The sequence below is a fragment of the Streptomyces sp. RLA123 genome, assembly GCF_056270165.1.
The window spans coordinates 5,437,932-5,494,866 of the sequence record NZ_JBWDOR010000003.1; the positions used below are offsets into that span (position 1 = coordinate 5,437,932).

Annotated in this window: 55 protein-coding genes and 1 pseudogene (2 of these 56 only partly in view); 27 read left to right on the forward strand and 29 right to left on the reverse strand. The window is 72.4% G+C overall.

The window, feature by feature from the left end; all coding sequences use genetic code 11:
• From RV983_RS24795 to RV983_RS24830, 8 genes are all read left to right on the forward strand, one after another.
• On the forward strand, positions 1-1,484 hold the 3' portion of the coding sequence (locus tag RV983_RS24795; RefSeq protein ID WP_475987931.1) for a glycoside hydrolase family 3 protein. Its footprint begins 1,006 nt before the window's first position; 1,484 of the gene's 2,490 nt are visible here — the last part of the coding sequence; the start codon falls outside the window, past its left edge; the stop codon is at positions 1,482-1,484.
• Between the two features lie 374 nt (positions 1,485-1,858).
• Entirely contained in the window at positions 1,859-2,026 is a 168-nt protein-coding gene (locus tag RV983_RS24800) for a hypothetical protein (RefSeq protein ID WP_475987932.1), read from the forward strand.
• Positions 2,023-2,166, forward strand: coding sequence for a hypothetical protein (locus RV983_RS24805; protein WP_475987933.1), 144 nt, complete (start codon positions 2,023-2,025; stop codon positions 2,164-2,166). The genes RV983_RS24800 and RV983_RS24805 overlap by 4 nt, the downstream gene beginning before the upstream one ends.
• 61 nt (positions 2,167-2,227) lie before the next feature.
• On the forward strand, positions 2,228-3,040 hold the full coding sequence (locus RV983_RS24810; protein ID WP_475987934.1) for an EI24 domain-containing protein: 813 nt from the start codon (positions 2,228-2,230) through the stop codon (positions 3,038-3,040).
• Between the two features lie 233 nt (positions 3,041-3,273).
• Positions 3,274-4,029 (forward strand): class I SAM-dependent methyltransferase, encoded by a 756-nt coding sequence (locus RV983_RS24815; protein WP_475987935.1) that lies wholly within the window; start codon positions 3,274-3,276, stop codon positions 4,027-4,029.
• 123 nt (positions 4,030-4,152) lie between these two features.
• Entirely contained in the window at positions 4,153-5,373 is a 1,221-nt protein-coding gene (locus RV983_RS24820) for a sialidase family protein (protein ID WP_475987936.1), read from the forward strand.
• A gap of 117 nt (positions 5,374-5,490) precedes the next feature.
• Positions 5,491-6,735: a pyroglutamyl peptidase gene (locus RV983_RS24825; RefSeq protein WP_475987937.1), complete on the forward strand. Its 1,245-nt coding sequence runs from the start codon at positions 5,491-5,493 to the stop codon at positions 6,733-6,735.
• A gap of 400 nt (positions 6,736-7,135) precedes the next feature.
• Positions 7,136-8,722 carry a pyridoxal phosphate-dependent aminotransferase gene (locus RV983_RS24830; protein WP_475987938.1) on the forward strand — a complete coding sequence of 529 codons (1,587 nt, stop codon included), beginning with the start codon at positions 7,136-7,138 and terminating at the stop codon, positions 8,720-8,722.
• Positions 8,723-8,813: 91 nt separating this feature from the next.
• Here the strand turns inward: RV983_RS24830 and RV983_RS24835 are convergent, their stop codons facing one another.
• From RV983_RS24835 to RV983_RS24870, 8 genes and pseudogenes are all read right to left on the reverse strand, one after another.
• Complete coding sequence (locus tag RV983_RS24835) at positions 8,814-9,986, reverse strand: aldose epimerase family protein (RefSeq protein ID WP_475990445.1); 1,173 nt, start codon at positions 9,984-9,986, stop codon at positions 8,814-8,816.
• A gap of 42 nt (positions 9,987-10,028) precedes the next feature.
• The gene (gene mmsB / locus RV983_RS24840; RefSeq protein WP_475987939.1) at positions 10,029-11,285 is read right to left on the reverse strand and encodes a multiple monosaccharide ABC transporter permease; all 1,257 of its coding nucleotides are present in this window, start codon (positions 11,283-11,285) and stop codon (positions 10,029-10,031) included.
• Position 11,286: 1 nt separating this feature from the next.
• Positions 11,287-12,837 carry a multiple monosaccharide ABC transporter ATP-binding protein gene (gene mmsA, locus RV983_RS24845; RefSeq protein WP_475987940.1) on the reverse strand — a complete coding sequence of 517 codons (1,551 nt, stop codon included), beginning with the start codon at positions 12,835-12,837 and terminating at the stop codon, positions 11,287-11,289.
• Between the two features lie 66 nt (positions 12,838-12,903).
• Positions 12,904-14,026 (reverse strand): annotated as a pseudogene (gene chvE, locus RV983_RS24850) (multiple monosaccharide ABC transporter substrate-binding protein).
• Between the two features lie 6 nt (positions 14,027-14,032).
• A complete protein-coding gene (locus RV983_RS24855) occupies positions 14,033-15,079 on the reverse strand; it encodes a hypothetical protein (protein ID WP_475987941.1) in 1,047 nt (348 codons plus the stop codon).
• 145 nt (positions 15,080-15,224) lie between these two features.
• On the reverse strand, positions 15,225-16,253 hold the full coding sequence (locus RV983_RS24860) for a zinc-dependent alcohol dehydrogenase (protein WP_475987942.1): 1,029 nt from the start codon (positions 16,251-16,253) through the stop codon (positions 15,225-15,227).
• Entirely contained in the window at positions 16,250-17,410 is a 1,161-nt protein-coding gene (locus RV983_RS24865) for a mandelate racemase/muconate lactonizing enzyme family protein (RefSeq protein WP_475987943.1), read from the reverse strand. The genes RV983_RS24860 and RV983_RS24865 overlap by 4 nt, the downstream gene beginning before the upstream one ends.
• Before the next feature lie 188 nt (positions 17,411-17,598).
• Positions 17,599-18,489, reverse strand: a complete 891-nt coding sequence (locus RV983_RS24870) for a GDSL-type esterase/lipase family protein (protein WP_475987944.1) — start codon at positions 18,487-18,489, stop codon at positions 17,599-17,601.
• Between the two features lie 258 nt (positions 18,490-18,747).
• Here RV983_RS24870 and RV983_RS24875 point away from each other — a divergent pair, with 258 nt between their 5' ends.
• Entirely contained in the window at positions 18,748-19,242 is a 495-nt protein-coding gene (locus RV983_RS24875) for a DUF3145 domain-containing protein (RefSeq protein WP_319662641.1), read from the forward strand.
• Here RV983_RS24875 and RV983_RS24880 read toward each other — a convergent pair.
• Positions 19,230-21,368, reverse strand: coding sequence for an MMPL family transporter (locus RV983_RS24880; protein ID WP_475987945.1), 2,139 nt, complete (start codon positions 21,366-21,368; stop codon positions 19,230-19,232). The genes RV983_RS24875 and RV983_RS24880 overlap by 13 nt on opposite strands.
• A 193-nt stretch (positions 21,369-21,561) precedes the next feature.
• On the opposite strand from RV983_RS24880, the gene RV983_RS24885 reads away from it, so the two are divergent.
• Positions 21,562-22,002: a MarR family winged helix-turn-helix transcriptional regulator gene (locus tag RV983_RS24885; protein WP_475990446.1), complete on the forward strand. Its 441-nt coding sequence runs from the start codon at positions 21,562-21,564 to the stop codon at positions 22,000-22,002.
• Between the two features lie 18 nt (positions 22,003-22,020).
• On the opposite strand, the gene RV983_RS24890 is transcribed toward RV983_RS24885, so the two are convergent.
• Positions 22,021-23,526 carry an SDR family oxidoreductase gene (locus RV983_RS24890; RefSeq protein ID WP_475987946.1) on the reverse strand — a complete coding sequence of 502 codons (1,506 nt, stop codon included), beginning with the start codon at positions 23,524-23,526 and terminating at the stop codon, positions 22,021-22,023.
• Entirely contained in the window at positions 23,523-24,242 is a 720-nt protein-coding gene (locus RV983_RS24895; protein ID WP_475987947.1) for an alpha/beta hydrolase, read from the reverse strand. The genes RV983_RS24890 and RV983_RS24895 overlap by 4 nt, the downstream gene beginning before the upstream one ends.
• 224 nt (positions 24,243-24,466) lie before the next feature.
• Between RV983_RS24895 and RV983_RS24900 the strand changes: the two genes are divergently transcribed.
• From RV983_RS24900 to RV983_RS24925, 6 genes are read left to right on the forward strand one after another with little or no spacing between them, the layout of a single operon-like run.
• Entirely contained in the window at positions 24,467-25,735 is a 1,269-nt protein-coding gene (locus tag RV983_RS24900) for an NAD(P)/FAD-dependent oxidoreductase (RefSeq protein WP_475987948.1), read from the forward strand.
• Positions 25,729-26,478 (forward strand): DUF1365 domain-containing protein, encoded by a 750-nt coding sequence (locus RV983_RS24905; RefSeq protein ID WP_475987949.1) that lies wholly within the window; start codon positions 25,729-25,731, stop codon positions 26,476-26,478. Before RV983_RS24900 ends, RV983_RS24905 begins: the two co-directional genes overlap by 7 nt.
• Positions 26,475-27,752, forward strand: a complete 1,278-nt coding sequence (locus RV983_RS24910; RefSeq protein ID WP_475987950.1) for a class I SAM-dependent methyltransferase — start codon at positions 26,475-26,477, stop codon at positions 27,750-27,752. Before RV983_RS24905 ends, RV983_RS24910 begins: the two co-directional genes overlap by 4 nt.
• Positions 27,749-27,907 carry a hypothetical protein gene (locus tag RV983_RS24915; RefSeq protein WP_475987951.1) on the forward strand — a complete coding sequence of 53 codons (159 nt, stop codon included), beginning with the start codon at positions 27,749-27,751 and terminating at the stop codon, positions 27,905-27,907. Before RV983_RS24910 ends, RV983_RS24915 begins: the two co-directional genes overlap by 4 nt.
• Positions 27,904-29,190 (forward strand): class I SAM-dependent methyltransferase, encoded by a 1,287-nt coding sequence (locus RV983_RS24920; RefSeq protein ID WP_475987952.1) that lies wholly within the window; start codon positions 27,904-27,906, stop codon positions 29,188-29,190. The genes RV983_RS24915 and RV983_RS24920 overlap by 4 nt, the downstream gene beginning before the upstream one ends.
• A complete protein-coding gene (locus RV983_RS24925; protein WP_475987953.1) occupies positions 29,184-29,993 on the forward strand; it encodes a DUF1295 domain-containing protein in 810 nt (269 codons plus the stop codon). Before RV983_RS24920 ends, RV983_RS24925 begins: the two co-directional genes overlap by 7 nt.
• Here RV983_RS24925 and RV983_RS24930 read toward each other — a convergent pair.
• The 3 genes from RV983_RS24930 to RV983_RS24940 all read right to left on the reverse strand — a co-directional run bounded on the left by RV983_RS24930 (position 29,906) and on the right by RV983_RS24940 (position 32,707).
• The gene (locus RV983_RS24930) at positions 29,906-31,264 is read right to left on the reverse strand and encodes a cryptochrome/photolyase family protein (RefSeq protein ID WP_475987954.1); all 1,359 of its coding nucleotides are present in this window, start codon (positions 31,262-31,264) and stop codon (positions 29,906-29,908) included. The genes RV983_RS24925 and RV983_RS24930 overlap by 88 nt on opposite strands.
• Before the next feature lie 106 nt (positions 31,265-31,370).
• Positions 31,371-32,150, reverse strand: coding sequence for an anti-sigma factor (locus tag RV983_RS24935; protein ID WP_475987955.1), 780 nt, complete (start codon positions 32,148-32,150; stop codon positions 31,371-31,373).
• Complete coding sequence (locus tag RV983_RS24940) at positions 32,147-32,707, reverse strand: sigma-70 family RNA polymerase sigma factor (RefSeq protein ID WP_389242404.1); 561 nt, start codon at positions 32,705-32,707, stop codon at positions 32,147-32,149. The genes RV983_RS24935 and RV983_RS24940 overlap by 4 nt, the downstream gene beginning before the upstream one ends.
• Before the next feature lie 158 nt (positions 32,708-32,865).
• Here RV983_RS24940 and RV983_RS24945 point away from each other — a divergent pair, with 158 nt between their 5' ends.
• Positions 32,866-33,762, forward strand: a complete 897-nt coding sequence (locus RV983_RS24945; protein ID WP_475987956.1) for an NAD(P)-dependent oxidoreductase — start codon at positions 32,866-32,868, stop codon at positions 33,760-33,762.
• A 33-nt stretch (positions 33,763-33,795) separates the two neighbouring features.
• Here the strand turns inward: RV983_RS24945 and RV983_RS24950 are convergent, their stop codons facing one another.
• The 3 genes from RV983_RS24950 to RV983_RS24960 form a co-directional block, all read right to left on the reverse strand.
• A complete protein-coding gene (locus RV983_RS24950; protein ID WP_475987957.1) occupies positions 33,796-34,557 on the reverse strand; it encodes a bestrophin-like domain in 762 nt (253 codons plus the stop codon).
• Between the two features lie 3 nt (positions 34,558-34,560).
• A complete protein-coding gene (locus tag RV983_RS24955; protein WP_475987958.1) occupies positions 34,561-35,280 on the reverse strand; it encodes a hypothetical protein in 720 nt (239 codons plus the stop codon).
• A 72-nt stretch (positions 35,281-35,352) separates the two neighbouring features.
• Positions 35,353-35,955 (reverse strand): TetR/AcrR family transcriptional regulator, encoded by a 603-nt coding sequence (locus RV983_RS24960; RefSeq protein ID WP_475987959.1) that lies wholly within the window; start codon positions 35,953-35,955, stop codon positions 35,353-35,355.
• A 62-nt stretch (positions 35,956-36,017) separates the two neighbouring features.
• Between RV983_RS24960 and RV983_RS24965 the strand changes: the two genes are divergently transcribed.
• A complete protein-coding gene (locus RV983_RS24965) occupies positions 36,018-36,986 on the forward strand; it encodes a beta-ketoacyl-ACP synthase III (protein ID WP_475987960.1) in 969 nt (322 codons plus the stop codon).
• An 84-nt stretch (positions 36,987-37,070) separates the two neighbouring features.
• Here the strand turns inward: RV983_RS24965 and RV983_RS24970 are convergent, their stop codons facing one another.
• The 8 genes from RV983_RS24970 to RV983_RS25005 all read right to left on the reverse strand — a co-directional run bounded on the left by RV983_RS24970 (position 37,071) and on the right by RV983_RS25005 (position 44,564).
• Positions 37,071-38,333 carry a beta-ketoacyl-[acyl-carrier-protein] synthase family protein gene (locus RV983_RS24970; RefSeq protein ID WP_475987961.1) on the reverse strand — a complete coding sequence of 421 codons (1,263 nt, stop codon included), beginning with the start codon at positions 38,331-38,333 and terminating at the stop codon, positions 37,071-37,073.
• 63 nt (positions 38,334-38,396) lie between these two features.
• The gene (locus tag RV983_RS24975; RefSeq protein ID WP_475987962.1) at positions 38,397-38,645 is read right to left on the reverse strand and encodes an acyl carrier protein; all 249 of its coding nucleotides are present in this window, start codon (positions 38,643-38,645) and stop codon (positions 38,397-38,399) included.
• 73 nt (positions 38,646-38,718) lie between these two features.
• Positions 38,719-39,753, reverse strand: a complete 1,035-nt coding sequence (locus tag RV983_RS24980) for a beta-ketoacyl-ACP synthase 3 (protein WP_475987963.1) — start codon at positions 39,751-39,753, stop codon at positions 38,719-38,721.
• 14 nt (positions 39,754-39,767) lie between these two features.
• Complete coding sequence (locus RV983_RS24985; RefSeq protein ID WP_475987964.1) at positions 39,768-40,691, reverse strand: ACP S-malonyltransferase; 924 nt, start codon at positions 40,689-40,691, stop codon at positions 39,768-39,770.
• A gap of 101 nt (positions 40,692-40,792) precedes the next feature.
• Complete coding sequence (locus tag RV983_RS24990) at positions 40,793-41,992, reverse strand: PucR family transcriptional regulator (RefSeq protein ID WP_475987965.1); 1,200 nt, start codon at positions 41,990-41,992, stop codon at positions 40,793-40,795.
• 65 nt (positions 41,993-42,057) lie between these two features.
• Positions 42,058-42,882 (reverse strand): ABC transporter permease, encoded by an 825-nt coding sequence (locus tag RV983_RS24995; protein WP_475987966.1) that lies wholly within the window; start codon positions 42,880-42,882, stop codon positions 42,058-42,060.
• 12 nt (positions 42,883-42,894) lie between these two features.
• Positions 42,895-43,668: an extracellular solute-binding protein gene (locus tag RV983_RS25000; RefSeq protein ID WP_475990447.1), complete on the reverse strand. Its 774-nt coding sequence runs from the start codon at positions 43,666-43,668 to the stop codon at positions 42,895-42,897.
• Between the two features lie 77 nt (positions 43,669-43,745).
• Positions 43,746-44,564 carry a serine hydrolase domain-containing protein gene (locus RV983_RS25005; protein WP_475987967.1) on the reverse strand — a complete coding sequence of 273 codons (819 nt, stop codon included), beginning with the start codon at positions 44,562-44,564 and terminating at the stop codon, positions 43,746-43,748.
• A 61-nt stretch (positions 44,565-44,625) separates the two neighbouring features.
• On the opposite strand from RV983_RS25005, the gene RV983_RS25010 reads away from it, so the two are divergent.
• Positions 44,626-45,087 (forward strand): MerR family transcriptional regulator, encoded by a 462-nt coding sequence (locus RV983_RS25010; RefSeq protein ID WP_475987968.1) that lies wholly within the window; start codon positions 44,626-44,628, stop codon positions 45,085-45,087.
• A 5-nt stretch (positions 45,088-45,092) separates the two neighbouring features.
• Positions 45,093-46,115 (forward strand): aldo/keto reductase, encoded by a 1,023-nt coding sequence (locus RV983_RS25015; protein ID WP_475987969.1) that lies wholly within the window; start codon positions 45,093-45,095, stop codon positions 46,113-46,115.
• On the opposite strand, the gene RV983_RS25020 is transcribed toward RV983_RS25015, so the two are convergent.
• The 3 genes from RV983_RS25020 to RV983_RS25030 are packed head-to-tail and all read right to left on the reverse strand — an operon-like array spanning position 46,076 to position 48,837.
• Positions 46,076-46,861: a DUF4429 domain-containing protein gene (locus RV983_RS25020; protein WP_475987970.1), complete on the reverse strand. Its 786-nt coding sequence runs from the start codon at positions 46,859-46,861 to the stop codon at positions 46,076-46,078. The genes RV983_RS25015 and RV983_RS25020 overlap by 40 nt on opposite strands.
• Positions 46,862-46,915: 54 nt before the next feature.
• Positions 46,916-48,112 carry an alpha/beta hydrolase gene (locus RV983_RS25025; RefSeq protein ID WP_475987971.1) on the reverse strand — a complete coding sequence of 399 codons (1,197 nt, stop codon included), beginning with the start codon at positions 48,110-48,112 and terminating at the stop codon, positions 46,916-46,918.
• Between the two features lie 53 nt (positions 48,113-48,165).
• Positions 48,166-48,837, reverse strand: a complete 672-nt coding sequence (locus RV983_RS25030) for a TetR/AcrR family transcriptional regulator (RefSeq protein ID WP_475987972.1) — start codon at positions 48,835-48,837, stop codon at positions 48,166-48,168.
• Between the two features lie 119 nt (positions 48,838-48,956).
• Between RV983_RS25030 and RV983_RS25035 the strand changes: the two genes are divergently transcribed.
• Together RV983_RS25035 and RV983_RS25040 are read left to right on the forward strand one after the other, a co-directional pair.
• Complete coding sequence (locus tag RV983_RS25035) at positions 48,957-50,558, forward strand: MFS transporter (RefSeq protein ID WP_475987973.1); 1,602 nt, start codon at positions 48,957-48,959, stop codon at positions 50,556-50,558.
• 127 nt (positions 50,559-50,685) lie between these two features.
• Positions 50,686-51,060 carry a peptidase inhibitor family I36 protein gene (locus RV983_RS25040; protein WP_475987974.1) on the forward strand — a complete coding sequence of 125 codons (375 nt, stop codon included), beginning with the start codon at positions 50,686-50,688 and terminating at the stop codon, positions 51,058-51,060.
• Positions 51,061-51,124: 64 nt separating this feature from the next.
• Here the strand turns inward: RV983_RS25040 and aceE are convergent, their stop codons facing one another.
• Positions 51,125-53,866 carry a pyruvate dehydrogenase (acetyl-transferring), homodimeric type gene (gene aceE, locus RV983_RS25045; RefSeq protein WP_475987975.1) on the reverse strand — a complete coding sequence of 914 codons (2,742 nt, stop codon included), beginning with the start codon at positions 53,864-53,866 and terminating at the stop codon, positions 51,125-51,127.
• Between the two features lie 405 nt (positions 53,867-54,271).
• On the opposite strand from aceE, the gene RV983_RS25050 reads away from it, so the two are divergent.
• From RV983_RS25050 to RV983_RS25070, 5 genes are all read left to right on the forward strand, one after another.
• Positions 54,272-54,712 carry a DUF3052 domain-containing protein gene (locus tag RV983_RS25050; protein WP_319662596.1) on the forward strand — a complete coding sequence of 147 codons (441 nt, stop codon included), beginning with the start codon at positions 54,272-54,274 and terminating at the stop codon, positions 54,710-54,712.
• A 145-nt stretch (positions 54,713-54,857) separates the two neighbouring features.
• On the forward strand, positions 54,858-55,316 hold the full coding sequence (locus RV983_RS25055; RefSeq protein WP_475987976.1) for a peroxiredoxin: 459 nt from the start codon (positions 54,858-54,860) through the stop codon (positions 55,314-55,316).
• Between the two features lie 73 nt (positions 55,317-55,389).
• Positions 55,390-55,965, forward strand: a complete 576-nt coding sequence (locus RV983_RS25060) for a TerD family protein (RefSeq protein ID WP_475987977.1) — start codon at positions 55,390-55,392, stop codon at positions 55,963-55,965.
• 67 nt (positions 55,966-56,032) lie between these two features.
• Positions 56,033-56,608, forward strand: coding sequence for a TerD family protein (locus RV983_RS25065; protein WP_475987978.1), 576 nt, complete (start codon positions 56,033-56,035; stop codon positions 56,606-56,608).
• A gap of 16 nt (positions 56,609-56,624) precedes the next feature.
• Positions 56,625-56,935, forward strand: partial view of a DUF475 domain-containing protein gene (locus RV983_RS25070; protein ID WP_475987979.1) — the start only. It continues 838 nt past the right edge of the window; the window shows 311 of its 1,149 coding nt (coding positions 1-311); the start codon lies at positions 56,625-56,627; its stop codon lies beyond the right edge, outside the window.

The window sequence follows — 56,935 nt, forward strand, 5'->3', positions numbered from 1 at the left end:
TCGACCCCGCGCGGGTGCGCGGCGTCGCCCTGGTCGGCGCCGCCGCGCGCGACGCCCGCGTCCTCGGCGGCGGTTCCGCGCACGTCTTCCCCGCCCATGTCGTCTCCCCGCTGGACGGGCTGCGCGCCGCGCTGCCCGGGGGCACCGCGCTGACGTACGCCGTCGGCGCCGACCCCAGTGACGAACTGACCCCCGCGGAGCAGGGGTTCACGCTGCGCGCGCTGTGCCGTGACGCGGGCGGACGGCCGCTGGGGGAGACCGCCCTGCCGAGCGGCCAGGTGCAGTGGATGGGGGGCGACCTGCCCGACGGCGTCGCCTACGACGCGCTCCACACCGTCGAGATCACCGGCACGTTCACCCCCCGCGAGAGCGGCGCCCACCACTTCGGCACCCGCGGCCTCGGCGGCTTCCGGCTGGTCGTCGCGGACACGGTCGTCTTCGACGGCGTGCAGGAGATGGGCCCGGAGACCGACCCGTTCGAGGCGTTCTTCGGCGCGCCCCTGGACAGGGGGACCGTCGAGCTGGAGGCGGGCGTGACCGTTCCGGTCTCCCTCGGGTACGACGTGTTCAAGATCGAGGACATGCCGATCCAGGCCGTCGCGTTCTCCCTCGTCCACGGCGGACCGCGGCGCGATCCGGACGAGCTGATCGCGGAGGCCGTCGCGGCCGCCCGTGACGCCGAGGTCGCGGTCGTGGTCGTCGCCACCACCGAACGGGTCGAGAGCGAGGGCTTCGACCGCCATGACCTGCGGCTGCCGGGGCGTCAGGACGACCTCGTGCACGCGGTCGCCGCGGCCAACCCGCGCACCGTCGTCGTGGTCAACTCCGGCGCCCCCGTGGAGCTGCCGTGGCGCGAGGAGGTCGCGGCCGTGCTGCTCGGCTGGTTCCCCGGGCAGGAGGCGGGCGCCGCGCTGGCCGACGTGCTGCTCGGCGCGGAGGAGCCCGGCGGGCGGCTGCCCACCACCTGGCCGGTGACGCTCGCCGACTCCCCGGTCACCCGGGTCGAGCCGCGGGAGGGCGTCCTGGCCTACGAGGAGGGCGTCTTCATCGGCTACCGCGCCTGGGACCGGTCGGACGTGGCCCCGGCGTACGCCTTCGGGCACGGACTCGGCTACACGGACTGGGAGTACGAGGACGCCCGCCACGAGCCCGCCGGCCACGACGACGCCGGCACCCTGGGCGTCGTGACGGTGCGGCTGCGCAACACCGGGGACCGGGCGGGGCGTGAGGTCGTCCAGGTGTACCTGGCGGTCCCCGAGGACGACCGTGCGGACCGTCCACGCCGTGTCCTCGCGGGCTTCGTCTCCGTGGAACTGCCCGCGGGCGGCGCCACGGAGGTCCGCGTGCCGCTGTCCCGGCGGGCCGCCCGCACCTGGGACGAGGCCGCCGGCGCCTGGCGTACCCCGACCGGCACGTACACCGCCGAGATCGGCCGCAGCCTGGCCGACCGCAGGCTCACCGTGCGGGTGGCCGTGACCGGCTGACGGGTGCGGGCGGCCTTCACGGGGCGTGGGGGGTGTCGCGGTCGGTCATGGCCCCGTCCGGCCGGCGGCTCAGCGGGCCGGTGGCGGTGGCCGTGGCCGGCTGTCGGGGGAGGCGGTTGGTGCCTCCCGCGCCCGGCGCAGCCGGCCCGGTACGTATGCCGCCGGGGTGGGCCGCAGTCCGGCCGGCCGGAGGCTCGTCGCGCGGGGTGTTGCGTGGGGCGCTCGCGGGCGGCCTGCACGGGGCGTGGGGACTGGTCCCCGGGGATGCGGTCAGTGCAGGGTCGCCGACAGGAGGGCCACCGCGCCCGCCCAGGGGCCGGGGCGGGTGCCGGCGGAGACGGGCACCCGCCAGGGACAGCGGGGCGCCGAAGGGGGTGAGCGCGGGCACGGTCGACGGCGGCGCCGGGACCGACCTGACGGAGATCGACGGCGGGAGCACCGGAACGGTCCGCGGCACCGAGGCCGACATCATCGACTCTCCGCCGACGCCGACGCCGACGCCGACGCCGACGCCGACGCCGACGCCGACGCCGGTGCCGTGAACGGCGGCGCGGGCGCCGACTTCATCTCCGTCGAGGCCGACGACGCGGGCCCGGGCACCGTCACCGGCGACACCGACACCGACGTGTGCCTCGTCGACGCCGAACCGTCGGGCCCGGCGGACTGCGAGATCGTGGCCTGATCCCGATCCGCGGAGGCCGGACGGTCCCACCGTCCCCGGGACGTCGCATACCCTGTCGCGCATGCGAGATCTTGCGACCGGGATACGTCACTTCGTGGACGGCCAGCGCTGGGTCGTCCGGCACGGCCGATGGTTCGGTTTCGGGCTGCTGCCCGCGCTCATCACCCTCGTCGGCTATGTCGCGGCACTGGTGGTGCTGGCGTTCTGGGCCGACGACGCGACCGCCTGGGCGACCCCCTTCGCCGACGACTGGGGCTCGCCGTGGCAGGGGCTCTTCCGCGGTCTGCTCACCGCCGTCGTCTTCGGCGGCGGTCTCGTGCTGGCGGTGATCTCCTTCACCGCCGTGGCGCTGCTGGTCGGGCAGCCCTTCTACGAGTCGCTGGCGGAGCGCGTCGACGACACCGAGGGCGGCGCCCCGGCCGACCCGGGCATCCCGCTGTGGCGCGAACTGCTGCGGTCCGCCTGGGACAGCCTGCGGGTGCTGGTGCGCGTCACGGTCTGGACCGTCGCGCTGTTCGCCGCGGGCTTCATCCCCTTCGTCGGGCAGACCGTCGTGCCCGTCGTCGGCTTCTGCGTCTCCGGCTTCTTCCTGGCCCTGGAACTCAGCGGTGTCGCCTTCCAGCGCCGCGAGGTGCCGCTGCGCGAGCGGCTGCGGATGCTGCGCGGCCGGATGATGCTGAGCCTCGGCTTCGGGGTGCCGCTGGTGCTGTGCTTCCTCGTGCCGGTCGTCGCGGTCTTCCTGATGCCGGGGGCGGTGGCCGGCGCCACCCTTCTCGTCCGCGACCTGATGCCGCCGCAGGCGGAGGAGCAGCACGCCGAGCCGGAGGCGGTGCCCGCGACCGCGCCGCGCCCCCTGGACTTCCGCAAGCCCTAGCCCCGGCCACCGCTGCGAGGTCCCCAGGCACGGCTGTCCCCCACGAGGACGACTCCCCGCCCTGTACCGCACCCGGGGGCGCCCCCAGCGGCAGCCGGGGGAGGCGCGGGACCCGCTCCCCGGGCTGCCGGCGCCGATTCGACGGCAGATCCCGGCCCCGCGGAGGGAACCGTTCCCCGTCCCGCACGTGACCTGAACAGTGTCGGGTGACGGCAGGACGCGAGGGGGACGCGATGACACAGCGAGCCGACCAGTACGACGACAACCAGCGGAGCTACCGCACCTATTGGGACGGCCGCGGCTACGAGCACGACGCCGAGGTCGCCGCGCTGCGCCGGCTGCTGGCCGGCCGCCACTTCGGACACGCCGCGGACGTCGGCGGCGGCTACGGGCGCCTCGTGCCCGTGCTGCGGGAGTTCGCCGACCGGGTCACGCTGATGGACTCCAGCCGCCGTCAGCTGGACGACGCGGAGGAGTTCCTGGCGGGCCTGGCGGGCGTCACCACGCGGCTGACGACCGCGTCCGGTCTCGGCCTGCGCTCCGGCAGCGTCGACCTGGTCACCATGGTCCGGGTCATGCACCACCTGCCCGACCCGGCGCCCGCGCTGGCCGAGATCGCGCGCGTCCTGCGGCCCGGGGGCACCGCGGTCGTCGAGAGCGCCAACCTTGCGCACGCCGCCAACCGGCTGCGGTACGCGGCACGGCGGCGGCGCGTCCCGCTGGAGCCGGTGGACATCCGTTCCGCCGCCAACCGCGAGCGCGACAGCATCCCCTTCGTCAACCACCACCCGCGCACCGTGGCGGCCCAGTTGGAGGCCGCCGGGCTGCGGGTGCAGCAGCGGCTGTCGGTGTCGAACCTGCGCAGCACGCGACTGAAGCGCGTGGTGTCGCGGGGCACGCTGGCCCGCGCCGAGGAGGCGCTGCAGCGGCCGCTCGCGCGGGTGACGTTCGGGCCGAGCATCTTCTTCCTCGTGCGGAAGGCCGCGTAGCACGTCAGGCCCCGTGAGCGGTCTCCGCGGCACGCCGCGCCGGGCGGCCGCCGGGACGGGGACAGGCGCAGCCCTTTTGTTACTGTCCGGATTGTTTGTGCCGGTCGGTGCGGGGAGTGGCGCGTGGTGCGGTGGGCTGGGCGTCTGGTGACGGCCGTGTGCGCGGCCCTGGCCGCGGCGTGTCAGCACGCGGGCATGACGGAACTGGCGGCGTCCGGCGCCGGGTGCGCGCCGACCCGGGTCTTCGTCTCGGGCCAGAAGGGCTACAGCACCTTCCGCATCCCCGCGGTGGTCCAGGTGCCCGGGTCCGGCGCGGCGGGCCCCGTGCTCGTCGCCTTCGCCGAGGGCCGGCGGGAGTCCGGCGCGGACCACGGTGACGTCGACGTCGTCGAGCGCCGATCGACGAACGGCGGTTGCACCTGGACGGCGCTGCGGAGGGTCGCGGACGCCGGGCCGAACACCCTGGGCAACCCGGCACCGGTGGTGGACCCGTCCGGGCGGCTGGTGCTGCTGACCACCCGTAACGGCGCCGCGGCCACCGAGGCCGACATCATGTCCGGCGACATCGTCCCCGCCGACGGGCGGCGCGTCTTCGTGCGGTCCAGCGACGACGCCGGGGCCACCTGGTCACGGCCGCGGGAGATCACCGCGCAGGTCAAGCGCCCCGGCTGGCGCTGGTACGCCACCGGCCCCGGTCACGGCATCGCGCTGACCTCCGGTCCGCACAAGGGCCGGCTGGTCGTCGGCGCCGACCACTCCGTCACCCCGTGGCAGGACAGCGGGGACAACGGCTCGGAGCCGCGCTGGTACGCGGGCCACAGCCTGCTGAGCGACGACGGCGGCAGGACCTGGCGGATCGGCTACGTCGACGCGGCCGGCGACGGCCGGGTCAATGTCAACGAGACCGCCGTGGCCCAGCTCCCCGACGGGCGCGTCTACTTCAACGCACGCGACCAGAAGGGCACCGACCGCGGCAGCCGGGCCCACGCCTGGAGCGCCGACGGCGGCGAGACACTCCAGGCACCCTTCAGGACCGTTCCCGGGATCATCGCGCCGTCCGTCGAGGGCAGCCTGCTGCAGACGTACAACGGCCGCGGCTCGGGCCCGTTGCTGCTGGCCGCCCCGGGCGAGCCCCGGGACCGGCTGGGGATGACGGTGCGGGCGAGCCTCGACGACGGCGTGACCTGGTCGCGCGGGTACCGGGTGTCCGACGGCAAGGCGGCCTACTCGGACCTGGTGCAGATCGACAGCAAGCACGTCGGCCTGCTGTACGAGACCGGGCGTGCCACCACGTACGACACCATCACCTTCACCCGGCTCACCATCGCCTCCCTGCTGCGCTGACCCGCCGGACGCCGGACGCCGGGGAGGGGGCCCGCTGGCGTTCCGCCGTGCGGGTCAGGGATGCTGGGAGGCCGCGTCCATTCGACGTGCACCTGATGGGCTCGGAGGTTCCCCGAAGTGCGGCTCCCCAACCGGACCGGCGTGCCGGCCCCCGCGCCGCCCGCCGGCGTCCCCTCCACGACCACCCCCGAGGTCGCCACCGCCGTCCCGGCGCCGACCGTGGAGGAGGCCCGGCTGGACCGGGCAGCGCCCCAGGAGATCCTGCGCCGCAGCGGCTTCGACACCGCGGCCCCCCGCTTCGCCCGCGCACTGGCGGCGGCGCACTCCAAGGGCGCGGCGTACCGCGTCGTGCGCCGCCACGGCCGCGCGCTGTGGCAGGACGCGGTCGGCAGGGCACAGGGGCGCGGCCCGGCCGGCGGCGACCTCAGCCGCGACGACGACCGGCCGCTGTACTGGGCCCGGCTCGCCCTCACCCTGGCCCTGCGCGCGTGGCAGCCGTCCTTCCCGCTCGGGGACGCCGGGCGCGCCGCCCTGGTGGACCTGCTGGAACGGACCTCTCGGGGCCAGGACACCGTCCGGCGGCCCGCGGTCAGGGGTGTCAGGCGCATCCTGCTGACCGGCTTCGACCCCTTCCGGCTCGACGACGACATCCGCCGCAGCAATCCCTCGGGTGCCGCCGCGCTCGCCCTGGACGGCGTCACGATCCACACCGCAGAAGGGCCGGCCCGCGTGGAGGCCGTCGTCTTCCCGGTCCGCTGGGACGACTTCACGCGGGGCGCCGTCGAACGCGCCCTGCGCCCATGGTTCCGTCCGGGCCCGTACCGCGTCGACCTGTTCGCCACCGTCAGCCAGGGCCGGCTGGGCCGCTTCGACCTCGAACGCTTCAACGGCGCCTGGCGCGGCGGTCACCCGGACAACGCCGACGTCCAGGTCACCGGTCCCGTTCCCGTCCCGTACGGCCACGGGCGGCCGCAGTGGACCACCACGGGACTGCCGTACGAGGCGGTCATCGCGGCCGGGACCGGGCCCTTCCCGGTGCACGACCGCACCGCGGTCACGGAGATCCCGGCCGGGGCCACCGCGCCCGTCGTCAGCGACTCGGGCCCGACACCCGGCTCCGCAGCGCGCGCCGGTGGCGGCGGCGACTATCTCTCCAACGAGATCGCCTACCGCGCCACCTTGCTCCGCGACGTACTCGCGCTCCCCGCGCCCGGCGGTCATGTCCACACCCCTCTACTGCAGTTCGGACCCGGCAACACCGACCCCGGCACCGGCACCGTCACCGACCCCGAGTTCGTGGCCAGCCGCCTGGCCATCACCGCCCAGCTCCGCGCGATCCTCACCGCGGCCGCCGGCGGCTGAGACGGACCGGGTGCGTCACACCCGTCGGCGTCCCGTCACGGGCGGAAGCCGCTGCCTGGTGCTGCCGGGGCCGTGACCGGCAGCGAGCCGGGGGCGCGCGGTGGAGACGGGGCGCCCCGCCGGCACCCCCGCGCACCGGCCGCGGCCCCTGGGGGTGGAGACGGGGCGCCCCGCCGGCACCCCCGCGCACCGGCCGCGGCCCCTGGGGTCCGCGGGGAGCTGAACGGAAGCCGGGACGGAGCCGTAAGGGACTGCGGAAGAACGCAAGACAGCCAACCCGTGCACCTCCTGTCCCCTCCGTGTCCCCATGCCCATCGGTGAGGGACGGGCGACAGGGCTGTGCGGGCAAGGGGAAGCAGGCCGCCGCGGCGCGGCCTCTGTGATCGAGGGAGGTCCTGCCGTGACCGTCGCCGTCGGCGTCACCGGTGATGCCACCGAATTGTTCCGCGCCAACACCGCGCACAGTCCCTCGTACTTCGCTCTGCGCCGCGCCGGTGGCGCGTCCTCCCCCGAGGGGGCGGCCGACATCGTCGACTTCTGCGTCCCGTGCAATCCGTACTTCCCGAGCCCGGCGATGTACGAGAAGCTCCAGCGCTCGATGCAGGACATCCTCACCTACTACCCGAGCAGCACCGACGTCATCGCAGGCGAGCTGTGCTCGCTGCTCGGCCTCAACCCGCAGACCGTCGCCATGGGCAACGGCTCGACCGAGCTGATCACCTGGATCGACCACCTCCTGGTCCGCGACAGCCTCGCCATCCCCATACCGACCTTCGGCCGCTGGACCGATCAGCCGATGGAGACCGGCAAGCGCGTCGACATGTTCCTCCTGCCCGAGGCCGCCGGGTTCGCCCTCGACCCGGCGGCCTTCGTCTCGTTCGTCCGGGCCCGCGGCTCGCGCACCGCCGTCATCTGCAACCCGAACAACCCCGACGGCGGCTTCCTCCCCAAGCACGCGGTGGTCGGCCTCATGGACGCCCTCTCCGACCTCGACCTGGTCGTCATCGACGAGTCCTTCCTGGACTTCGCCGACGCCGAGGCATGGCCGAGCGTGGCGGCCGAGGCCGTCCTGCGGCCCAATGTGATCGTCCTGCGCAGCCTCGGCAAGAACTTCGGACTGCACGGCATCCGCTTCGGCTACATGGTCGCCAACCCGGCCCTCGCCGGGAAGGTGCGGCGGATGCTGCCCAAGTGGAACCTCAACTCCTTCGCCGAGGCCGTCGTCTTCATGCTCAAGGACCATCGGGAGGAGTACGCGCAGAGCCTGCATATGGTCTCCCGCGACCGTCAGGAGATGATCTGGCAACTGGCGGCGCTGCCCGGCCTGACGGTCTACCCGTCGCAGGGCAACTTCGTCTTCGTCAAGCTGCCCGACGGCGTGGACGGCGCCGTCCTCCGCGACCGGCTGCTCGCCGAGCACGGCGTCCTGGTCCGCGAGTGCGGCAACAAGCTCGGCAGCAGCAGCCGCTTCATGCGCCTGGTCGTGCGGCCGCAAGAGGACGTCCAGCGGCTCCTGACCGGGCTGAGCACGGTCCTGTACGGCAGCACCTGGTACGCCGCCGCGCCCGAGGCCGCGCCCGCCCCCGCGCCGGAACCGGCCCCGCAGGTCCAGCAGCTCCCGCAGATCCAGCCCGCGCCGCAGCCGGTGCCCGTCCCGCAGCTGCAGCTCCCGCAGGGCCAGCCCCCGCAGCCGGTGTACGAGCAGCAGGCCCCCTTTCCGCCGGCGCCGCCGGTGTACGAGCAGCAGCGGATGGCCCCGCAGCCGGTCTACGAGCCGCAGCCGATGGGCCCGCAGCCCGTGTACGAGCCGCAGCCGATGACCGCCCAGACGCAGATGCAGATGCCCCCGCAACCCTCGCAGCCGCAACTGCCGCAGCCCCCGGTCCCCGACCTCTACCCCGCCCTGACCACCGGGGTGCCGCCCGCCTTCGCCTCCGCCACCCCGGGCTCGCCCAGACCGGCGCGCTATTGGCAGGACGCGTCCTGAGCAAGACGGCCCGGAGCGGCCCGGACCGGCCCCGGACATGGAACGACGGCGGCCGGGGCACAGGCCCCGGCCGCCGTCGCGGACGTCCGGATCAGCGGACGCCGAAGGAGTGCACGGTGGTGCTGCGGTACGTCTGCCCAGGACGCAGGACCGTCGAGGGGAAGGACGGGTGGTTGGGCGAGTCGGGGAAGTGCTGGGTCTCCAGGCAGAAGCCGTCACCCTGCCGGTAGACGTGCCCGGAGGAACCCGCGAAGGCCCCGGTCAGGAAGTTGCCGGTGTAGAACTGCACGCCCGGCTCGGTGGTGGCGATGCGCAGCGTGCGTCCGGAGACCGGCTCGGTGACCGTGACCGCGTGCTCGGGTCGGGCCGTGCGGCCCTTGTCGAGCACGAAGTTGTGGTCGAAGCCCTGGCCGTACAGCACCTGCTGGTGGGCCGTGCGGATGTCGCGGCCGATCGCCTTCGCACTGCGGAAGTCGAACGGGGTGCCCGCGACGGGTGCCAGTTCGCCGGTGGGGATCAGCGTGGAGTCCACCGGGGTGAAGCGGCGTGCCGCGATGGCGACCTCGTGGTCGTAGACCCCGCCGTTGCCCTCGCCGCGCAGGTTGAAGTACGTGTGGTTGGTGAGGTTGACCACCGTCGCCTTGTCGGTGGTGGCGCTGTAGTCGATGCGCCACTCGCCGTCCGGGGTCAGCGTGTAGACCACCCTGACCTTGAGCGTCCCGGGGTAGCCCATCTCGCCGTCGGCGCTGGTGTAGCGCAGCACGAGCCCCGCGTCGCCGCCGGCGGTGAAGCTCTCGACCGCCCAGACCCGCTTGTCGAACCCCTTGTCGCCGCCGTGAAGGCTGTTGGGCCCGTCGTTGACGGGCAGCTGGTACGTCGTGCCGTCGAGCGTGAAGCGGCCCCGGGCGATCCGGTTGCCGTACCGCCCGATCAGAGCGCCGAAGTACGGGCTGCTCGCCACATAGGCGTCGATGTTGTCGAAGCCGAGGGAGACATTGCCCCGTCGCCCGTGGCGGTCGGGCAGTTCCAGGGTCTGCACGATCCCGCCGTACGACAGCACGCGGAGGGTGATCCCGCCGTTGTGTACGGTCCAGATGTCGACCTTGGTCCCGTCCTCCAGGGTCCCGAAGTGTTCCTTTGTCACCTTTGTCCTACCCGCGGGCCCCTTCTTGACAGGGGCGGCCGACCCGGTCGTGCCGGCCGCTTGGGCGCTGGTCCCGCTGATCACGGGAGCGACCGCCCCAAGCGCCGCGCCCGCGATCAATGTACGTCTGTTCACTTGCGGCTCCTTCGTTAGGTGCCTGCTTTACGAACCGACCTTGCGCTTGTTCCAGACGTCGAAGCCGACCGCGGCCAGGAGTACCAGGCCCTTGATGACCTGCTGGTAGTCCGTGCCGATGCCGACGAGCGACATCCCGTTGTTGAGGACGCCGAGCACCAGGCCGCCGATGATGGCGCCCAGCACGGTGCCGACGCCGCCGGTGGCGGAGGCGCCGCCGATGAAGGCGGCGGCGATCGCCTCGAGCTCGAAGTTGATCCCGGCCTGCGGGACGCCCGCGTTGAGGCGGGCGGCGTAGACGAGACCGGCGAGGGCCGCCAGCACGCCCATGTTGACGAAGACCAGGAAGACGACGCGCCGGTCCTTGACGCCCGAGAGCTTGGCGGCGGCCTGGTTGCCGCCGAGGGCGTAGACGTGCCGGCCGATGACCGCGTTGCGCATCACGAAGCCGAAGACGATCAGCAGTCCGGCCAGGATGAGCAGCACGATCGGCACGCCGTGGTAGCTGGCCAGCGTCATGGTGAAGGCGAACGCACAGGCGACGATGGCGAGCAGCTTGAGGAAGAAGAAGTTGCGCGGCAGCACGTCGAGGTCGTAGGAGAGCTGCTGGCGGCGGTCGCGGATCTCCTGGATGACGGCGATGGCGATGACCAGGAGGCCGATCAGCAGGGTGAGGTTGTGGTAGTTCGTGTGCGGCCCGACCTCGGGCAGGAAGCCGTTGCCGATCTTCTGGAAGCCGGTGGGGAAGGGCGAGACGGACTGGCCCTCCAGCAGGATCTGCGTGCCGCCGCGGAAGAGCAGCATGCCGGCCAGCGTCACGATGAAGGACGGGATGCCGACGTACGCGATGAAGTAGCCCTGCCAGGCTCCGGCGACGGCGCCGATGAGCAGCGACGCCACCAGGGCCAGCGGCCAGGAGACATGGTGATGGATGATCATCACGGCCGCGGCGGCGCTGACGAAGGCGGCCAGCGACCCGACGGACAGGTCGATGTGACCGGCGATGATCACCACCATCATGCCGATGGCCAGGATCAGGATGTAGCTGTTCTGGCCGATCAGGTTGGTGACGTTCTGCGGCTTGAGCAGGATGCCGCCGGACCATACCTGGAACAGCGCGGCGATCAGCACCAACGCGATGATCATGCCGTACTGGCGCATGTTGCGCCGCGCGGCCTGCAGGAGGTAGCCGGCGGTTCCCGCCGGTCCGCTCCCTGCCGCGGCCGCGGCCGTGCCTCCGGCGGGCGGCGGAGGAGTCTGTTCGGTCTTCACCGGGCTGCCCATCTCAGTTCCCTCGGTCCATGGTCATGTGGCGCATCAGCACTTCCTGGGTCGCGCTCTCGCGCGGGATCTCTCCGGTCAGCCGGCCCGCCGACATCGTGTAGATGCGGTCGCACATACCGAGCAGTTCCGGCAGTTCGGAGGAGATGAAAACGACGGCCTTGCCCTGGGCCGCCAGGTCGTTGATGACCGTGTAGATCTCGTACTTGGCCCCGACGTCGATGCCGCGCGTGGGCTCGTCGAGGATGAGGATCTCCGGTCCCGCGAAGATCCATTTGCTGAGGACGACCTTCTGCTGGTTGCCGCCGCTCAGCTTGCCCGTGGTCTCGAAGACGGTGGGTGCCTTGATGTTCATCGTCGCGCGGAAGGACTCGGCGATCCGGGCCTCCTCGTGCTGGTTGACGATGCCGCGCCGGGCCACCTTGGACAGCGCGCTCAGCGAGATGTTGCGGCTGATGTCCTCGATCAGGTTGAGCCCGTAGTGCTTGCGGTCCTCGGTGACGTAGGCGATGCCGTGGGCGACCGCCTCGGGGACCGTGCGGGTGCGGATCTCCTGGCCGCGCAGATAGACCCGGCCGGAGATGCCGCGGCCGTAGGAGCGGCCGAAGACGCTCATGGCCAGTTCGGTGCGGCCGGCGCCCATCAGCCCGGCGATGCCGACGATCTCGCCGCTCCGGACGTTGAGCGAGACCCCGTCGACGACCTTGCGCTGCTGGTCGAGCGGGTGGTGCACGGTCCAGTCCTCGACCGCGAAGGCCACCTCGCCGATGTCCGGCTCCCGCTCCGGGAAGCGGTGGTCCAGGTCGCGCCCGACCATGCCGCGGATGATCCGCTCCTCGGTCACGGCCGGGGTGCCGTCCTCGGCGGTGGCCTTCATGTCCAGCGTCTCGATGGTCCGGCCGTCCCGCAGGATGGTGATGGAGTCGGCGACCCTGGCGATCTCGTTGAGCTTGTGCGAGATGATGATGCAGGAGATGCCGTGCTCCTTGAACTCCAGGATCAGGTCCAGGAGTTTGCGGCTGTCCTCGTCGTTCAGGGCGGCCGTCGGCTCGTCCAGGATGAGGAGCTTGACCTCCTTGGACAGCGCCTTGGCGATCTCGACGAGCTGCTGCTTGCCCACGCCGATGTCGGCGACGCGGGTGCTGGGCGGGTCGGCGAGCCCGACCCGCTTCAGCAGCCGGCCCGCGTGCCGCAGTGTCTCGTTCCAGCTGATGACACCGCGGGTGGAGTGCTCGTTGCCGAGGAAGATGTTCTCGGCGATGGACAGGTAGGGCACCAGGGCGAGCTCCTGGTGGATGATCACGATGCCGCGCTGCTCGCTGGCACGGATGTCGCGGAAGGCGCAGGGCTCCCCGCCGAAGAGGATCTCGCCTTCGTAACTGCCGTGCGGATAGACCCCGCTGAGCACCTTCATCAGGGTCGACTTGCCCGCACCGTTCTCACCGCAGATGGCGTGGACCTCGCCCTCGGCCACTGTCAGGGTGACATCGGAGAGCGCCTTGACCCCTGGGAAGGTCTTGGTGATGGAGCGCATTTCGAGGACGGGTCCGGCCATTCCTGCTTTCCGTTCTACCTCGGATGGAGGGGGGTGACGATCGTTCGTCGTGGTCCGGCTCCGCGACTACTGGAGCTCGGACTCCTTGATGTAGCCGGAGTCGACGACGATCTCCTTGTAGTTGGACTTGTCGACGCTGACCGGCGGCAGCAGGAAGGTCGGGACGACCTTGGTGCCGTTGTCGTAGGTCTTGGTGTCGTTGACCTCGGGCTTGCCGCCGGTGAGGACCGCGTCACCCATCTGGACGGCGACCTTGGCCAGTTCGCGGAGGTCCTTGTAGACGGTCTGCGCCTGCTCGCCCGCGATGATCGACTTGATCGAGGCGACCTCGGCGTCCTGGCCGGTGACGATCGGCAGCGGCTTCTTGCCGGTGCCGTAGCTGACGCTCTTGAGCGCCGAGATGACGCCGCGGGAGATGCCGTCGTAGGGGGACAGGACCGCGTCCACGTTGGCGGAGGTGTACGACTTGCTCAGCAGGTCGTCCATGCGGGCCTGGGCGGTGGCGCCGTCCCAGCGCAGCGTGGTGACCTGGGTGAGCCCGGTCTGGCCGCTCTTGACCACCAGCTGCTTCTTGTCGATGTACGGCTGGAGCACGTCCATCGCGCCGTTGAAGAAGTACTTGGTGTTGTTGTCGTCGGGCGAGCCTGGCGAACAGCTCGATGTTGAAGGGGCCCTTCTTGCTGCCGTCCTTCAGCCCGAGCTTGTCGACGATGTAACCCGCCTGGAGCTGGCCGACCTTGAAGTTGTCGAAGGTGGCGTAGTAGTCGACGTTCTGCGAGCCGAGGATCAGGCGGTCGTAGGAGATGACCTTGATGCCCGCGTCGTGTGCCTGCTGCAGCACGTCGCTGAGGGCCGAGCCGTCGATGGCGGCGATGACCAGGAGCTTGTCGCCCTTGGTGATCATGTTCTGGATCTGGGCGACCTGGTTCTCCACCTTGTCGTCGCCGTACTGCAGATCGGTCTTGTAGCCCTTGGCCTGGAACTGCTTGACCATGTTGTCGCCGTCGGCGATCCAGCGCTCGGAGGACTTGGTGGGCATGGCGATACCGACGGTGCCGCCCTTTCCACCGTCCTTGTCGCCGCCGTTGCTGTTGTCGCTCTGCCCGCAGGCGGTCGCGGTGGCCCCGAGGGCGAGGGTGGCTATCAGCGCGGCTGTGGTGCGCAGGTGGGCGGCTCTGGCGATGCGCATGGCTGATCAGATCCTTTCGGGGGCCAGGCGGGGGTCGGCCGCGTGGCCCTGGTCGGTCGTGATGTCCTGGGGAAAGCGGTGGAGCGGGCCCGGCAGTCGCGCACCCAGCGGGGAGAGCCCGCCGTCCGCGCCGAGCCGGGAGAGCAGGTCGAGCACGAGGCGTCCGCGGCGGACCCGTTCGCGGGCGGTCGCCAGGGCGACGTCCCGCAACTGCCGTCCGTACGGGTAGATGCCGGGGGCCTTGCTCAGGCCGAACTTGAGGTAGATCGGGGCGCCGCGGCGGATCAGTTCGGCCGCGTCGTAGAGCCGGACGAAACCGCCGAGGTCGTCGGGGGCCTCGATGTAGAAGTCCATCGGGGCCCGGCTGGTCCGGCGGATCTCGGTGATCTGCTGGAGGGTCAGGTCGGAGGGGATGTTGATGGAGTCGGCGCCCAGCCGCTCCCACACCGCGTAGGCGGCCGGGTTGACCGGGCCGACCAGCGCGGAGACCTTGAAGGTGGTGTCGGCGGGCAGCAGGCCCTGCTCGCGCAGCCGGTGCAGCAGCCACAGCACGCCCTCGTCGGCGACGAGCAGGCAGCGCACGCCCAGCGCGGCCGCCCGCAGGGCGTCCTCGACACAGCCGGCCACCTGGTCGTGGCCGCGGGCGCGCAGGCCCCCGCCGCGGGAGTCGGTCCGGGTGGCGGAGCCGATGTCCCAGGTGCCGCGAGGACCGGTGAACAGGCAGAGTTCGACGTCGCGTTCGGCGCAGGCGGTCACCATCTCGGTGATCTCCGCGTCGGTCAGCATCCAGATGCCGCTGCCCTGGCTGATGCGGTGCACGGGCACGTCGAGGCGTTCGGCCTCCTCGAGCACGGTGGCCAGCACCTCGGGACCCTCCACGGAGGGGATCTCGGTGCGCCAGGTGCCGCCGTCGGGGAAGGAGTGCGGGGAGGCGTCGGCCGGGTCGTCCGCGGGGGCTCCGTGACCGAGCAGGGCGAGAGCGAACTGCCCTGGGTGACGGGGGCCGGGGGCGGTACCGGTCCCGTCGGGACTCGGGGTGGAAGCGTCGGTCACGGTGCTCCTTCGTCGGTGCCGGTGGTGCCGTTCCAGATCTGCGCGGGGTGTGGGATGTCCGAGTTGTTCGGCATATCGGACGACGTTCGGGTCTTTGGGTATGGGCCGGTACGGAGCGGGCATCGTCGTCCGGGGCGAGGCGGGGTCATGGGCGCAGCAACACCTTCCCCACCTTCGGGTCCCGGCCCGCCAGCAGCCCGAGCGCCCCGGCGTAGTCCTCCAGGGGCAGTTCGTGCGTGACAAGGGGGGCCGGGGTGAGTACCCCCGCGCCGAACGCGCGCACCGTGTGCGCCCACGCGGCGGGCGGCGCCCCGAACACCGTGTGCACGGTCAGCTGGCGCACCACCAGGTCGGTCGGGTCCAGCGCCTGCGCGGCGCCCGGTTCCGGGATGCCGGTCAGCGCCAGCCGGCCGCCGCGGCGCAGCAGCCCCGCGCCGGTCCGGGCGGCGGAGGGGGAACCGGCCGCCTCCACGACGAGGTCGAAGTCCGCGGCGTCGTCGTCCGGCAGTTCGGCCGCCGTGCGGAACATCGTGGCGCCGAAGGACGCGGCCAGTTCCTCCCGGTCGCGCTGGGTGCCGACCACGAGCAGTTCGGCGGGGGACACCGCGGCCAGGAACTGCACCGCCAGCATCCCGAGCGTGCCGGTGCCCACCACGGCCACCCGTTCGCCCGGCGCGGCCGGGGCCTTCAGCAGCGCGGCCGCCACGCACGCCGCCGGCTCCAGGAGCGCGGCGGAGCGCAGGTCGGCGTCGTCGTCCAGGACGTGCAGCAGCCGGGCGGGCAGGGTGAGGGTGTCGGCCATGGCGCCCGGCCGCGTGAAGCCGGTCTCCTCGTACGGGGCGCCGCACAGCGTCGTCTCCCCGGCGTGGCAGCGGTCGCAGACCTGGCAGTTGCGGAAGCCCTCGCCGACGACCTTGCGGCCGGCCAGGTCCGCGGGCACGCCGGGGCCGACCGCCTCCACCGTGCCGGACCATTCGTGGCCCGGGGTGACGGGGTAACGGACGTATCCCTCGGGACGGGTGCCCGCGTACACCTCGCGGTCGCTGCCGCAGATGCCGGCCGCGTACACGCGGACCAGCGCCTCGCCCGGGCCGGGCGCGACCGGTTCCGCGGGCACGATCCGGTGCCGGCCGGGTCCGTCGAGGACGACGGCGCGGGGGGAGGCCGCGGTCACTTCGTGCCACCCGGCTGCCGGCGCTCCCAGCCCTCGGCCCACAGGTCGAAGCGGGCCTGCTGCTGGGGGAATTCGGCGGCGGCGTCCACGTCGAGCTCGACACCGAGGCCCGGTGCGTCCGACAGGGTGAAGTACCCGTCGGGCCCGACCACGGGGGCGCCCTTGACGACCTTCTTGATCTCGGAGTCCGCGAAGTCGTTGAAGTGCTCGAGGATCTTGAAGTTGGGGGTGCAGCCCGCCAGTTGCAGACTCGCCGCGGTGAGCACCGAGCCGCCGACATTGTGCGGGGCGACCAGCACGTAGTGCGTCTCGGCGGTGGCGGCGAGCTTGCGGACCTCGTTGATGCCGCCGATGTGCCCGAGGTCGGGCTGGATGATGTCGGCAGCCTGGAGCTCGAACAGCTCGCGGAACTCGTAGCGGTCGTGGATGCGTTCGCCGGTCGCGATCGGCAGGTCGGTGTGCGCGGCGACCTTCGCCAGGGCCTTGAGGTTCTCCGGCGGCACCGGCTCCTCGATCCAGCTCGGCTTGAACGGGGCCAGATCGTTCGCGATCCGGATCGCGGTGGCCGGGCTGAAGCGCCCGTGCATCTCGACGAGCAGCTCGGCCTCGGGCCCGATCGCGTCGCGGACGGCCTCGATGAGGGAGACGGCGTACGAGGTGGCGGCGTGGTCGAGCTCGAAGTGGCCGGTGCCGAAGGGGTCGATCTTCAGCGCCCGGTAGCCGCGCTCCACCACCGCGCGGGCGGCCTTGTGGTAGGCCTCCGGGGTGCGTTCGGTGGTGTACCAGCCATTGGCGTACGCCTTGACCTTCTCGTTCACCTTGCCGCCGAGCAGCTGCCACACCGGCACGCCGAGGGCCTTGCCCTTGATGTCCCAGCAGGCCATCTCGATGACCGCGATGCCCGACATGACGATCTCGCCGGCCCGGCCGTAGTCGCCGTACTTCATCCGCCGGACGAGGTCCTCCACCGCGAAGGGGTCCGATCCGGTGACGTGGTTGGCGGCAGCCTCGTGGAGATAGCCGAGCAGCGCGTCGGTGTGCCCCAGCATGCGCGTCTCACCGACGCCCGTCAGGCCCTCGTCGGTGTGGACGAGCACGTAGGTGAGATTGCGCCAGGGAGTGCCGACCACGTGGGTGCTGATGCCGGTGATGCGCACGGAAATGGCCCCTTAAGGACGGTCGTTCGAGATTTCGTCACCCGTTCGAAATGTTGAAGGGACCGTAGTTACGGGCTCCGGGCGGTGTCAATGGCTGAGTCGCCCAGGTGTCGGCGTTGTTGCCGAAGTGAGTCCGGAGCGCGCGCCGGATGTCCGCCGCGCCGCCGTGTACGACCGGGCCCGCACGCCTACCGGGCGACCGCGTCGGAGCCGAAGGCCGCGCCGTAGACGATGCCCGCGAGCCGCGCCTGCCCCCGGGCGCTGGGATGGAACCAGTCCCAGGGACTCAACTCGGCTTCGGTGAAGCGGTAGTCGAAGACCGCGCCGCCGTCGGAGCGGCAGCGCTCGTAGCGCGCGCACTCCTGCGCCAGGGCGCCGTTGTAGGCGATCACCCGCTCCCGTACCGTCTGCCGCCGCGCGTTCGCCGCCGCGTCCGTCGACTCGGGGTCCGCCAGCATCGAGGGGCACAGACCGAGCTTCCAGATCTGCCGTCCGAGCGCGTTGCGCCGTCCGATGTCCCACAGTCGCAGCAGGTCGGGCACGCTCGCGACGAAGACCTGTGCTTGGGGCAGCCCCTGGTGCAGGGTGCGCAAGGCGGTGGCGAACTCCCGGCGGTACGTGTCCACCGGGGTCATCCGGGCGGTGCTGGGCGCGCACGCGTCGTTGGCGCCCATGAGGATCACCACCTGCTGGGGCCGCAGCGCCACGGCCCGCTCCGCCTGGGCCGGCAGGTCGGCCATCCGCGCGCCGCTGGCCGCCAGGTTCCAGCTCTCGGCGGCGGGGCGGGGCAGCAGCCGGGTGGCGACGCTGCTCACCGGGTCCCCGCTGCCGGTCGCCCAGGACAGTTCCGGACAGTCCGTCAACACGCCGCACGCGTCGAAACCCCGGGTGATGGAATCCCCGAGGGCGGCCAGTGAGGCCGGCCGGGTGTTCCAGGCGAGGGCGGCCGAGGCGCTCGGACGGGGGCTCGCGGCATCGCTCCGGGCGGCCGCCGGGTCCCCCGTCCCGGCCCCGGAACAGGCCGCCACCAGCGCCGTTGTGAGCAGGCCGGCCAGGACGGCGGTGGCGCCGCGGCACACCGGGCCGGAGCGACTCCCGCATCGCTGCCCCCTCGGACGAGTGGGTGACTTCTGGGTGATCCCGACAGTACGTCACTCCTCGGGAGACGCCGCGCGGTAGCTTTTTCCCTGACGCCTGAGGGGAAAGAGGTGATCAGAAGTCAGATCTTGTCTCATTCGTTATGATTAGTGCAGAATGTCCAGTGCTGTCCCGGATGGCTCGGTTATGGGCATGAGGCCGCTGGGGAAGGCGTACCTCGTCCCACACTGGAGGTCCCGGTGACGACACGTGGAGTTCTGTACGTGCACTCCGCGCCGCGCGCGCTGTGCCCACACGTCGAGTGGGCCGTCGCGGGCGTGCTCGGCGTGCGCGTGAACCTCGACTGGATCCGCCAGCCCGCCTCCCCGGGCACCTGGCGGGCCGAGTTCTCCTGGCAGGGAGACCCCGGCACCGCCTCCAAGCTGGCGTCCGCGCTGCGCGGCTGGCATCTGCTGCGCTTCGAGGTGACGGCGGAGCCGTGCCCCTCCGCCGAGGGGGAGCGCTACAGCAGCACCCCCGAGCTGGGCATCTTCCATGCCGTCACCGGCATCCACGGCGACATCCTCATCCCCGAGGACCGGCTGCGCGCCGCGCTCGCCCGGGCCCGCAAGGGCGAGGCCGACCTCGAGACCGAGGTCGCCAAGCTCCTCGGCAAGCCCTGGGACGACGAGCTGGAGCCCTTCCGGTACGCGGGCGAGGGCGCCCCCGTCCGGTGGCTGCATCAGGTGGTCTGACGCTCCCTCGGCTCCCCGGCCCCCGCCGCGGGGTCCTGCGGCGTGCCACCGGCCTCCGCGCACCGCGCCGCGGCTCCCGGCCACCACACCCGCGGCCCGATGTCCCGTACCAGCGCGGGCACCAGCAGCGAACGCACCAGCAGGGTGTCCAGCAGCACCCCGAACGCCACGATGAAGGCGATCTGCACCAGGAAGGCCAGCGGGATCACGCCCAGCGCCGCGAAGGTCGCCGCCAGCACCACGCCCGCCGAGGTGATCACGCCCCCGGTGGCGGTCAGGCCGCGCAGGACGCCCTGCCGGGTCCCGTACCGCAGCGTCTCCTCGCGGACCCGGGTCATCAGGAAGATGTTGTAGTCGACGCCGAGCGCGACCAGGAAGACGAAGCCGTACAGCGGGACCGAGGCGTCCGTCGCCGAGAAGCCGAACACATGCGGGAAGACCAGCGCCGACACACCCAGGGTGGCGGCGAAGTTCAGCGCCACCGTGGCGACCAGCAGCAGCGGCAGCAGCACGCTGCGCAGCAGTGCCACCAGGATCAGCAGGATGATCGCCAGGACGACGGGCACCACGAGCGTGCGGTCGCGCCCGGCGGTGCGCTGGGTGTCCAGCTGCTGCGCGGTGTAGCCGCCGACGACCGCCTCCGCGCCGGGCACCGCGTGCACGGCGTGCCGCAGCCGCTGCACGGCGGCCTTGGCGGCGTCGCTGTCGGCGGCGTCCTGGAGCGTCACCTCCAGCAGCGCCCGGCCGCCGGCGACCAGCGGCTCGCCCTGACCGGGCCGGCCGGAGGCCGTGACCGCGGCGGCGGAGGAGACACCGGAGGTGCGTTCGGCCACCCGGGTCACCTGGGTGAGCCGGTCAGCGGCGGCGACCACCACGGCGGGGTTGCCCGAGCCGCCGGGGAAGTGCTCGCCGAGGACGCGCTGCGCGGTCACCGAGGGGGCCTGGTGGACGAAGATCTCGTCCAGCGGCACGCCCCGGGCGGTCAGCGCGGGGGAGAAGGCCGCGCAGGCGGCCAGCACCGCCAGGCTGACCGCCCAGACCCGGCGGGGCGCCCGGTCCACGAGCGCGGCCACCCGCTGCCACACCCCCCGGCCCCCCTCCCGTGCCGGCTGCGGCCGGGCGGGCCAGTAGGCGGCCGGTCCGAGCAGCAGCAGGACGGCGGGCAGGAAGGTGAGGCTGCTCGCCACGGCGCAGACGATCCCGACCGCGCCGACCGGGCCCAGTGCCCGGTTGTTCGTCAGGTCGCTGGCCAGCAGGGCGAGCAGTGCGAGTGCCACGGTGGCGGCGCTCGCCACGATCGCCCCGGCCGAGCGGCGCAGCGCCGCCCGCATGGCGGCGAACCGGTCTCCGCGCCCGGCGAGCTCCTCGCGGAAGCGGGCCGACAGCAGCAGGGCGTAGTCCGTGGCGGCGCCGATGACGAGGATCGACAGGATGCCCTGCACCTGGCCGTCCACCCGGACCGCGCCGTGGTCGGCGAGCACGTACACCACGCCGCAGGCGAGGCCGAGGGAGAGGACCGAGCCGGCGATGATGACCAGGGGCAGCAGTACCGCGCGGTAGACCAGCAGCAGGATCACCAGCACCACGCCGAGGGCGACGAGCAGCAGCAGACCGTCGATGCCCGCGAAGGCGTCGCCGAGGTCGGCCTGCGAGGCGGCCGGGCCGGCGATGTGGGCGGTGGTGCCGGGCACGCGCCCGGCCGCGGCGGAGATCCGGTCGACGGTGCCCTGCACCTGCCGCCCGAGGTCGGGACGGAGTTGGAGCACGCCCTCCAGCGCCCGGCCGTCCCGCGAGCGCAACGCGGGGGACGGGTGTCCGGTCACCCCCTCGGTGCCGGCCAGGGAGGCAAGTGCCGCGGTGGCGGCGTCGCGCTGGGCGTCGGTGACCGGGCCGCGGCCGGAGGTCCAGACGACGATGGCCGGCACGGTCTCGCCCCGGCGGAACACCTGCCGTTCGGCGAGCGCCTTGGTGGACTCGGCGCTGCGCGGGAGGAAGGCCGCCTGGTCGTTGGTGGAGACCTCGCCCAGCTTGCCCGCGTAGGGGCCCAGGGTGCCGCCGATCCCCAGCCAGGCGACCAGCAGCACCACGGGGAGCAGCCATCGGACGGTGCGCGGCACGGATGTCATCGCTTCTCCCGTGGGGGTGAGTGCGGGTGCTTCCCTCTGCTGTCCACAGGATATATCTCACTGATCAATTATCTTAACCGTCGAGATTATTTACGATGGGGGAGTGCCTGATCACGTACACGACCCCCGCGACGGCGGCGAAGAGGCCGAGTCCCCCACGGGGCTGCGGGCTTTCGCCGTGCAACTGCGCCGGATGAACGCCGAGTTCAACCGCATCGCGCAGGACTTCGCACAGAGCCGGCAACTGCACCACACCGACGTGCAGGCCCTGGTGGCGATCCTGGACGGCGACGGGCACGGCGGTGCGATGACACCGGGACTGCTGCGCGAACGGCTCAATCTGACCTCCGGGGCCGTCACCGCCTGCCTGGACCGGCTGGAACGGTCCGGCCATATCCGCCGCACCCGTGACGCCGCCGACCGGCGCGTCGTCCACCTGCACTACGCGCCCAAGGCGAAGGCCGTGGCCCGCGCGTTCTTCCAGCCGCTCGCCCGCGGCACCGACGCGGCCCGCGCCCGCTTCACCGAGGAGGAACTGACCGTCGTCATGCGCTTCCTGACGGCGATGAACGACGAACTGACCGCCCTCCACGGCGAACCCGCCCCCGACGAGCCGCCGGACCGCCGCCGCTGAACGGCCGGCGGGGCCACGTCACGCTTCGCTGCGCGGGCGGCGCACGCCGGCCGCCGCCGAGGCGATGTTGCGCGCCATGCCGCCGAACACGACCGAGTGGAACGGTGACACGCACCACCAGTACGCGTGGCCCGCCAGGCCCCGCGGGTGGAACAGCGCCCGCTGCCGGTAGACCGTGCGCCCCCGCTCGTCCCGCCCGGCCGACAGTTCCAGCCAGGCCAGCCCCGGCAGCCGCATCTCCGCCCGCAGCCGCAGCAGCCGCCCGGGTTCGATCTCCTCGACCCGCCAGAAGTCCAGCGAGTCCCCGGTCCGCAGCCGCGTCGCGTCCCGCCGACCCCGGCGCAGCCCCACCCCGCCCACGAAGCGGTCGAGCCAGCCGCGCACCGCCCACGCCGGCGGGAAGGAGTACCAGCCGTTCTCGCCGCCGATGCCCTCGATCACCCGCCACAGGGCCTCCGGCGAGGCGTCCACCACGCGGGCCCTGCGGTCGCTGTACAGGCTGCCGCCGGCCCAGTCGGGATCGGTGGGCAGCGGGTCGCTGGGTGCTCCGGGCACCGAGGCCGACGACCAGCGGGTGACCACATTGGCGTCCCGGATGCGCTGCAGGGCCAGCTCCAGCGCCCGCTTGACGCCGATCATGCCCTCCGGCGGGTCGGGCACCCACGCGGCGATGTCGTGGTCGTGGCAGACCACCTCGTGCCGCAGCGACTCCGTCAGCGGACGCGCGAGTCCCGCGGGTACCGGGGTCACCAGCCCCACCCAGTGGCTGGACAGCCGGGGGGTGAGCACCGGCACCGGCACGATCAGCCGCGGCGGCAGCCCCGCCACCTCGGCGTACATCAGCATCATGGCGCGATACGTGAGCACGTCCGGGCCTCCGACGTCGAAGGCCCGGTTGACCTCGGGTGGCAGCGTCGCGCAGCCGACGAGCTGCCGCAGCACGTCCCGCACGGCGATCGGCTGGATACGGGTGCAGACCCAGCGCGGGGTGATCATCACCGGCAGCCGCTCGGTCAGGTAGCGCAGCATCTCGAACGAGGCCGATCCCGAGCCGATGATGACCGCCGCCCGCAGCACGGCCGTCGGCACGCCCGAGGCCAGCAGCACCCGGCCCACCTCGGTGCGCGAGCGCAGGTGCGGCGACAGCTCCCGCTCGGGCACCCCGTCCGGGGTGAGCCCGCCCAGGTACACGATCCGCCGCACGCCGGCCGCCTTCGCCGCGCGGCCGAAGATCTCGGCGGCGCGGCGGTCGGTCTCCTCGAAGTCCCGGCCGCTGCCGAGCGCGTGGACGAGGTAGTACGCGACGTCCACGCCCTCCATCGCCGCGAGCACCGAGTCCTCGTCGGTCACGTCGCCTCGCACCACCTCGGCGCGGTCGGCCCACGGATGGTCGCGCAGCTTCCCCGGCGTGCGGACCAGACAGCGCACCGCATGGCCGGCGTCGAGCAGTTCGGGCACCAGCCGGCCGCCGATGTAGCCGCTGGCCCCTGTCACCAGACAGGTGAGGGTGGTCTTCGCAGTCATCCCGGTCGTTCCTTTCCGGCGCCCGGGGCAGCCAGGGCGCTCGCCACGTCCGGCGGCAGAGGCGCCAGCCGCAGCAGCCCCGCCACCACGCGGGCGGTCAGTGCGTGCCAGGTGCCGGCGTCCCGCAGCATCGCGTGGTCGCCGCCCGGCACCGTCAGATGGCAGGCCAGGGCGCCCGCCGCGCGCGCCCGGTCGGCCAGGGTCAGTGACGCGGCCGGATCGGTGACCCGGTCCCGGTCACCGTGGAGCAGCACCAGGCGGCGTCCGGCCAACTGCCCCACCGGCTCGCCCGCCGGGCACCATGGGGCCAGCCCCACCACCCCGCCCACCAGCGGATGCCCGGCCACCCGCAGCGCCGCCCGGCCGCCCATCGAGTGGCCGACCAGCACGACGGGCACCGCCCCGGCATGCCCCCGCAGGGCCTCCAGCGCCTGCCAGGCGTCACGGGCGGCGTCCTGCCGGTCGCCGTTCCAGCCGCGGTGCCGGTAGCGGACCCCGGCGAGCGCCACCGGGTGCCCGGCCGTGGCCCGGCCGATGGCGCGGACGAACGGCCTCATGCGGGCCCCGGGGAGGTTCCACCGCGTGGGGGGCTCCAGGCCCTCGGCGCGACCGCCGTGCAGCAGCAGAACGGCGGCCGCCGGGCGCTCCGGCAGCGCGTAAGGGACCAGCGCCGCGTACGGCGTCGCGCCGCCGTCGGAGCCGTCACCGTACGTCATCGGATCGCCTCTCCTTGCACTCTCCTTGCACTCTCCGTCATTGTCCGCCGCCCTCTCCGCCGCCGCCCGTTCTGTTTCCTGCCCGTTCCCGGCGTCTCTGCCCGTTCCCGCCCGTTCCTGTCCGGGATTCGGAACCGCGCCCCCACCGGATTGCCCGACCGGCCAATCCGGTGGCCGCAGGTCTACGAATCACATCAGGAAAGACGGGGCACGAAGGGAGCGGCATGAAGGGCACAAGGCGCCGGATCGCGGTCGTGGGGAGCGGGGTGGCCGGACTGACCGCCGCGTACGCACTGCAACGGCACTGCGACGTTTCGCTGTTCGAGGCGGACGACCGGCTGGGCGGGCATGCCCACACCCACGACATAGCCTCGGCCGACGGACGGCTGGCGGCGGTCGACAGCGGCTTCATCGTGCACAACGAGCGCACTTACCCCACCCTGCTGCGGATCTTCGCCGAACTCGGCGTTCCCACGCAGGAGTCCGAGATGAGCATGTCCGTGCGGTGCGAGGGCTGCGGTCTGGAGTACGCCGGGGCCCGCGGTCCCGCCGGGCTGTTCGCCCAGCCGCGCAACGGGCTTCGCCCGGAGTACCTGCGCATGCTGGCCGAAGTGCCGCGTTTCCACCGCAGGGCCAGGCGGCTGCTGGCCGGGGACGGCGACGACACCACCACGCTGGGCGAGTTCCTGCGGGCGGGGGGCTTCTCTGCCTACTTCGTCGCGCACTTCACGACCCCGCTGGTGGCCTGCGTCTGGTCCTGCTCGCCGCGGACCGCGGCCGCCTACCCGGCTGCGTACCTCTTCCGGTTCCTGGACCACCACGGCATGCTCTCGGTGTCCGGCTCGCCCACCTGGAAGACCGTCACCGGCGGCTCGCGTGTCTACGTCGAGCGGATCGCCAAGCGGCTGACGGCCCTGCGCACCGCCACCCCCGTACGCGCCCTGCGGCGGCACGCCGACGGCGCCGAGATCGTCACCGGCGACGGCGAGAGCGAGGAGTACGACGCGGTGGTCGTCGCCACCCACGCCGACCAGGCGCTGCGCCTGCTCGCCGACGCCACCGCGGCGGAGCGCGCCGTGCTCGGCGCGATCCCGTACTCCCGCAACCCCACGCTGCTGCACACCGACACCTCGCTGCTGCCCCGCAGCGCCGGGGCGCGCGGTTCGTGGAACTACCTGATGCCCTCCTGCGCCCCCTCGCCCGGCGGCGTACGGGTCACCTACGACATGAACCGCCTCCAGCGGCTGGACAGCCCCGAGCGCTTCCTCGTCACTCTCGGCGGCGAGGAACTGGTCGACCCCGAACGGGTGCTGGCCCGCATGGTCTACGAACACCCCGTCTACACCCCGGAGTCGGTCGCCGCGCAGCGCCTGCTGCCCACCCTGAACACTCCCGTCACCGCCTTCGCCGGGGCCTACCACGGCTGGGGCTTCCACGAGGACGGCTGCCGCTCCGGCGCCGAGGCCGCCCGCACGCTGGGGGCGCGATGGTGACCGCCGCCGCCCCGCCGGACGTGCCCGCCCTGTACGAGTGCGTGATCACCCATGTCCGTACCGGCCCGGTCCGCCACGCCTTCACCCACCGCACCTACCTGTGGCTGATCGACCCCGACCGGCCGCCCCGGCTCCCCGCACCGTTGCGCCCCTTCGCGCGCTTCGACGCCCGGGACCACTTCGGCGGCCGGCAGCCCACCGTACGGGCCGCTCTGGAGACCTGGCTCGCCGCGCGCGGGGTGGACCTGCGCGGCGGCCCGGTGCGGATGCTCACCCACGCCCGGGTGCTCGGCCATGTCTTCAACCCGCTGACGCTCTACTGGTGCCACACGCCGGACGGCGCCCTGGTCTGCGTCGTCGCCGAGGTCCACAACACCTACGGCGAGCGCCACGCCTATCTGCTGCGCACCGACGGGGCCGGCGCGGCGAGCGTCGCCAAGGACTTCCACGTCTCGCCGTTCTTCCCCGTCGACGGTGCCTACCGCATGCGGCTGCCGGAACCGGACGCCGCGCTGCGTCTCACCGTCCACCTGGAGCGCGAACAGGCCCGGCCGTTCACCGCGACCGTGCGCGGCGAACGGCGGCCCGGGACCGCCCCGTTCCTGCTGCGCTCCGCGCTGCGCCATCCCTGGTCCACCGCCGCCGTGTCGGCCGGCATCCGCCGGCACGGCATCCGACTGCTGCTGCGCGGACTGCCCGTGCTGCGGCGCCCCGTTCACCGGTCTCAGAAGGGCTTCGAGTGACCACGTCCGTCCCCGTCCCCGCATCCGCTCCCGCCTCCTTCGGCGGCGTGGACCCGCGCCGCTGGCCGGATGTCGCCGCAGCGCCACGGTGCTCACACCTGCGGGCCGCCGTCGCCGGCGCCGTGGTGCGCCGCGCCCTGTCCCGGCTGCCGCTGCGCTGCCGTCTCGGGCCCGGCGGCCCGGTGCTCGGCACCGGCGGTCCCGCGGTCGAGATCGCCGACCCCGAGGCCTTCTTCCGCCGGGTGGGCGCCGGCGGCCTGATCGGCTTCGGTGAGTCCTACATGGCCGGCGAGTGGGCCGCGCCCGACCTCGTCGCGGTGCTCACCGTGCTGGCCGGGCACGTCACCGAACTCGTCCCCCGGCCGCTGCAGAGGCTGCGCGCCGTGTGGGCGCGCCGGCAGCCCCGCGAACGCCGCAACACCCTCGACGGCGCCCGGGACAACATCCACGCCCACTACGACCTGTCCAACGAACTGTTCGCCCTCTTCCTGGACGAGACCCTCACCTACTCCTCGGCGGTCTTCCGCGCGCTGCCCGCCCTGCACGAACTGCTCGCCGACGCCCAGCACCGCAAGATCGACCGCCTCCTGGACCTCGCGCGGGTCGGCGAGGGCACCCGGCTGCTGGAGATCGGCACCGGCTGGGGCGAACTCGCCGTGCGCGCCGCCCGGCGCGGCGCCGAGGTCGTCACCGTCACCCTCTCCGAGGAGCAGCGCAGGCTGGCCACCGAGCGCATCGAGGCGGCCGGCCAGTCCGGCCGGGCGACGGTGCTGCTGCGCGACTACCGGCAGGTGACGGGCCGTTACGACGCCGTCGTCAGCGTCGAGATGATAGAGGCCGTCGGCGCCGACTACTGGCCCGTCTACTTCGCCGCGCTCGACCGGCTGCTCGCCCCCGGCGGCCGGATCGCGCTCCAGGCCATCACCATGGCCGACGACCGGATGCTGGCCACCCGCCGCACCCACACCTGGATCCAGAAGTACATCTTCCCCGGTGGCCTGATCCCCTCCCCGGAGGCGATCGAGCGCACCCTCGCCGCGCACACGGCGCTGCGTGTCGAGGACAGCACGGGCTTCGCCGCGCACTACGCCGAGACGCTGCGGCTGTGGCGCGAACGCTTCACCGAGCGGGCCGCCGAGGTCGCCGCCCTCGGCTTCGACGAGGCGTTCCGCCGCATGTGGACCCTGTACCTCGGCTACTCCGAGGCCGGTTTCCGTTCGGGCTATCTCGATGTGCGTCAACTGCTGCTGGCCCGAGGGGAGACCGCCCGGTGAAGAGTGTCGCGGACACCCTGGTCCTCCTGCCGGTACGCGCGCTGCGCCGGCTGCTGTGGGCACCCGGCGACCTCGGCGGGGCCGAGGCCGGTTTCCGTTCGGGCTGCCTCGATGTGCGTCAACTGCTGCTGGCCCGAGGGGAGACCGCCCGGTGAAGAGTGCCGCCGATACCCTCGTCCCCCTGCTCGAGCAGTTCACCGGCGGGCCCCTGCCGGTGCGGCTGCGGGCCTGGGACGGGAGCACCGCCGGGCCGCGCGACGCGCCGATGGTGGTGCTGCGCTCCCGGCGCGCGCTGCGCCGGATCCTGTGGGAACCCGGCGAACTCGGCCTGGCCGAGGCCTACATCACCGGTGACCTGGACGTGCGCGGCGATCTCACCGAGAGCCTGCGCACGATCTGGCGCGCGGTGCGCGAGGGCAGCGTCAACCCGCCCCGGCTGACCGCCGCCGACCGCCTGCGGGCGGCCCGCGCCGCGCTGCGGCTCGGCGCGGTCGGACCCCGGCCGCCCGCACCCCGCGGCCGCGCCCGGCTGAACGGGACCTTGCACAGCCGGGGCCGCGACCGCGCCGCCATCAGCCACCACTACGACCTGTCCAACGAGTTCTACGCCCTGCTCCTCGACCCCTCGATGGCGTACTCCTGCGCCTACTGGACCCGCGCGGACGACCCCGGGTACGGCCTCGCCGACGCCCAGCGCGACAAGCTGGAACTCATCTGCCGCAAGCTCGGCCTGCGCCCCGGCATGCGGCTGCTCGACATCGGCTGCGGCTGGGGCGCGCTGTCCCTGTACGCCGCCGAGACCCACCGCGCCCAGGTGCACGCGGTCACCCTGTCGGCCGCGCAGCGCGACGCCGTCCGGGCCCGCATCCGCGAGCGCGGCCTCGAGGAGTACGTCCGGGTCGAACTGCGCGACTACCGCGACCTCGAGGGCAGCGGCGGCTACGAGGCGGTCACCGCGATCGAGATGGGCGAGCACGTCGGCGACGCGCACTACCCCGACTTCGCCGCCACGCTGCACCGCGTGCTGCGCCCGCACGGCCGGGCCCTGGTGCAGCAGATGTCCCGCGGGCGGATCGCGCCCGGCGGCGGCGCGTTCATCGAGACGTACATCGCCCCCGACATGCACATGCGCCCCCTCGGCCGTACCGTCGCCCTGCTGGAGGGCGCCGGGCTGGAGGTACGCGCCGTGGAGTCGCTGCGCGAGCACTACGTGCGCACGGTACGGGCCTGGCTGGCCACGCTGGAGGCGCGCTGGCCCGAGTTCGTGGCGATGGCGGGGGAGGAGACCGCCCGCGTGTGGCGGCTGTACCTGGCCGGCGGCGCGCTGGCCTTCGCCGAACGCCGCATGGGCGTCGACCAGATCCTCGCCGTCCGGCCCACCGGGGACGGCGGCACGGGGATGCCGGACACACAGGACGGCTGGTACGGGCGATGGTGACCCTCGCGGCGGCGGGCGCCGCGCTCGCGGTGATGCTGGTGGCCTTCGCGGTCGGCCGGGCCCGCGGCATGCACCGGTACGTCGACGTCGCGTGGGGCGTCGGCTTCGCGGCCGTCGGGGTGGTCGCGTACGCGCTGTCGGCCGGGCACGGTGACCCGGCCCGGCGCGCGCTGGTGCTCGTGATGGTGGCGGTGTGGGGGCTGCGGCTGGCCGGCCACATCGCCTGGCGCGGCCGGGGACACGGCGAGGACCCGCGCTACGAGGCCCTGTTGGACAAGGCGCCGGGCGATCGAACCCTGTACGCCCTGCGCATGGTCTACCTGCTCCAGGCCGCCCTGGTCTGGCTGGTCTCCCTGCCGGTCCAGGCGGCCTCCTACCTGCCCGGCCGACTGGGTCCCCCCGCGGCGGTGGGCGTCGGGCTGTGGGCCGTCGGCCTGCTCTTCGAGGCGGTCGGCGACCACCAGCTGGCGCGCTTCAAGGCCGATCCCGCCAACCGGGGCCGGATCATGGACCGCGGGCTGTGGAGCTGGACGCGGCACCCCAACTACTTCGGCGACTTCCTCGTCTGGTGGGGGCTGTTCGCGCTGACCTGCGACGCCTGGCAGGCCGCGGCGGCCACCGTGGTCTCCCCGCTGGTGATGAGCCTGCTGCTGATCCGCGGCAGCGGGAAGGCCCTGCTGGAGCGGCGCATGGCCGGCCGCCCCGGCTGGGCCGACTACGCCTCCCGCACCTCGGGCTTCTTCCCCCGGCCACCGCGGAAGCGGGCGGCGCCCTCGTCGAGGTCCACGAGCGGCGCCGGATAGTCCAGCGCGCGGCGCCGCTCCTCCGCCAGCAGCCAGGGCCGGTGGACGGCGCCGCCCGGCACGCCGGCCAGCTCCGGCAGCCAGTGCCGGACGTACGCCCCGTCGGGGTCGAAACGGCGGGCCTGGGTGAGCGGGTTGAGCACGCGGTTGGGGCGGGTGTCGGTCCCGGTGCCCGCCACCCACTGCCAGTTGAGCTGGTTGTTGGCCATGTCGCCGTCCACCAGCAGGCTCAGGAAGTGCGCCGCGCCGATCCGCCAGTCCACGTACAGCGTCTTGGTCAGGAAGCTGCCCACCAGCAGCCGCGCCCGGTTGTGCATCCACCCCTCGTGCCGCAGCTGCCGCATCGCCGCGTCCACGATCGGGTACCCGGTGCGGCCCTCCCGCCACGCCTCGGCCTCCGGGCCGTCGCCCTGCCAGGAGTCGTGACGCGGGCGCAGGTCGTGGTGGGCGGCGTCCGGGCGGGCGGCGAGCACTTGGTGGTGGAAGTCCCGCCAGGCCAGCTGCCGTACGAAGCCGCCGTGGGCGCCGGCCGCGAGCTCCGTCGCGGACAGGCAGCCGAAGTGCAGGTACGGGGAGAGCCGCGAGGTCCCGTCACCCTCGAGGTCGTCGTGGCGCTCGTCGTACGCGTCCACGCCGCCGCCCGAGTGCCAGGCCCGCCAGCGGCGCCGCCCCTCGCTCTCGCCGCCGGCGGGCAGGCCGGGCGAGACCCCGCCTGGCGCGTCCGGCACCGCGAGCGACCGCGGTCCCTCCGGCACCGGGACCACCCGCGGCGCGCCCAGCACGTCCCGGACGTCCGCCTGCTCCCAGCGCCGGAAGTACGGGGTGAACACCTCGAACAGGTCCTTGCCGGCCGGTGTGAGGGCCCCGGGGGGCACCACGTTCAGCACGCCGTCGTGCACCCGCAGCTCCCGCCGCGCCCCCTCCAGCGCCTCTCGCAGCCGCGCCTCCCGCCGGGTGGCGTAGCCGCTCACCCCCGCCGCGACGTGCACCTGCCGGGCGCCGGTCTCCTGCGCGACCCGGCACACCTCCTCCACCACGTCCCCCGCGCGGACGACCAGCCGCCCCCCGCGGTCCCGCAGCCGGGCGTCCAGGTCCGCCAGGCACTCCACCAGGAACGCCGTCCGGTTGGGCACCGCGAACCCGGCCGCCCCTACCCCGTCGTCCAGCACGAACAACGGCACGACCTCGTCCGCGGCGTTCAGCGCCGCACGCAGTACGGGGTTGTCGTGCACCCGTAGATCCGCGGTGAACAAGCAGACGGCCACGGACACGCCCGTACCTCGCACTCTGACTGCCTTTCCTCGCCTTTCCCCCCGGCCGAGCCTAGGGCGCTCCCGGGCCCGGCCCCCGGCATTCGCCGGGCGCGTCCCCCGCCGGTCAGGCCTTCGCGAAGGGCATGAGCGCGAGCGGCTGCGTGGTGGGGCGCCGGGAGCCGCCCGCCGGTTCGACGGTGATGCCCATGCCGGAGGCGTCGCCGACGGGACCGTCGAGGAGGACGGCCTCGCTGGTGCCCGGCGTGGGCCGGGGGACGAGCCCGGCGGAGCGCATGGTGCCGCCCGCGTCGGAGAACCAGAGCTGGTAGACGCGGCCCCCGGACAGCGAGGGCAGGCCCTGGGCGAAGAAGACCGCGCGGTCCTGGCTCCGCGAGACGACGACCGTGCCGCTGGCGCCGCCGGAGAGCTTCCCTGAGGTGGCGGCGGCGTCGGGCGCGGCGAGGACCCGGGTGACGGACTCGGCGCCGGCCTGCGCCTGCCGGGCCTCCCGGCGGGCGTCGCCGAGCTGCTGCTGCTGCCAGACGGCGACACCGCCGAGGGCGGCCGCGGCCACCAGGCAGGCGGCCAGGGCGAACCGGGTGAGCAGCGGCCTACGGGGGGCGCTGTGGACCCGGCGGCGGTCCCGGGCGGGGACCTCGGCCACGTGCGGCGGCTCCTGCCGGACGGTGGCGATCCGCCGCATCACCTCGTCCTTCATCCGCTGCGGCGCGGGTTCGGCCGCGGCGAGCCCGAGCCGGGCGGCGGTGGCGGTGAGCTCGCGCACCTCCAGGGCGCAGGGCTCGCAGTCCGTCAGGTGGTTCTCGAACTCGGTACGCTCGTGCCGGTCCAGGGCGTCCAGGGCGTACGCCCCGGTGAGGGTGTGCAGTTCGGCGTTGGTGCTCACGCGGTCACCCCCAGGCAGTCGCGCAGTCGGATGAGGCCGTCCCTGAGCCGGGTCTTGACCGTTCCCAGCGGCAGCGACAGCAGTTCGGCGACCTCGCGGTAGGTCAGGCCGCGGTAGTACGCCAGCATCACCGACTGGTGCTGCAACTCGGTGAGGGTGCGCATGCAGCGCCTCACCTGCTCCCGTTCGAGCCGGGCCTCGACCTGCTCGGTCACCTCGTCGTACGCGGGCGTGCGGTCCAGCAGGGCCGCCTTGTGCTCGCGGTCGGCGGCCGCGCTCGCCGACCGCACGCGGTCGACCGCGCGGCGGTGGGCCAGGGTCATCACCCAGGTCATCGCACTGCCTTTCTCGGGGCGGAAGCGGGCCGCCGTGCGCCAGACCTCCACCAGGACCTCCTGCGCGACCTCCTCCGACTGGGCGGGGTCGCGCAGCACGCCGCGGACCAGTCCCAGCACGGGCCCGCTCACGGCGTCGTACAGCCTGGCGAAGGCCTCCTGGTCGCCGCGCGCGACGGCGAGCAGCAGTTCCGTGAGGTCCGGCCCCTGGCGCGCGGGCATGCCGATTCGCACCGGTTCCCTCTCCACATCTCCCGCTTTCGTCGTTGTCCCGGTCCGCTGCCGGACGTCATGGCCGTTCCGAATCTCCGGCACACAGTGTCCCGTCCGGCATTCGGCGCCGCGAGCGGTTCGGATTGGTCCGTCGTACGGTTGCTCCCATGTCCGACACCACCTCAGTAGCAGTCCTCGGCACCGGGATCATGGGTGCCGCGATGGCCCGCAACCTCGTCAAGGCCGGCCTCGACGTCCGCGTGTGGAACCGTACGGGCCGCAAGGCCGAACCGCTCGCCAAGGACGGCGCCCGCGTCGCCGCCACGCCCGCGGAGGCCGTGGAGGGCGCGGATGTCGTGGTCACCATCCTCCACGACGGCCCGGCCGCGCTGGAGACGATGCGGCAGGCGGCGCCCGCGCTGCGGCCCGGCACGGTCTGGGCGCAGGCCACGACGGCCGGGGTCGACGCGCTCGGCCCGATCGCGGAGTTCGCCGCCGAACACGGCATCGTCTTCGTCGACTCGCCGGTCCTCGGCACCAAGCAGCCGGCGGAGGCCGGACAGCTCCTGGTGCTCGCGGCCGGGCCGCAGGAGGCGCGGCCGGCGCTGGAGCCGGTCTACGGGGCCATCGGCAGCCGCACCGTCTGGGTGGGCGAGGACGCCGCGGAGGGCGCGGCCAGCCGGCTCAAGCTCGTGATCAACAGCTGGGTGCTCACGGTCACCCACGGTGCCGCCGAGGCCCTGGCGCTGGCCGAGGGACTCGGGGTGGACCCCCGCGGGTTCCTGGACGCGGTAGCCGGCGGCGGCCTCGACATGGGCTATCTGCGGGCGAAGGCCGATGCCATTCTGCGCGGCGACTTCACGCCCAGCTTCGCGCTGCAGACCGCCGAGAAGGACGCCCGCCTGGTCGTGGCGGCCGGGGAGGCCGCCGGGGTCCGCCTCGACGTGGCCGCGGCCGGCGCGGAGCGCTTCCGGCGGGCGGCGGCCCAGGGCCACGGCGAGGAGGACATGGCGGCCACCTGGTTCGCGAGCTTCGGTGACGGCAAGGACGCGAAGCAGGCGTAGGCCGCCGCCCGGCGGGCCTCGGTGCGGCGCCGGCTATCCCACGTGCGGGAAGAGGGCGGCGAAGGACGCCGCCGCTTCGGCGGCGTCCCGCCCGTAGGGCGCGTTGAAGTCCCAGATCAGGAAGAGGAGGAAGGCGATCAGGGCGCTGTAGAGCCCGGCCAGGATCAACTCCCGGCGGGAGCGGCGGATTTGGAGGGTGAAGATCAGCCCCACCGCGACCAGGCCGCCCACGATCAGCCCGAACCAGACCACGCCCGGCATGGTGGGCCCCGAACTGTCGGCGCGCGCGTTGCGCGCGTCGTCGGCGGCGGCCACCTGGTCGACGACGGGCTGGTAGGCCTGGTTGGCCAGCGGGGTGCGCGGCTCGAACGCGGTCACGTCACGGCGCACCACACCGAGCAGTTCGCTGCCCCGCTGGGTGTTGTCGCCGTTCTTGATCATGTACGGGATCTCCTTGTCCACGACGTACGACACGTAGGTGTCGATGTCGTCGCGCACCCGGTTGCGGACCGCGGCCGGGTACACCTGGACCCGCTCCTGGACCTCGTGCAGCGCCTGCGCCTCACGGCGCGCGGCGTCCTCGGCGGCGCCGCGCCCCTCCCAGACGCCGGCGATGGCCAGGCCCAGGACGATCGCGTAGACCACGCCGATCATCATCGTCATGTACTCGATGACGTCCGGGGTCTCGTTGGGGTCGTCGTCATCGGCCAGCCGGCGGTTGTTGATCGCCACGATGCTCAGCACGACCACGCAGCTCGCGGCCATACCGATGGCCAGGACAATCCAGTCCGACATGCGTCACCTCCGGGAACGAGCTTGGGAACGGGGTTTGAGCGCGGCGGCCGACAGCACCGCGGGTGCGGTGATCAGCAGCATCAGGTGGACCAGGCTCGGCCCCTCGGGCGGCGGCAGCGCGGTGACCTTGTGATAGGCGACCGGCGGCAGTTCGACCCGGCGGGTGGGTGTCGGTGTCGGGGTGGGTGTGGGTGTGGGTGTCGGCGTGGGGGCCGGGGTGGGTGCGGGCGTCGGGGTGGGTGCGGGCGTCGGCGTGGGCCTCGGTACGGGCCGTTGCCGTACGGGGGCGGGGGCGGGGGCGGGTTTCGGGCGTGGGGCCGGTCCGCACGGATGCCGCCAGGAGACCGAGCCCCGTGCGCCCGAGGCGTCGGTGGAGGCGTCCACGGAGGCCTGGTAGCGGGGGCAGTGCTCCCGTCGTACGTGGGCCGACGAGCCCCCGGGGCCGGTCTCGGCCTCCACGGTGTCACCGCCGTGCCGGATCCGGACGCGGGTCCTGGGCACCCCTCCCGCTCCGCTTTCGGGGTTCGTCTCCACGCGGACGGCGCCGCCGCCCGTCTCCACCCGTACGGTGCCGTCCGGCAGGAACCGCACGACCGGCGGTCCCGGGACCCCGGGGCGGTCGTCGGCACGGGCCGATCCCGAGCCGCCCCCGGGACCCCCCGGACCCAGCACCACCAGCACGGCGGCCGCCGTGAGGCCGGCCCCCCTCAGCCATATGGTCATGTCCCAGATGTTGTGCGGCGGCAGGGCCGCCCATCCGGCGATTCGGGCCAATCCCCCCGAAGGGCTGATTCGTCAGCGCAGAACGCGACTCAGCGCACGCCGGGCGCGGTCGGGGGCGCTCCGGTCGCCGAAGAGCTGGACGGCGTGATTGAGCGCGAAGTAGACGCCGTTGAGCTCGAACACGACCTGGTCGGGATCGGTGTCCGGAGGCAGTTCGCCCTGCTCGACGGCGGCCCGCAGATCCCGCACCAGGCGCCGCTTCCACACCGTGTACAGCCGCGCCACGGCGTCCCGCACCGGCCCCTCGCGCCCGTCGAACTCCACGGCGGAGGCGGTGAACAGGCAACCGCCCGGGAAGGCCTCACGCTCGCGGTCGAGGTAGGTCACCCACGCCTCGCAGATCGCCGTCAGGCGGGTCAGGCCGGGCGGGTTGCCCGCGGCGGGCAGCCACACGGCGCGGGTGAAGATCTCCGAAGCCCGGCGCAGGGCGGCGATCTGCAGCGCCTCCTTGGTGCCGAAGTGGCCCAGCAGCCCGGACTTGCTGATCCCGAGGTCGGTCGCGAGCCGGCCGATGGTCAGGCCCTCCAGGCCCTCCACGGAGGCGACCGCGACGCTGCGTTCGATGATCCGCTCGCGGGTGTGGCGGGCCTCGGTGGCTGACTTGCGTGGGCTCATGCGGCCATCGTAGCGAGCCGTCCCATTTTAGAGTCCGATCGATCGGTCGCTATAGTTTCGGCATGACCTCGACCCGTATCGTCGCCCTCGGCCACCACCAGCCCGAACGCGTCCTCACCAACGACGACTTGGCCGCCATGGTCGACACCAGCGACGCCTGGATCCGGCAGCGCACCGGCATCGCCACCCGCCGCATCGCCCGCGACGACGAATCGGTCGCCGACATGGCGACCGCCGCCGCGGGCAAGGCCCTGGCCTCCGCCGGCCTGGCGCCCGCCGACATCGACCTGGTCGTCGTGGCCACCTCCAGCGCCATCGACCGCTCCCCGAGCACCGCCGCCCGGGTCGCCGCCCGGCTCGGGGCGACCGCGCCCGCCTCCTACGACCTCAACAACGCCTGTGCGGGCTTCACCACCGCGCTGGCCGCCGCCGACCACTCCGTGCGCGCGGGAGCCGCGCGGCACGCCCTCGTCATCGGCGCCGAGAAGATGTCCGACCTCACCGACTGGACCGATCGCAGCACCTGCGTCCTGCTCGGCGACGGCGCCGGGGCGGCCGTCCTGAGCGCGGTGCCGGACGGCGGCCCCGAGGGCCCTGGCGGGCTCCAGGGCGTCGGCCCCGTGGTCTGGGGCTCCGACCCCACCCGCGCGGACGCCGTGCGGCTCACGGACGCCTGGCAGCCGCGCTTCGCCCAGGACGGCCAGGCGGTCTTCCGCTGGGCCACCACGACCCTCGCCCCCATCGCGGAGGAGGCCTGCCGGCGCGCGGGCGTCGCCGTGGCCGACCTCGGCGGCATCGTGACCCACCAGGCCAACCTGCGCATCATCGAGTCGGTGGTCCGTCAACTCGGCGCCACCGGAGCCGTCGTGGCCAAGGACGTCGTCGACTCCGGCAACACCTCCGCCGCCTCCGTCCCGCTGGCCTTCTCCAAGCTCGTCGAGCGCGGTGACCTCACGCCGGGCGCCCCCGTGCTGCTGCTCGGCTTCGGCGGCGGGCTGTCCTGGGCCGGGCAGGTCGTCAGCTGCCCCTGAGCGCGCGCCCGCCCGCAACGCCGAGGGCCGGCCCCCCGCTCCCGCGGTGGGCCGGCCCTCGGGGCACGGCGGTCGGTGGTGACGTCAGACGGTGCGCAGCGCCAGGACGACGTTGTGTCCGCCGAAGCCGAAGGAGTTGTTGACGGCCACGATCTGACCGTCCGGCAGCTTCCGCGGCTCACTGGAGATCAGACCCGGCTCGATCTCGTCGTCGAGGTCCGTGACGTTGATCGTCGGCGGGGCGGTGCGGTGGTACAGGGCCTGGACGGTCGCGACCGTCTCGATGCCGCCCGCGCCGCCCAGGAGGTGACCGGTCATCGACTTCGTGGCCGAGATGGCCACGTGGTCGAGGTGGTCGCCGAGGACCTTGCGTAGCGCCTTGACCTCCGCGACGTCACCCTGCGGGGTGGACGTGGCGTGCGCGTTGAGGTGGTGGATCTGCGCCGGGTCGATGCCCGTGGCGGTCAGCAGCTGCTCCAGCGCGGCGGCGATGCCGCGGCCGGTGGGCTCCGGCTGGGCGATGTGGTGGGCGTCGGCCGACAGACCCTGGCCCAGCACCTCGGCGTAGACCTTGGCGCCGCGCTTGGCGGCGTGCTCGGCCGACTCCAGGATGACGACGCCGGCGCCCTCGCCGAGGACGAAGCCGTTGCGGGCCTTGTCGTACGGGCGGGAGGCACCCTGCGGGTCCTCGTTGTTCTTGGACATCGCCATCATGTTGGCGAAGGCCGCGATCGGCAGCGGGTGGATGGCCGCCTCCGTGCCGCCGGCGACGACCACGTCGGCACGGCCGGAGCGGATCATCTCGTACGCGTAGCCGACGGCCTCCGCGCCCGAGGCGCAGGCGCTGACCGGGGTGTGCACACCGGCCCGGGCGTTGACCTCCAGGCCGACGTTGGCGGAGGGGCTGTTGGGCATCAGCATCGGCACGGTGTGCGGGGACACCTTGCGCGCGCCGGACGCCAGCAGGTTGTCGTACTGGTCGAGCAGGGTGGTGACGCCGCCGATGCCGGAGGCGATCACCGCGCCCAGACGGTCGGGGTCGACCGAGCTGTCCTCGCCCGCCTTGGCGGTGAAGCCCGCGTCGGCCCACGCCTCACGGGTGGCGATGAGTGCGAACTGGGCAGAACGGTCGAGCTTGCGTGCGACCGGGCGGGGCAGGACCTCCAGCGGCTCCACGGCGATCTGCGCCGCGATGCGCACCGGAAGTTCGGCGGCCCAGTCCTGGGTCAGGGCGGTGACGCCGGATCGTCCGGCGAGAAGCCCCTCCCAGCTCGACGCGCTGTCCCCGCCCAGCGGAGTGGTTGCGCCGATACCGGTGACGACCACGGTGTGATTGGTCGGGCTCACAGGGATTGTCTCTCCACGTCTAGAAGGGCGGGCGACAGACACGTCGTCCGGGACCGGCCTTGATCAGACCTGAGCCTTGAGGATGTAGTCGACGGCGTCGCCGACGGTCTTGAGCTGCTTGACGTCGTCGTCCGGGATCTTGACCTCGAAGCGCTCCTCGGCGGCGACGACGACCTCGACCATGGACAGCGAGTCGACGTCCAGGTCGTCGGTGAAGGACTTGTCCAGCTCGACGTCCTCGGTGGGGATGCCGGCGATCTCGTTCACGATCTCGGCGAGACCCTCGACGATCTCTTCCTTGGTGGCGGCCATTGCGGCGCTCTCCTTCTCGGTGCTGTTACTACGGCTGCGGCGGGCGGGAGTGCGCCGCCGCGTGGGATGTTGACTAGGGGAGGGTAACGACCGTGGCGGCGTACACGAGACCCGCCCCGAAGCCGATGATCAGGGCCGTGTCGCCGCTCTTGGCCTGTCCGGTGGCCAGCAGGCGCTCCATCGCGAGCGGGATCGACGCGGCCGAGGTGTTGCCGGTGGTCTCGATGTCGCGGGCCACGGCGACGTGCTCGGGGAGCTTGAGCGCCTTGATCATCGAGTCGATGATCCGCATGTTGGCCTGGTGCGGGATGAAGACATCCAGCTCGTCCGAGGTGATCCCGGCCGCGTCCAGCGCCTGCTGGGCGACCTTGGCCATCTCGAAGACCGCCCAGCGGAAGACCGTCTGGCCCTCCTGGGTGATCGCGGGGAACTTCACCTGTCCGTCGGCGTCCACCGGAAGCGCCGAGACATCACCCACTCGGAAGCGGTCCCATGCGACGGTCTGGGTGATGGTGTTGGACTTGTCACCCTCGGAACCCCACACGGTCGGGCCGATCTCCGGCTCGTCGGCGGGGCCGATGACGACCGCGCCGGCGCCGTCGCCGAAGAGGAAGGCGGTGGCCCGGTCGGACTTGTCGGTCAGGTCGCTCAGCCGCTCGACACCGATCACCAGGACGTGCTTGGCACTGCCCTCGGTGACCATGCCCTTGGCGAGCGTCACGGCGTACGTGAAGCCGGCGCAGCCCGCGGAGATGTCGAAGGCGGCCGGCTTGACGGCACCGATCCGGTGCGCGATCTCGGTCGCGACGGCCGGGGTCTGCTTGAAGTGGGAGACCGTGGCGACGATGACGCCGCCGATGTCCTCGGCGGAGATCCCGGCGTCCGCGATGGCCTTGCCCGCCGCGATCACGGACATCTCGGAGACCGTCTCGTCCGGGCCGGCCCAGTGCCGGGAGGCGATGCCGGAGCGGGAGCGGATCCACTCGTCGCTGGAGTCGATGTGCTCCAGGATGACCTCGTTGGGCACCACGCGGGTCGGCCGGTAACCGCCGACACCCATGATCCGTGCGTACGGGGAGCCCTTGGCGGGCTTGATCTTCGCGGTCATGTCTGCGAGGACTCCTATTCCTGGGTGCCGTGCTCGGCGATGATCGCGCGGGCGGCCTCGAGGTCGTCGGGGGTCTTGAGGGCCAGGGTCGCGACGCCGGGCAGCGCGCGCTTGGCCAGGCCCACCAGAGTGCCACCCGGCACCAGCTCGATGACGGCGGTGACGCCGAGTTCCTTGAAGGTGTCCATGCACAGGTCCCACCGCACGGGGTTGGACACCTGCGACACCAGCCGCGCGACGACCTCGCTGCCGCTGGTGACGACCTTGCCGTCGGCGTTGGACACGTACGGCAGCGCCGGGTCGGAGACCTCCAGCGTCGCCGCCAGCGCCTCCAGGGTGGCCACGGCCGGAGCCATGTGGTGGGTGTGGAAGGCACCCGCCACCTTCAGCGGGATCACCCGCGCCTTCTCCGGCTTGTCGGCGGTCAGCGCGGCGAGCTGCGCGGCCGTGCCGGCCGCGACGATCTGGCCGGCCCCGTTGATGTTCGCCGGGGTGAGCCCGAGGTTCTCCAGGTGCGCCACGACCGTGTCCGGGTCCCCGCCGAGCACCGCCGACATGCCGGTCTCGGTGACGGCGGCGGCCGCGGCCATCGCCGTGCTGCGGGTGCGGACGAACGTCATCGCCGCGTCGGCGCTCAGCACCCCGCCGATCGCCGCGGCGGTGATCTCGCCGACGCTGTGGCCGGCCACCGCGTGTGGCGCGCCGGTGCCGGTCAACAGCCGCTCCGCCGCGACCAGGCCCGCGGCGACCAGCAGCGGCTGGGCTACGGCCGTGTCGCGGATCTCCTCCGCTTCGGCCTTGGTGCCGTAGTGGGCGAGGTCGAGTCCGGCGGTAGCGGACAGTTCCGCGAGGCGGTCGGAGACGCCGGGCAGATCGAGCCATGGGGCGAGGAAGCCGGGGGCCTGGGCACCCTGGCCGGGAGCGACGAGTACGAGCACGCTTTCAACTCTCTCCTGAGCGAGGTCGTCCCCGCCCGTGGGGACAGGGACCAAGAACCGACGGGCGATTTGTTGGTGTCCCACAAACGCCCTGCGTTCGCCTACGGTGTCTGTCCGGAGTCGGAGAGCCGGCCCAGGATGAGCGCGATGCGAAGGGTGAATGCGGAGCGTACATCCGAGGGAGACCAGCCGGTGACGTCCGTCACACGTCGGAGCCGGTATCGGACGGTGTTGGGGTGAACGAACAACATACGGGCGGCCCCTTCGAGTGACGAGGCCTGCTCGAGGTACACCGACAGCGTCTCCAGCAACGCCGAACCGGCTTCCTCCAGGGGTCTGTAGATCTCCTCCACCAGCTGATCGCGGGCGTAGCGGTCCCCGGCCATCGCCCGCTCCGGCAGCAGATCGTCCGCCTGCACGGGGCGCGGCGCGTCCGGCCAGGCGGCGCAGGCTCGCAGGCCGGCTGCCGAGGCCTGCGCGGATCGGGACGCCGACAAAAGGTCGCCGACGACCGGGCCGGCCACCACCGGGCCCGCCGCGAAGGGGCCGATCAGCGCCTTGGCGACCCGCAGCGGCTGATCGTCGCCGCCCGCGACCACGATCAGCCGGTCGCCCAGCACACCGGTCAGCACCTGGAGCTTGGCGTGGCGCGCCGCCCGGCGGATCGCCTCCACGGTCAGTTCGCTGTCGCCGTTGGGTGCCGTGCCCAGCACCACCACGATCTTGTCCGGCGAGCTCCAGCCGAGCGCGGCCGCCCGCGAGAGCACGCCCTCGTCGGCCTCCCCGGACAGCACGGCGTTGACCACCAGGGACTCCAGACGGGCGTCCCAGGCACCGCGGGCCTCCGCCGCCTGGGCGTACACCTGGGCCGTCGCGAAGGCGATCTCCCGCGCGTACACCAGCAGCGCCTCGCGCAGCACCGACTCGTCGCCGGGGGCGGCGACCTCGTCGATGGCCGCCTCCATCACCTCGATGGTGGTGCGCACCATCTCCACCGTCTGGCGCAACGAGATCGCCCGGGTCAGCTCCCGCGGCGCGGTGCCGAAGACATCGGTGCTGATCGCCTGCGGCGTCTCCGGGTGCCGGAACCATTCGGTGAACGCCGCGATGCCCGCCTGCGCCACGAGCCCGATCCAGGAGCGGTTCTCCGGCGGCATCGCGCGGTACCAGGGCAACTGCGCGTCCATTCGAGCGATCGCCGCCGCCGCGAGGCGCCCCGAGGACTTCTCCAGCCGTCGCAGTGTGGCGATGTGGGAGTGGTCGCGGGCGGGGTCGAATGCGTTCTGCGCGGGTTCTGGCACGGTACAAGCCTGCCTTATCCGGGCGGAAGGATGGCACAGACCCCTCTTCTGCGCGCGTCCGCGCGTCAGATACGGCCGCCCGCCGAGTGCCCGGCGGTGTCCGCGGACATCCGCTGGGCGAGGTAGACGGGGACCACCGACAGCACGATCAGCACCGCGGCGACCACGTTGACGACGGGCGCCTGCTGCGGCCTGGCCATGTTGCTGAAGATCCACACCGGCAGTGTCCGGACGCCGGGCCCGGCGGTGAAGGTGGTGACCACAATCTCGTCGGACGAGAGCGCGAAGGCCAGCAGCCCGCCCGCCAGCAGTGCCGAGCGGATCAGCGGGAAGGTGATGTCGCGGAAGACCTGGAAGGTGTCGGCGCCCAGGTCCATGGCCGCCTCCTCGTACGAGCCGGAGGTGCGCCGCAGCCGGGCCAGTACGTTGTTGAAGACCACCACGACGCAGAAGGTGGCGTGGCCCACGACGACGGTGAACAGCCCGAGGCCGACGCCGAGCGGCTCCAGCACCGTGCGGAACGCCGTGTTCAGGGCGATGCCGGTGACGATGCCCGGCAGGGCGATCGGCAGGACCACCACGAAGGACAGCGCCTCACGGCCGAAGAACCGGTGCCGCTGGACGGCGAAGGCGACCAGGGTGCCCAGCACCAGCGACACCGCCGTCGCGCCGAGCCCGGCCTTCACCGAGGTCCACAGTGCCGCGCGGGCGCCGTCGCTGTGCCAGGCGTCGCCCCACCAGCGCAGGGTGAGCCCTGACGGCGGCCAGCCGAAGCCGCGGTCGGCGTTGAAGGAGTTCAGCAGGACCAGCAGCAGCGGTACGTAGATGACGGCGAAGCCGAGCGCGGCCGCGACGCGCAGCGCGATCCGGGCGGGTCGGGACAGATGCATGGCGTACGGCCCTCACAGACTCTGGAGCGCGCCGGTGCGTCGCATGGCCAGCAGGTAGACGACGATGATCGCGACCGGCACCGTGCCCAGGGCGGCGGCGAGAGGCAGGTCGAGGGTGATGTTGGACGGGATCGGGGTGTTCCAGAAGTGGACCTTCTTCCAGTACGGCTCGTCGGCGGCGTGGAAGACGGTGCAGTGGTTCTTGTCGGCGGTCAGGGCGCAGGATTCGGCGTTGGACGGGGCCTCGCCGAACCACTCGGCGACCTGGGCGTTGACCTTGGGCGAGACGATCCAGTCCAGCCACTTGTAAGCGCAGTTGGGGTGCTCGGCCTTGGCGGAGATCATCCAGGTGTCGGACCAGCCGGTCGCGCCCTCGCTCGGCAGGACGGCGGCGACCTCGGCCTTCTCGGCCTCGGCGAGGTTGGCGATGACCTGCCAACTGGTGCCGATGACGGAGTCGCCGCTCTTGAACGCGGAGATCTGCCGGTCTTCATCAGGCTGACCATCTCGTCGGAGGTGCCGGCCACCTTGGTGTTGACCTGGCAGCCGGTCTCCTTCTCGAACGGCGTGACCCAGTCGACGGACTTGTCGTTGGAGCCGTCCTCGGCGTAGCCGGCCCAGGCGATCAGGTTGACCTCGCCCTCGGTCGTGCCGAGGGTCTTCTGCGCGCTGAGTTTCGGCGGGGTGAAACCGCTCCCGGAGCCGGAGCCCTTGTCGGAGGAGGACCCGCCGCAGGCCCGCCCCGGCGGCACTGGTCAACGCCCGCGGCCGGGTCGCCGCCTCCACCGATCCCCGGCATCTGGCCGGCTCGCTCCTGCGGAGCTTCAGCGGGCGGTCCTGCGGACCCATCCCGCTGACCCTCGTCACAGTTCCGACAGCACCGCGTCCGTGAGTGCGGGCCACAACGGCACTGCCCACTCGCCGAAGTCACGGTCCGTCAGCACCACACAGGCCGCACCGGCTTCGGGGTCGACCCACAGGAACGTACCGGACTGCCCGAAGTGACCGAAGGTGCGCGGCGAGGACGAAGCGCCCGTCCAGTGCGGCGACTTGTGGTCCCGGATCTCGAAGCCCAAACCCCAGTCGTTGGGGTTCTGGCCGCCGTAGCCGGGCAGTACGCCCCTGAGCCCGGGGAAGGCCACCGAGGTGGCCGCGGCCACCGTCTGCGGGTCCAGCAGCCGCGGCACCTGCACCTCGGCGGCGAAGCGCACCAGGTCGTCCACGGTCGAGACCGCGCCCGCGCCCGCCGAGCCCGGGCAGTCGGTGGCGCGCATGCCCAGCGGCTCCAGCACCGCCAGCCGCAGGTACTCGGCGAACGGGATCCCGGTGGCCTTGGCGATGTGGTCGGCCAGCACCTCGAAGCCCGCGTTGGAGTAGATCCGCCGGGTGCCGGGCGCGGCCGTCACCCGGTGCTCGTCGAAGGCGAGACCGGAGGTGTGCGCGAGCAGATGCCGTACGGTCGAGCCCTCGGGGCCGGCCGGCTCGTCCAGTTCCACCGCGCCCTCCTCGATCGCGACCAGCGCCGCGTACGCGGACAGCGGCTTGGTCACCGACATCAGCCGGAAGCGCCGCCCGGTCTCGCCGTAGGTTCCCAGGACGGTGCCGTCGCTGCGGACGACCGCCGCCGCGGCCGTCGGGACAGGCCAGTTCTCGATCGCGCTCAGGCTGCTCAGGCTCCGCATGACCGTGAGCCTAACCAATGCCCTTGCCTGGAGTGCACTCCAGGGTTTTAGCGTGGAACCCATGACCGTGACGCAGGTGGCCAAGAGCAAGCCCGGCAGCGCAGGCAATCGCGCCGACGAGGCGCCGCACCCCCTCCCGGCCGGCCGGGACCGTTACACGATCAGCGAGGTCGCCGCCTTCACCGGCCTGAGCGCGCACACCCTGCGCTGGTACGAGAGGATCGGGCTGATGCCGCATGTCGACCGGTCCCACACCGGGCAGCGCCGCTTCACCCATCGCGACCTGGACTGGCTGGCCTTCGTCGGCAAGCTGCGGCTGACCGGGATGCCGGTGGCGGACATGGTCCGCTACGCCGAGATGGTGCGGCTGGGCGATCACACCTTCCCCGACCGCCGGGACCTGCTGGAATCCACGCGGCGTGATGTGCTCCAGCGGATCGCCGAGCTGCAGGACACCCTCGCGGTCCTCGACCGCAAGATCAACATCTATGCCGACGCCCCCCGGGCGTCCGAGAGGGCATGAACCCCATGAGCGACACGAACAACGAGCGGATCGCCACGGTCGCGCTGGGCACGGACGGCCCCCTGGTCGGCGTGCAGGGCCTGGGCTGCATGGGCATCAGCGAGTTCTACGGACCGACCGACGAGAGCGCCGCCCGCGCCACGCTGGAGGCGGCCCTCGGCCTGGGCGTCACGCTCTTCGACACCGCCGACGTCTACGGACTGGGCGCGAACGAGGAGTTCCTCGCCCCCTTCGTGCGGGCGCACCGCGACGAGATCACCCTCGCCACCAAGTTCGGCATCGAGCGCAAGGCCGACGACCTGCGGCACCGCGGCGTCCGCAACGACCCCGCGTACATCCGGCAGGCCGTCGACGCCAGCCTGCGCCGCCTCGGCGTGGACGTCATCGACCTCTACTACATGCACCGCCGGGACCCGGCCGTGCCGCTGGCGGAGTCGGTCGGCGCGATGGCCGAGCTGGTGCGGGCGGGCAAGGTCAAGCACCTCGGCCTGTCCGAGGTGACCGGGGCCGAGCTGCGCGAGGCGCACGCGGTGCACCCGGTCGCGGCCGTGCAGTCGGAGTGGTCGCTGTTCAGCCGGGACGTGGAGATCTCGCTGGCCGGTGCCGCCGCCGAGCTGGGCGTGGCCGTGGTGCCGTACTCCCCGCTCGGGCGCGGCTTCCTCACCGGCTCCTTCCAGGCCGCCTCCGAACTGTCGGCGGACGACTTCCGGCAGGCCCAGCCGCGCTTCACCGGCGAGAACGCCAAGCGCAACGCCGATCTGCTGGAGCCGCTCCGCAGGGCCTCGCAGGCGCACGACGCCACGCCCGGCCAGATCGCCCTGGCCTGGGTCCAGCAGCGGGCGCAGGCGCACGGACTGGCCGTCGTCCCGATCCCGGGGACCCGGAGGGCCGAGCGGGTGCGGGAGAACGCCGCCGCGACCCGGATCGTCCTCGACGAGACCGAGCTGGGGTGGCTGGAGCCGGTCGCGGGACTGGTCGCCGGTGACCGCTACGCGGACATGTCGTCCACGTCGGCGGCGCGCGAGTAGCCCTCGCGTTCCAGGGCGGGCCGGGACCGCGCGGCCCGCTGGATCGCCGCCAGCACGGCCGCGGCCAGCGGCAGCGACTCGTGGACCGGGCCGTAGCCGAGGCCGAACACCACGGCCGTCGGGTCGTCGTCCGGGCTGCCCGGCGGGCGGCCGCCGCCGTCGCGGGGGAGCAGCCGCAGGTGGCCGCCGGACGCCTCGGGGGAGCGCCAGTCCAGGCCGGACAGCCCGGCGACCGGGAAGTGCTGGTCGCCGGCCCGCCACTTCGCCGTGGAGGCACCGGTCCAGGACCACCGGAAGGACACCGTGTCCCCGTCGAAGGACGCCCTGCCGTCGTACGCCTTGAACGACAGCGGAGCTGCGGGGGCGTCCACGAGGTGGCGCGGGGCCGGTTCGGCCTCGTCGGCGCCCAGGGCGCCGATCGCGGTGAGCAGGTGTTCGGCCCACTCCTCCGCGAGCGCTTCCCGGGCGGCGGGCAGCACCAGACGGTAAGGGTCGGCGGCCTCCTTGAGCTGGCCGTCCGACGCCTCCATCAAGGGGTCGGCGCCGCGCCGCGGCACGGCGCGCAGCACGAGGGCGCCGCGCCTGCCCGGCGCGAGCTCCACACCCGTCAGAGCCGCGTAGGGGACACGGCGCTCCCCGAGCACCTGGAGCAGCCTGGAGTTGCGCATCCCCCGCTCGTAACGGATGAGCACAGCGTCGGCATCGAACTCCCATACGGCGTTGGATCCGGCCAATACGTCACCCATACGAGTCATCGTAGGCCGGGTTCCCGCCGGGGGAACCCGCCGGGTGAGGCCGGTCTAGGCCACGCCCGCCGTGCAGGACCTGCCCTCGGCGCAGCGCACGTCCGGAAAGCGCCCCAGCGCGATACGGGTGAAGTTGGCGAGGCTCCCGGTGCCCGAGCGGAAGTAGCCCGCGTGGCCCTCGGCGCCGTCGGAGCTGACGACCCGGGCGCCGAAGGCCCGGGAGACCGGGTCCGCGCCGTGGCCCAGCCCCGCGATCTCCAGGTGCGGTACGTCGCTGATCCAGTCCGAGCTGTCCCGGGTCGCCCACACGCGGGCGCCCGTGCGCAGATCGGCCGCCCGGTCCACGCGCATACCGGGGCTGCCGAAGACCGTGATGTCCGAGACCCGGCCGGCCGGCAGACCGGGCGCGGCCACACCGCACAGCACCGAGCCGTACGAATGGCAGAACAGCGCCACGTCGCCGCGCGCGGGCAGCCCCCGCACCAGGTCGGTCAGCCGGACCGCACCCTGCTCGGCGAGCTCGCCGGTGGACGCGTCCAGGCCCACGCCGAGCGGGGTGGTCCAGTCGGCCCAGGCGATGACGGCCGTGCGCGCGTCAGGGTCGGCGGCCCGTTCGGCGGAGTACAGGGAGCGGGCCATGCCCACCGGGGCCCGGTAGGAGAGCGCGGTGCGCTCGAAGGACATGACGTCGGTGTCGACACCGGGCACCACGATCGAGACCCGCTCCGCGCGCGGCAGATCGCCGAAGACCTCGGCGACCCGGCCCCGGCCCGCGGGGTCGAAGGCGAGGATCTGCCGTCCGGGCCGTTGGAGGGAGGCGTAGCGGCTGGCCCGCTCGGCCGCGTCATGCCGGCCCTCGGTGGTGAGCAGGGGGCTGTGCGAGCGGGCGTTCTCACGGGCCCGCTCGGTGCCGAGCGTGATCTGGTTCGCCTGGTAACGCAGCGCCGGCGGCGTGCCGTTGAGGTTGCCCACGATCAACGGGTAGCGCTTCGCGAGGCGCTGGGCCTGCGTCGGGCCGAGCGTGTCGAAGAAGCGCGCCACCGCCTTCGCCCCGGCCTGAGGATCGGGCAGCGGACGGCCGCCCATCGTGCCGTGCCGCCAGGCGGCCACGGCAACGGACTTGGCGTCGTTGTCACCTTGGTGATGACGCAGCGCCGTCCAGCCGGTGGTCGACAGCATGACGAAGACCACAGCAAGAGCCATGAGGGCGCGCAGGGAGGGGGAGCTGAAACGCTCGTCGGCGAAATTCACTGCGTGCCACGATAGGAGACGTGGTCGGTCCCCTGAGCACGCCGTGACTCAAGTCACGTTTGAAAGAAGGAGATTCCGGACACATCCTTGTGTTCGTCCCAGGGTTGTGTCAGCGCGGGGACGAGCAGGGCCAGATGCTCCTCGGTGATCCTGCGGATCGACTCCACGCTGGTCTCGTCTCCGTCCCCCCACAGTCGCTGGGCCGCCCTGAGTACCCCGCCGACGGCGCCCACGAGCACCCGCGGCCGCGGATCGGTCGCGTCCAGGCCCTCACGGGCGGCGATGACGGCCGCCAGCCGCCCCTCCACCACCGCCGAGCGGCGCATCTGCGCGGCCAGCAGCGTCGGCGTGGACTCGATCACCCGGTACATGGCCATGTACGTGGGCAGCGGCACCACCGCGACGATGAGCGCGCCGATGCCCTCCCACGACGCTCCCAGCGCCGCGTGCAGCGCCTCGAACGGCGACTCGCCGGGCGGCCGGGCCGCCACCGCGGTGGCGTAGGCGTCCTCGACGGTGTCCTCCAGCGCGAGGGCGACCTCCTCCTTGCCCGCGAAGTAGCGGAAGAACGTGCGCTGCGAGACGTCCACCGCGGCGGCTATCTCGTCCACGGTCGTCCCGTCGTACCCCTGCGCCACGAACAACTGCACCGCGGCCCGCACCAGCGCGTCCCGCGTGCGCTGCTTCTTGCGTTCCCGCAGGCCGCACACGGGCGTTTTGGGCATCGCGTACGTCATATGCCGTCCACCTTCCGGACCCCCTTCACCGTAGTTCCCGCTTCCTGACAGCTACCGACGGATGAATGCTTTGGTCAAATGTCAGAGCCTGCCATAATCTCTTGCCCATGACCCAAGCCCCCGTCGTCACCGACCAGGCCCCGGACCCGATACCGGCGCTTGCCAAGAAGCCGCTCCGCGGCCATCCCTGGCTGACCCTCTTCTCGGTCGCCACCGGCGTCATGGTGGTGGCGCTGGACGGCACGATCGTCGCCGTCGCCAACCCGGCCATCCAGGCCGACCTCGGCGCCTCCCGCGAGCAGATCCAGTGGATCACCACCGGGTACATGCTCGCCCTCGCCGTGTCGTTGATCACCGCCGGCAAGCTCGGCGACCGCTTCGGGCACCGCCAGACCTTCCTCGTCGGCCTCGCGGGCTTCGCGCTCACCTCCGGTCTGATCGGTCTCTCCAGCGGCGTCACCATGGTGATCGCGCTCCGGGTCCTGCAGGGCCTGTTCGGCGCGCTGCTCCAGCCCGCCGCGCTCGGCCTGCTGCGGGCCACCTTCCCGGCCGAGAGGCTCAACATGGCCATCGGCATCTGGGGCATGGTCATCGGTGCCTCCACCGCCGCCGGGCCGATCGCGGGCGGTCTGCTGGTCGAGCACGTGAACTGGCAGTCCGTCTTCTTCATCAACGTGCCCGTGGGTCTGATCGCGCTCGTCATGGGCCTGGTGATCCTCAAGGACGTCCGCGCGGAGAAGGCGCCGCGGTCCTTCGACATCCCCGGCATCCTGCTGCTCTCCGGCGCGATGTTCGGCCTGGTGTGGGGCCTGATCAAGGCTCCGGAGTGGGGCTGGGGCGACGTGAGGACCCTGCTCTTCCTGGTCGGCTCGGTGCTGCTGTTCGTGCTGTTCGCGCTCTGGGAGACCAGGGCCTCCGAGCCGCTGATCCCGCTGCGGATGTTCCGCTCGGTGCCGCTGTCCGCGGGCACCTTGCTGATGGTGCTGATGGCCTTCGCCTTCCTGGGCGGCCTGTTCTTCGTGACCTTCTATCTGCAGAACGTCCACGGGATGTCGGCGGTGGAGTGCGGTGTCCATCTGCTGCCGCTCACCGCGATGATGATCGTCAGCTCGCCGGTCGCCGGCGCGCTCATCACCAAGTTCGGCCCCCAGGTGCCGCTGGTCGGCGGCATGGTGTGCACGGCGGTGGCCATGTTCGGCATGACGACCCTGGAGGCCGACTCCGGCACCCTGATCATGTCCGTCTGGTTCGCGCTGCTGGGCCTCGGCCTCGCCCCGGTCATGGTCGGCGCCACCGACGTCATCGTCGGCAACGCCCCGCTGGAACTGTCCGGCGTGGCGGGCGGTCTCCAGGGCTCCGCGATGCAGGTCGGCGGCAGCCTCGGCACCGCCGTCCTGGGGACGATCATGGCCTCGCGCGTGGACAGCGCGCTGCCCGAGAAGTGGGCCGCGGCCGGACTGCCCCCGCTCAAGGGCGAGCAGGCCGCGCAGGCCGCGGACGCGGTCGTGGTGGGCGTGCCGCCGATCGCGCCGAACACCCCGGCGGAGGTCGTGGCGCTGATCACGAAGGCCACGCAGGAGACCTTCCTGTCCGGGATGGGTCTGGCCTTCACGGTCGCCGGCGTCGTGGCCGCCTTCGCGGCGGGCGTCGCCTTCCTGACCAAGCGCGGCGTCAACGCGGACGCAGCCGGCGGTGCGGTGCACGTCTGACGCCGTACGACTCCCTATCAGGGTGATCGAGGCCCGGGGCCCTTGGCGGCCCCGGGCCTCGTCGTTCACGGTGGTGCTCCGTACCGGCGCCATACCGACGCCGCGCCGACAACGGGGAGTGATCCACATGCGCCGTGCCCTGACGTTGACCCTGACCCTGCCGCTCGCCCTGGCCGCGAGCGCCGCCGCCCTGGTGTCCCCCGCTCCGGCGGGCGCGGCTGCCGCGGGCGGCTGCGACCCCGGCGAACTGTGCCTGTGGGTCCGGCCGGACTACGGCGGCACCCGCCTGGTCCACGAACTCGCGGACACCGACGTCAACTCCTGCGTGCCGCTGCCCGCCGGTGTGACCGCGAAGTCCTTCGCCAACCGCACCCGCAAGCTCGTGACGACCTACCAGAGCGCGGAGTGCTCCACCGAGGGGGACTTCGTGACGTTCCCGTCCGGCACGTGGGTGCCGGAGTCCCGGCACACGATCCGGGCCTTCCAGATCGTCGACCAGTGAGTGCGCGGACAGGGGCAGGGCCCCCACCGCGAGCGCGGTGGGGGCCCTGGCGAAGCGGGGACCGTCAGGCGTCGCCGCCGGCCGCGCCGGGGTGGGCGGCGGCCACGTCGAGCAGCTGGTAGCGGTCGATCGCCTGCTTCAGCACCGAGCGGTCGATCTTCCCCGCCTTGGCGAGCTCGGTGAGCACGCCGAGGACCACCGACTGAGCGTCGATGTGGAAGAAGCGCCGCGCCGCGCCGCGGGTGTCCGCGAAGCCGAAGCCGTCCGCACCCAGCGACTGCCAGGCACCGGGCACCCAGCGCGCGATCTGGTCCGGAACGGCCCGCATCCAGTCGGAGACGGCCACGAACGGGCCCTCGGAGCCGGAGAGCTTCCGCGTCACGTACGGGACGCGCTGCTCCTCCTCCGGGTGGAGCAGGTTGTGCTCCTCGGCCGCGACCGCGTCGCGCCGCAGCTCGTTCCAGGAGGTGGCGGACCAGACGTCGGCCCGTACGTTCCACTCCTCGGCGAGGATGCGCTGCGCCTCGATGGCCCACGGCACCGCGACACCGGACGCCAGGATCTGCGCCGGGATCACGCCCGCCTCGCCGGCCCTGTACTTGTACAGGCCCTTGAGGATGCCGTCGACGTCCACGTTCGCCGGCTCGGCCGGCTGGACGATCGGCTCGTTGTAGACGGTGAGGTAGTAGAAGATGTCCTCGTTCGCCTCGGGCGTCCCGCCGTACATGCGGCGCAGACCGTCCCGCACGATGTGCGCGATCTCGAAGCCGTACGCGGGGTCGTAGGCGACCACGGCCGGGTTCGTGGAGGCGAGCAGGTGCGAGTGGCCGTCGGCGTGCTGGAGGCCCTCACCGGTCAGCGTGGTGCGGCCCGCGGTGGCGCCCAGGACGAAGCCGCGCGCCAGCTGGTCGGCCATCTGCCAGAACTGGTCGCCCGTGCGCTGGAAGCCGAACATCGAGTAGAAGACGTAGACCGGGATCAGCGGCTCGCCGTGCGTGGCGTAGGCAGAGCCCGCGGCGATCAGCGAGGCGGTGCAGCCCGCCTCGGAGATGCCGTCGTGCAGCATCTGGCCGGTCGGGGACTCCTTGTACGCCAGCAGCAGCTCGCGGTCGACCGACTCGTACGTCTGGCCCAGCGGGTTGTAGATCTTGGCCGACGGGAAGAGCGAGTCCATGCCGAAGGTGCGGTACTCGTCGGGGGCGATCGGCACGAAGCGCTTGCCGATCTCCTTGTCCCGCATGAGGTCCTTCAGCAGCCGGACGAACGCCATGGTGGTGGCGATCGTCTGCTGGCCGGAGCCCTTGCGGGTCGCCGCGTACGCCTTGTCGTCCGGCAGCGCCAGGGGCTGGGCACGCACGACGCGGGTCGGGACGTAACCGCCCAGGCCCTTGCGGCGGTCGTGCATGTACTGGATCTCCTCCGAGTTCCGGCCCGGGTGGTAGTACGGCGGGGCGCCGGACTCCAGCTCCGTGTCGGCAATCGGCAGGTGCAGCCGGTCACGGAAGCGCTTGAGGTCGTCGACCGTCAGCTTCTTCATCTGGTGGGTCGCGTTGCGGCCCTCGAAGTTCGGGCCGAGGGTCCAGCCCTTGACGGTCTGGGCCAGGATCACGGTCGGCTGGCCCTTGTGCTCGCGGGCCGCCTTGTACGCCGCGTAGATCTTGCGGTGGTCGTGGCCGCCGCGGCCCAGGTGCAGCACCTGGTCGTCGCTGAGGCCCTCGACCATCGTGCGCAGCCGCTGGTCCTCGCCGAAGAAGTGCTCGCGGATGTACGCGCCGGTCTCGGTGGCGTACGTCTGGAACTGGCCGTCGGGCGTGGTGTTGAGCTTGTTCACCAGCACGCCGTCGCGGTCCTGGGCGAGCAGCGGGTCCCAGGTGCGGTCCCAGATCAGCTTGATGACGTTCCAGCCGGCACCGCGGAACTGCGACTCCAGCTCCTGGATGATCTTGCCGTTGCCGCGCACCGGGCCGTCGAGCCGCTGAAGGTTGCAGTTGACGACGAAGGTGAGGTTGTCCAGACCCTCGCGGGCGGCCAGGGACAGCTGGCCGAGCGACTCCGGCTCGTCCATCTCGCCGTCGCCGAGGAAGGCCCACACGTGCGACTGCTCGGTGTCGGCGATGCCGCGCGCCTGCATGTAGCGGTTCATCCGGGCCTGGTAGATCGCGCCCAGCGGGCCGAGGCCCATGGACACGGTCGGGAACTCCCAGAAGTCCGGCATGAGCCGCGGGTGCGGGTAGCTGGACAGGCCGTAGGGGGCCTTGGACTTCTCCTGGCGGAACGCGTCGAGCTGGGTTCCGGAGAGCCGGTCCAGCAGGAAGGCGCGGGCGTAGACACCCGGAGAGGCGTGTCCCTGGAAGAAGATCTGGTCTCCGCCCTTGCCGTCGTCCTTGCCCCGGAAGAAGTGGTTGAAGCCCACGTCGTAGAGGGAGGCCGAGGAAGCGAAGGTGGCGATGTGGCCGCCGACGCCGATGCCGGGGCGCTGCGCACGGGACACCATGACCGCCGCGTTCCAGCGGGTCGCGTTCAGGATGCGCCGCTCGATCTCCTCGTTGCCGGGGAAGAACGGCTCGTCCTTGGTCGCGATGGTGTTGATGTAGTCCGTGCTGCGCATCTCGGGCACGGCCACGCGCCGCTCGCGGGCGCGTTCGATCAGACGGAGCATCAGGTAGCGGGCGCGCTCGCGTCCGCGCTCGTCGATGGCGGAGTCAAGCGAGTCGAGCCATTCCGCCGTCTCCTCGGGATCGAAATCCGGGACCTGGCTGGGAAGGCCGCCAATGATGATCGGGTTGCGATCTGATCCGGAAGCCACGCTAATCCTTCGCTGCTAGGTAGTGCTCTACGGGGTCACGCCGCCTCCATCGTGTACCGCGCGTTCGGGATACGTCATCTCTACTGAGCGGTAACCGTCATGTAGCGAGACAGACCCACCTACAAGGCCCCTGGTGGGGCTCCTGCGTGGCTTCCGGTGGCCGAGCGACCAAATCGCAACTGTACGCCCACTCGGACGTACGACCGACCACGACCCCGATTCGGTAGAAATGCTGGCATAGTGGAGTGAGCCACGTCACCCTTCGCAGTTCGGGTTGCGGTGACACGTCAACGTTTGGGCGGGATGGGCGGCCGGGTACTTGCGCGATCCGCCGCGCCCGTGTGGACTACCGCCCATAACCCCGCACAGGAGCGGGAAGACAACCCCCATGACAGGAGGCAGAGCGTGAGCGCGACCGCGGGCCACGCGGAGGAGCGGACCAACCCGGCAAGCCGGCTTGGTTTCGAGCCCGGACAGGTGGTCCAGGAGCTCGGATACGACGACGACGTCGATCAGGAGCTCCGTGAGGGTATCGAGGAGATCACGGGCGAAGAGCTCGCGGACGAGGACTACGACGACGTCGCCGACGGTGTCGTCCTGTGGTTCCGCGACGATGACGGCGACCTGACCGACGCCCTGGTCGATGCCACGTCCGCCGTCGACGACGGCGCCCAGATCTGGCTCATGACCCCGAAGACCGGCCGTGACGGGCACGTCGAGCCGAGTGACATCGGAGAGGCCGCGCAGACAGCCGGCCTGGCTCAGACCAGCAGTGTCAACGTCTCCAAGGACTGGACAGCCAGCCGGCTGGTGACTCCCAAGTCGGCGAAGGCCGCCAAGCGCTGAGGCGTTTCGGACGGACCCCAGGCCCCCGCGGCACCGTGCCGCGGGGGCGTCTTGCGTGCTGTCCGGCGGGCAGTGGTTGACTGGGGCACAGGCTGGGCCGTGAGGGCTTCGCCGCAGCTCCCGTCACCGGAAAGGTGTGTCCCGCATGGCGCTCGCAGCAGGAGACAAGGCCCCCGACTTCGAGCTGAGGAACCAGCACGGCCAGACCGTCCGGCTCTCGGACTACCGGGGGGCCCGGAACGTCGTGCTGCTCTTCTTCCCCTTCGCCTTCACCGGTGTCTGTACCGGTGAGCTGTGCGCGCTGCGGGACGCGCTCCCGGCGTTCCAGAACGACGACGTCCAGTTGCTGGCGGTCTCGAACGACTCCATGCACACCCAGCGCGTCTTCTCCGAGCAGGAGGGCCTGGACTACCCGCTGCTCTCCGATTTCTGGCCGCACGGCGAGGTCTCCCGGGCCTACGGCGTCTTCGCCGAGGACAAGGGCTGCGCGGTGCGCGGCACCTTCGTCATCGACAAGGAGGGCGTCATCCGCTGGACCGTCGTCAACGGCCTGCCGGACGCGCGTGACCTGAACGAGTACGTCAAGGCGCTCGAAGCCCTGTAGTCGGAGGGAACCGGGTACTACCCTCAGGGCGTTGATCCTGTTACGAGCGGCACGCGATGACATGGGAGGACTCGTGGGAGTCAGCCTCAGCAAGGGTGGCAACGTTTCGCTGACGAAGGAGGCCCCCAACCTCACGGCCGTCGTCGTCGGCCTCGGCTGGGACGCCCGCACCACCACGGGCGCCGGATTCGACCTTGACGCCAGTGCCCTTCTCACGGGCAACGAGGGCAAGGTCCTCTCCGACCAGCACTTCGTCTTCTTCAACAACCTCAAGAGCCCCGACGGCTCCGTGGAGCACACCGGCGACAACCTCACCGGCGACGGCGAGGGCGACGACGAGCAGATCAAGGTGAACCTGGCGGCCGTACCGGCCGAGATCTCCAAGATCGTCTTCCCGGTGTCGATCTACGAGGCCGAGGCCCGTCAGCAGTCCTTCGGCCAGGTGCGCAACGCGTTCATCCGGGTGGTGAACCAGGCCGACAACAACGAGCTGGCCCGCTACGACCTCACCGAGGACGCCTCCACCGAGACCGCGATGGTCTTCGGCGAGCTGTACCGGCACGGCGCGGAGTGGAAGTTCCGGGCCATCGGCCAGGGGTACGCCTCCGGCCTGCGCGGCATCGCGCAGGACTTCGGCGTCAACGTCTGATGTCCAGGGTCGTGCGGCCCGCCCCGGGCGGGCGGGCCGCGCACCCCGGCTGGGGGAGGAGAACAGCATGGGCGTGACGCTCGCCAAGGGAGGCAATGTCTCCCTTACCAAGGCCGCACCCAATCTCACACAGGTGGTGATCGGGCTCGGCTGGGACGCGCGCTCCACCACCGGAGCGCCCTTCGACCTGGACGCGAGCGCCCTGCTGTGCGCCTCGGGACGGGTCCTCGGCGACGAGTACTTCGTCTTCTACAACAATCTCAAGAGCCCGGAGGGATCGGTCGAGCACACCGGGGACAACCTCACCGGCGACGGCGACGGCGACGACGAGATCCTGATCGTCGATCTCGTGGCGGTCCCCGAGCGGGTCGACAAGATCGTCTTTCCGGTCTCCATCCACGAGGCGGACGCCCGCGGTCAGACCTTCGGTCAGGTCAGCAACGCCTACATCCGGGTGGTCAACCAGCTCGACCAGAGCGAACTGGCCCGGTACGACCTGTCCGAGGACGCGTCCAGCGAAACCGCCATGATCTTCGGCGAGCTCTACCGCTACGGCGGTGAATGGAAGTTCCGAGCCGTTGGCCAGGGGTACGCGTCGGGCCTGCGGGGCATCGCCCTAGACTTCGGGGTCAACGTTTCGTAAAGGGATTGGAAAACCAGTGCTCCTCCGAACATTCGGCTGGTCGCTCGGCGTAACCGCCATCGGCTTGGCCCTCGCCGGCTTCCTGTGGGGTGCGCAGGGCCTTGCCCTTGTCGCGATCCTCTCGGTGCTGGAGATCTCGCTTTCCTTCGACAACGCGGTGATCAACGCCGGAATCCTCCGGAAGATGAATGCCTTCTGGCAGCGCATCTTCCTGACGATCGGCATCGTGATCGCCGTCTTCGGTATGCGGCTGATCTTCCCGATCATCATCGTGTCGATCACGGCCAAGATCGGCCCGATCGAGGCGATCGATCTGGCGATCAACAA

Bases quoted from the DNA above. Each gene is read 5' to 3' on its own strand.
- RV983_RS24995 (WP_475987966.1), bottom strand. From the start codon at position 42,882: ATGCATCTGTCCCGACCCGCCCGGATCGCGCTGCGCGTCGCGGCCGCG.
- RV983_RS24975 (WP_475987962.1), bottom strand. From the start codon at position 38,645: ATGGCCGCCACCAAGGAAGAGATCGTCGAGGGTCTCGCCGAGATCGTG.
- RV983_RS25015 (WP_475987969.1), top strand. From the start codon at position 45,093: ATGAGCGACACGAACAACGAGCGGATCGCCACGGTCGCGCTGGGCACG.
- RV983_RS24950 (WP_475987957.1), bottom strand. From the start codon at position 34,557: ATGTCGGACTGGATTGTCCTGGCCATCGGTATGGCCGCGAGCTGCGTG.
- RV983_RS24890 (WP_475987946.1), bottom strand. From the start codon at position 23,526: ATGACTGCGAAGACCACCCTCACCTGTCTGGTGACAGGGGCCAGCGGC.
- RV983_RS25035 (WP_475987973.1), top strand. From the start codon at position 48,957: ATGACCCAAGCCCCCGTCGTCACCGACCAGGCCCCGGACCCGATACCG.
- RV983_RS24900 (WP_475987948.1), top strand. From the start codon at position 24,467: ATGAAGGGCACAAGGCGCCGGATCGCGGTCGTGGGGAGCGGGGTGGCC.
- RV983_RS24880 (WP_475987945.1), bottom strand. From the start codon at position 21,368: ATGACATCCGTGCCGCGCACCGTCCGATGGCTGCTCCCCGTGGTGCTG.
- RV983_RS25005 (WP_475987967.1), bottom strand. From the start codon at position 44,564: ATGCGGAGCCTGAGCAGCCTGAGCGCGATCGAGAACTGGCCTGTCCCG.
- RV983_RS24815 (WP_475987935.1), top strand. From the start codon at position 3,274: ATGACACAGCGAGCCGACCAGTACGACGACAACCAGCGGAGCTACCGC.
- RV983_RS24885 (WP_475990446.1), top strand. From the start codon at position 21,562: ATGAACGCCGAGTTCAACCGCATCGCGCAGGACTTCGCACAGAGCCGG.
- RV983_RS24940 (WP_389242404.1), bottom strand. From the start codon at position 32,707: ATGCCCGCGCGCCAGGGGCCGGACCTCACGGAACTGCTGCTCGCCGTC.
- RV983_RS25040 (WP_475987974.1), top strand. From the start codon at position 50,686: ATGCGCCGTGCCCTGACGTTGACCCTGACCCTGCCGCTCGCCCTGGCC.
- RV983_RS25030 (WP_475987972.1), bottom strand. From the start codon at position 48,837: ATGCCCAAAACGCCCGTGTGCGGCCTGCGGGAACGCAAGAAGCAGCGC.
- RV983_RS25055 (WP_475987976.1), top strand. From the start codon at position 54,858: ATGGCGCTCGCAGCAGGAGACAAGGCCCCCGACTTCGAGCTGAGGAAC.
- RV983_RS25065 (WP_475987978.1), top strand. From the start codon at position 56,033: ATGGGCGTGACGCTCGCCAAGGGAGGCAATGTCTCCCTTACCAAGGCC.
- mmsA (WP_475987940.1), bottom strand. From the start codon at position 12,837: ATGGCCGGACCCGTCCTCGAAATGCGCTCCATCACCAAGACCTTCCCA.
- RV983_RS24960 (WP_475987959.1), bottom strand. From the start codon at position 35,955: ATGAGCCCACGCAAGTCAGCCACCGAGGCCCGCCACACCCGCGAGCGG.
- RV983_RS24980 (WP_475987963.1), bottom strand. From the start codon at position 39,753: ATGACCGCGAAGATCAAGCCCGCCAAGGGCTCCCCGTACGCACGGATC.
- RV983_RS24955 (WP_475987958.1), bottom strand. From the start codon at position 35,280: ATGACCATATGGCTGAGGGGGGCCGGCCTCACGGCGGCCGCCGTGCTG.
- RV983_RS24810 (WP_475987934.1), top strand. From the start codon at position 2,228: ATGCGAGATCTTGCGACCGGGATACGTCACTTCGTGGACGGCCAGCGC.
- mmsB (WP_475987939.1), bottom strand. From the start codon at position 11,285: ATGGGCAGCCCGGTGAAGACCGAACAGACTCCTCCGCCGCCCGCCGGA.
- RV983_RS24945 (WP_475987956.1), top strand. From the start codon at position 32,866: ATGTCCGACACCACCTCAGTAGCAGTCCTCGGCACCGGGATCATGGGT.
- RV983_RS25010 (WP_475987968.1), top strand. From the start codon at position 44,626: ATGACCGTGACGCAGGTGGCCAAGAGCAAGCCCGGCAGCGCAGGCAAT.
- RV983_RS25020 (WP_475987970.1), bottom strand. From the start codon at position 46,861: ATGGGTGACGTATTGGCCGGATCCAACGCCGTATGGGAGTTCGATGCC.
- RV983_RS24905 (WP_475987949.1), top strand. From the start codon at position 25,729: ATGGTGACCGCCGCCGCCCCGCCGGACGTGCCCGCCCTGTACGAGTGC.
- RV983_RS24895 (WP_475987947.1), bottom strand. From the start codon at position 24,242: ATGACGTACGGTGACGGCTCCGACGGCGGCGCGACGCCGTACGCGGCG.
- RV983_RS24925 (WP_475987953.1), top strand. From the start codon at position 29,184: ATGGTGACCCTCGCGGCGGCGGGCGCCGCGCTCGCGGTGATGCTGGTG.
- RV983_RS24965 (WP_475987960.1), top strand. From the start codon at position 36,018: ATGACCTCGACCCGTATCGTCGCCCTCGGCCACCACCAGCCCGAACGC.